Genomic DNA, 55,612 nt, shown 5'->3' with positions numbered 1-55,612 from the left:
TCAGCGTGGAGCACGGCGTCATCCCGCCGACCCGCAACCTCACGGCGGCCGGCGTCGGCGACGACATCGACCTCGACGTCGTCGCGGAGCGACGAGACGCCCCCCAGGAAGCCGTGCTCAGCAACTCCTTCGGCTTCGGCGGCCAGAACGTCTCACTCGTCGTCACCGGCGCACGGCACGAGAGCGGCACCGGGCTAGGGAGTGCGCGCGTCGAGTCCGTGCAGTAGTTGCTCGATGTGAGCGGATGCCTGGCCGGGGTCGAGGGGCTGATGGCCGACCAGGAGGCGGTACCAGAAGAGGCCGAAGAGGTGGTCGGTGGCCGCTTCCAGGTCGGCTGCGGCCGGGATTTCGCCGCGCTGGACTCCGCGGTCGAGCAGGGTGAGCACGACGGCGCGCCGGCTCTCCACCCATTCCCGGAAGGGTTCGGCGAAGGCGGGGTCGAGTTGGGCTTCGGCCATGAGGCCGCGCAGGGTCCGCAGCCGTAGCGGGTGTCCGGACACGCCGTAGAGGGCGGTGGCGAAGGCGGTGAGGTCGCCCGCGAGCGAACCGGTGTCCGGTTCGGGCATCCGCTGCTCGACGGCCGTGCGGTAGGCGTCCATCACGAGGACCGCCTTCGACTTCCACCAGCGGTAGATGGTGCTTTTGGCGACGTCCGCGCGGGCCGCGACCCGTTCGATGGTGACGGCCTGGTAGCCGAGTTCCTCGACGAGCTCGATCGCGGCGGCGAGGACCGCGTCGTGGGCGTCCTGGCTGCGGATCCGACCGCCGGTGCGGCGGGTGTGGGCTTCTCCGGTGGGCACCTCCACACGCTAGCAGTGTGCTAGCTTTAATCGAAACGAGACGGATCGTTTCGATTAAGGGGATGGATCGATCATGAGCGAGATCGTGGTGTCGCACGGGTACGGCTCCAGCGACGACAGCGTCTGGTTCCCGTATCTGGCCGACCGGCTGGCCGCGGCCGGCCACCGGGTCACCGTGCCCCGACTGCCGGACACCGGCGCCCCGCGGCTTGAGCCGTGGCGCAAGACCTACGGCGAGGCGGTGCTGGCCGCGGGCCCCGCCGAGTCCACCGTGCTGGTGGGCCACAGCATCGGCGCCGTCAACGTGCTGCGGTTCCTGGAACAGCACGACCCCGAGGCCGACGGGGTGTTCGCGGGCGTCCTGCTCGTCGCCGCCTCCGCCCACGAGGTCGGCTACGACGAGCTCGCCGAGTTCTTCGACGGCGGCTTCGACTGGGAGCGCATCCGCCGCTCGGCCCGGCACTTCCGGGTCCTCCAGGCCATGGACGACCCGGTCAACCAGCCCGACCCGACCGAGCACGTCCGCCTGTTCGTCGAGGGCCTCGGCGCGACCGCCGTCGTGACGCCGACCGGTGGCCACTTCGGAGCCACTCCCGACGACCACGTCGAGGTGCCGGAGGCCGTGCGACTGGTCGAGGAACTGATCAGCGCCTGAGCACCACGCACCGAGGGGCCCGGCTCGTCCGCGAGTCGGGCCCCTCGAAGTGTGCGGCCGTCGCTACTCGCCGGAGGCGTACGCGACGAACCCGGCCCAGGCGCCGGGGCCGAAGGCGAGGCGGGCGCCGTCGGCGTCCTTGGAGTCACGGACGTGGACGGTGCCGGGAGTCGCGGCGACCTCGACGCAGTCGTTGCCGTTTGCGCCGTCGCTGTAGCTGCTCTTGAACCAGTCGAGTTCGGGATTGCCGATCATGTCTCTCCCAGCAGTTGTTCGATGAAGTCCCGTGACTCCGCCGGAGTGAGGGCCTTGGAGCGGATGATGCCATAGCGCAGCTCCAAGATCCGGAGTCGTTTGAGGTCGGAGACCGGGCGACCGCCGAAGTCCCTGTCCATCCGCCCCACCGCCGTACCGTCCTCGAACTTCAGGAGTGCGATGCGACCGCCCGCCCCGGGGTGGTCTGCGCGCTCGGTCGGCATCACCTGGATATCGACGTTGGGCAACTCGCCCACCTCCAGCAGATGCTCAAGCTGACGACGGAGCACCATTCTTCCCCCGACGGGTCGCCGCAGCGACACCTCCTCCTGGATGAAGCTGAACTCGGGCGCCGGGCTCTTCTCCAGGACCGAGCGGCGCGCGACTCGCGCCGCCAAGTACCGCTCCAGCTCCTCCTGCTCGTACGCCGGACGCCAGGTCTGCAGGACCGCCCGCGAGAACTCGTCGGTTTCCAGCAGACCGTGGATGTCGAAGTTGGTGTACATGCAGAACTCGACCGCCCGGGCCTCCATCTTCGCCAGACTCCGCAGCCTCTTCGGGTAGCGGACCTCTTCCAGATCCTTCTTCATTGCCGAGACGAGCCCACCCGCGCTCACTGCCCGGTCCATGTTGTCCAGGTACTCAGGGCGCGGGATGCGGTCCCCGCGTTCGACCTTGCGGACCATGTCCTCGCCGTAGCCGAGCAACAGCCCCAACTCGACCGCGCTCAGCCCCTTCGACTCCCGCCACAGCTTGAGCTGACGGCCCACCGCCGCCACGACCGCCGCACCCGACTCGTCGCCGGGCTCCACCTCCCAGCCCGCGTCCTCTGCCCCGACGCCGTTCACCTCGTCCACGCTCATTGCGCGCCCACCTCCTTCGGCCGAGCCCTACCCGACGCGCCGCGCGAGACAGTCAGGACAGCACCGGACAGTCGCGGGACAGTAACCGTACGTAAGGGCCTGTTCGATGGGCAGCGTAAGCAGACACCGCCACGCTGAGTGACATGAATCAGGAACCCACTCAACTCTTGGCGTCTGTACGCCAATTCGGAATCCAGCTCTCCGCCACGCGACGCGGCGCGCGGCTCGCTCGGCTACTCGCCGTGGAGCAGCTGCGTTCCTGGGATCTGGCGTACGTGGCGGAGCCGGCGGCCCAGATCGTCGGCGAGCTCGCGGCGAACGCCGTGACGCACGGCCATGTCGCGGGCCGGGACTTCCACCTCGCGCTGCTCGCCGCGGAGACCACGGTCCGGATCGAGGTCACGGACACGCGGGGTGACCGGCTTCCGCAGCACGGGGGCGGTCGGGGGCTGCTCATCGTCGAGGGGCTCGCGCGGAGTTGGGGCGTGCGGAGCGGGCCCGTACCTCGGAAGACGGTGTGGGCCGAGCTCGCCCTCTCATAAGCGTCCGCGTCGCGGGCGTCCGCGACGCGGAGGCCCACGACGTAACTGCTTTAAAGCCCCGGGCAAGCCCCCTCCCAACCCCTCCAGCCTCCCCGAGACCCGCCCGTCAGAACCCGTCACCCGGACGGGTGACTTGCGCCAACTGGGCTGGATTTGGCGCGGGTTGCCTGGCATATGCTCACGCCAGCACCACCCCACAACCCCAGACATGCGACGGCCCCCGGCCGGGACGCCAATCCCGATCGAGGGCCTGACCACCGAGGAAGTTAGGGCTTCCCGATGGCTCCCAAGCACCCTAGCGCGCCCTCGCGCACCTCCGGGCTCATTCACGTGAACGTCCGCCACACGACCCACTACACGGTCGTGGGCAACCACCTCGCCCAGCACCGCGAGCTCTCGCTGCTCGCCAAGGGCCTCGCCGTCTACATCCAGTCGCTGCCCGCCGGGGCCTCCGTCGGCATCAAGGCCATCGCGGCCCTGCACCCGGAGAGCGAGCTGCGCATCGCCGCCGCCATGCGGGAGCTGGAGAAGCACGGCTACCTGAAGCGGACGAGGCAACGCCAGCCCAACGGCACGTTCACGCCGCGCACGATCTCGTACAACAGGCCGGGGGCTGAGCCCGAGCCCGTACCCAGGACGCCTCCGCCGCCGGAGCCCGTACGGAAAACCCCGAAGCCGCCACCACCACCGCCACCGGGGCCCAAGCCCGTAACGGAGCCGAAGCCCCCCGCCCCCACTCCCCTCCCCCTGGCCGAGCGCGACCGCCCGGCCGCCGCCCTCCTCACCAACCTCCGCGTCCACGAACCCCGCCTCCTCCTCGGCGAGCGCGACATCGAACGCCTGGCGCCGGGCGTGACGGCCTGGCTGGACCGGGGCGCGACCCCCGAGGCGGTCACCCGCACCCTCTGCGCGACCCTCCCGGAACCCCTCGCCCACCCGGCCGGCCTCCTCTCCCACCGCCTCACAGCCCTGCTCCCGCCACCGGTCGCCGCCGCACCCGTCCCCGCCCTTGCCGCACCCACCGCCCTCACCGCCCGCGTGACCCTCACCTCGCCCCGTTCCCCCTTCGAGGAATGCAACGACTGCGGCCGCCCCTTCCCCGGCGCTCCCCCAGCCGACGGCCTCTGCCGCGACTGCCGCGTCACTGAGGGGAGGGCCGCCTAGCATGAAGCTGATGACTCGGGCCCCAGGGCACAGACGAGGAGCCAGCGCCATGACCACCGTCTCCCCCATCTACCGGACCATGCGGGAAGCCTTGGAGCGCCTGGACGACACCGTCCCCGGCAAGTTCGAGATCACCAAAGAGGGAATCGTTCACGACATGATGGCTCCAGGGCGACCGCATGAGCTGACCGTATTGCGGCTGCGTAAGCGCCTGGAAAAGGTGATGCCGGAAGATCTGGCCGCCCACACGGGCGAGCCGGACGTCGAGCACGAGCCAGAAGGGGTCATGCGCCACCCCGACGTCATGGTGATCGCTGAGACCGACATGGAGGGCACCGGCTCCTTCGACCCGCGCACCCTCCTCGCCGCCATCGAGGTCGTCTCCCGCTCCAACCCCGACAACGACTGGGTCGGCAAGCTGCGCGACTACCCGCTCCTCGGCATCCCCGTCTACGCGATCTTCGACCCCCGCACCGGCTCCGGCGCCGTCTTCTCCGACATCCACCCCACCCCCGAGGGCCCTCGCTACGCCACCCGCAAGGACTTCTTCTACGGCGAGGACGTCACTATCGCCGACTGGACCATCGCCACCGACGACCTGCCCCGCTACCCCTAGGACTGGACGACTCAGACCAGCTCCCGCATGCGGCGGACCGGGCTCGCCAGGAGGACGGCGGGGAAGGCGAGCGAGGACAGGGCCAGCAGGAGCAGGGCCGTCCGGGGGCCGAAGGCTGAGCGGCGGCGCCTGCGGCGAGGCCGCCGACCGGGTTGGTGCTGAGGGCCGCCGGACCGGCCGGACCTGTTTGGCGGTCCGCGCGGAGGCGCGTACGAGGCCGATCTCGTCGTAGTGGTGCGGCGTACGGACACTCACGTCGGCCAACTCGGCCACGCGCCCCACGGTCAGGTGTTCTTCCACGCCCCCGACGATGCGGCATCACGCCACGTGAGGGTCAAGCGCGTCGCCCGGCCCCCGCGCGACAGTCAGCGCAGGATCTCGGCCCGCGCCCTCTCGTTCGCCGTCCCGATGTCCCAGAAGCGCACCGTGCCCCGCGCGGTGCCGTAGGCGCCCGTGCCGCCGGTGATGGCCATGTCGAGCGGGGCCGTGTCGCCCTTCGTCCAGAGCGACTGCATCGTCAGGGAGCCGCCCTCGACCTCCATCGTGATCACGCACTGCGTCGTGGTCTTTCCGCCGCGGATCGAGACGACCTGGCACGAGCCGCCGCCGCGCCCGACGCTGCGGCCGTCCACTGTCGCGGTGCCGGAGTAGACGTCCATGTCGCCGAGACCCGGGCCTGCCGGGCCGAGGTCCAGGGCCTCGTACTGGTCGTTCTGGACCTTGAGTTCGAGGACTTCGACGTGACCCCTGCGCGGGGCCGGCGTGTCGGCCTCTGCGCTGCCCACTGCGGCGAAACCGATCGCCGCAGTGGCCAGCCCGGCGGCAAGGAACCTCTTGGAGACCATGGTGGATCCTCCTCGCTGTGAAACTCCGTGTGCGAACTCCTTCGACGCTATGACCTGCGAGTGGCCCTTCTCCAAGACCAATTCCGCTATCGCGCCATGCCCTTGAGGACATGATCGGGTGACGCGGTCGGGATGCGATGTGCCATGCGCGCCCTAGAGCGCGGCGACCTCACGCACCGCCCTCGCGATCGCGCGGTAGTCCTTGTGCAGGATCCTGTCGTGGTTGCTGGCGACCTTCGCGCTGACGCGGATGTTCGGGTTGCGGGCGACCACCGCGTCCAGGCTCGCGCGGATGCGTTCCTGTTCGTCGCCTTTGCTGCCGAGGGACGCTCCCGAGGCGAGCACGTAGCGCGTCGGGACGGTGATGGCGTCGAGGACGGGGCCGAGTTCGCGCTCGCGGGAGATCCTGCCGAGCTCGATGTTGATCTCCGCCATCTGGCGGGCGCTCAGCCGCGGGACCAGGCCCGTCGGGCGCAGCAGCGGCGCGATCCAGCTCACCCGGCGGAACAGCTTCCGGATCCGCTGCTCCAGGGCGTCGTCGAGCCAGTCGTACGGCTCCGCCCCGTCGACCAGGACCGCGCCGATCGTGCGGTCGGGGTTGCGGCTCGCCCAGTGGGCGCCGACGAAGGCGCCGTACGACCAGCCGACCAGTACGGCCCGCCGCACGCCCCGGGCGGCGAGGACGGCGTCGACGTCCCGTACCGCGGCCTCGAAGGAGTAGTCGGAGGAGAGGCCCGACTTCCTGCCCCGGGCGCGCTCGTCGTAGGTGATGTGGCGGAAGTCGGGGCCGAGTTCGGCGATGAGGTACTTCCAGTAGCCCTGGGTCGCGAACTGGCCGTTGAGGTAGAGGATCGGGGTGCCGGGGCCACCGGTGTCGGTGACGGCGAGGGCGGTGTCGTCGACGGGCACCATGCCGGACCAGTTCGCGTTCACGTCGTCCCCCTTGGGATGTCGATCCGGGTCAGAGGCTGCGGGCGGTGATGTCGCCGCGGGTGGTGGTGGCGCGGATGTCGAGCTCGGTGGCGCCGTCGTTGCGCAGCGCGTTGCTGACGCGGCCGTAGGAGGTGCCGGCGTCGAGCGCGGCCGAGACGCCGGCCGCCGCGGCGACGGTGATGTCGCCGTCCTGGGTGCGGAGGACGAGGGTGCCCCGGCCGGCGGCCTCGGCGACGCGGATGCTGCCCCGGTCGGTGCTGATGGCGCCGGGGCCGGTGAGGCGGCCGACCTCGACGTCGCCGTCGGTCGCGGTGAGGCGGAGGCTCGCGGCCTCGTCGATCTTGATCTGGCGGTACGCGCCCTCGAAGGCGACGTCGCCGAGGCGGCCGACGACGCGGAGCTCGGCGGCGGCGGTCCGGGCCTCGACGGAGGAACCGGCGGGGAGCTGGACGGTGACCTCGACGGAGCCGGAGCCGGTGAGCTTGTTGGCGGGCTCCGGGGCCTGGATCCGCAGGACGCCGTCGGCGTAGCTGACGGTGGTCTGCTCGGCGGCCTTGACGTCGCGGTTCTTGCCGGCGTTGGCGGGACGGACGTCGACGGTGGTGTCGGCGCGGTCGGCGGCGATGAACTGGACGCGACCGGCGGGGATGTCGAGGACGGCGGTGACCGGGGCGGTGGTGGCGAACTTCTGCATCGTTCTCTCCTGCTGCTCGATGTGCGCTGTCGGCGTTTCCGACATCGAAAACGCTACGTTGCTTTCCAGATTCAGGCAACACACTCGTTGCGCAACTATGCAGTAATCGCAGGTCAGATGAGGAAAAGTGTTGCAACTGGCTCGCGCCTAACGCAACGACAATCGCGTCACCCATTGCAATGGAATGAGAGTGAACGCTAAGCTGGCGCCGTAGCAGACCAGGTACGGCCAACGAACGAACCGAGGAGAACGCGATGCCGGGAGGCAGGCTCACCCAGCAGGAACGTCAGCAGATCGCGCTGGGACTGGCCGACGGCCTCGCCTACGCCGAGATCGCGCGCCGCCTCGAACGCCCCACCTCGACGATCACCCGCGAGGTCATGCGCAACGGCGGCCCCACCGCCTACCGCGCCGACCTGGCCCACCGCGCCACCGAACGCCGCGCCCAGCGCCGTAGCCCCGCCGCCGCCAAGGGCTCGCAGGCGGTGCCCCAGCCGCACGGACGCGACGCGGACGTCGTACGCGAGTACGAGGAGTTGCTGGCCACCGTCCTCATGCACTCGGGCCTGCCCAAGATGATGGCCCGGGTGATGGCCTGCCTCTACACCACCGACGCCGGCAGCCTCACCGCCTCCGAACTCGCCCAGCGCCTGCAGGTCAGCCCGGCCTCCGTCTCCAAGGCGATCACGTTCCTGGCCGACCTGGAGCTCGTCCGCCGCGAGCGCGACGAGCGCCGTCGCGAGCGCTACATCGTCGACGACGACCTCTGGTACCAGTCGATGCTCCGCAGCGCCCGCGACAACACCCGGTTCAGCGAGACCGCCCGCGAGGGCGTCGCCGTCCTCGGCCCCGGCACCCCGGCCGCCAACCGCCTCGAAAACGTCGCCCGTTTCCTCGACTTCATCTCGGAGAGCATGCTGCGCGCGGCGGAACAGGCCCGCGAGGTCCTCTACACGAAGGCCGAAACGGCGAGGGACGACTCCTAGGCACGACTCCTGGGCACGACAGAGGCGGAGGTGCGGTCCGACCGCACCTCCGCCTCCGACCCCCGAGAGTCCTGGTCCTACCGGCCTAGCAGAAGCCGAGGCGTCCCCAGCGCGAGCTCCACTGGGTCTGGCTGTTCTGCCGCTCGTTCACGAGGTAGGCCCGGTTGCCGACAGGGCAGTTCGTGGCGGGGCTCGGGTCGATCGCGACCGCCGAGTAGTCGCCCCAGCGCCCGACGGGGTCCGCATCCGGGTTGTAGAAGGTGCTCGCCGTGGGCCCGAAGGTCGAGCCACCGGCGAAGCTGACCGGGTCGGTCGCCAGACGGCCGCTGCCCTTCACCCTGACCTGGTGCGGTGTCGTGTTCATACCGCCGATGTCGGTGGCCGACCAGGTGACGAAGAACTGCCCGATGGGATTGGCATTGGTGCCGTTCACGGTGGAACCGACGATCGACGGGTTGAAGTCGTCCGAGGTGGCCGTCTCGTAGAAGATTCCGCCGGCGGTCAGGGCACTCGTGCCGGTGTTGATCTGGTACCACGTCGGCGTCGACTGCACGGAACCGGTGGAGTGGACGTTGAGGAGCTGGTTGCCGATCTGCGTGCTGTTGTTCTGGAAGCGCGCGTCCAGCGCGTCGAGCGTCTGGTCCGTGCCCGGCTGCGAGGCGGGTGCCGGGGCGCTGAACGCGCTCACCGTCACATCGGGCGCGGTCACGATGGTCGCGGCGCTGCGGCCGAGATTGCTGCCCTTGAACAGCTTCAGGTGCGTGTTGTCAGCGGGGCTCGCCGCCACGAAGAAGGAGTTCGTGTTGTTGTCCTCCACGATCGGAGGCGCGACGGTGCCGGGCGTGCCGAGGTCGAACGCCGGGGCGTCGAAGTCCAGCCCGTTGTAGAGCTGTGCCTTGCCGATGCCGAACGCGACCGAACCGAGGTACGCGTCCTCGTCGCTGAAGATGTTGGCGGTGGTGAGGACGGCGTCCTGGTCGAGACCGAGCTGCGGATAGTCGAAGAAGCCGCCGAGACCCGACACGTTGATCTGGGTGATGACGTACGAGCCCTTGGGGTCGGACGTCTTCGACACGGCGACGAAGTAGTACTGGGCGCCGCCGGCCTCCGGGAAGGCCTCCGCGGTGACGACCCAGCGGTTCCACGTCTTGTCGTAGGCGACGCGCGGGTCGAAGATCGTCTGGTCGGTGTAGTTGAAGAAGCTGGCGAAGGACGTCTGCTTCTGCAGGGTGCCGGTGGTCTTGGTGAAGACGCTGACGCCTTCGCCGTTGGTGACCTCCACGAAGTTGACCTTGCCGACGGCTCCGTGGGTGTCCGGCGGGTAGAGGCCGGTGTTCTGGGTCGCGCCCTCGTAGCTGAACGACTTTCCGGGCGGAGCCAGCAGGGGTGCCTGCCCCTTCCGGTTCCCGATGCGCGGACGCTTCGCCCCCGGCGCCTGCCGGGCCGCCGCGTCCAGCTCTCGCTTGGTCGCGGTGAGGCGGGGCGGCGGCACTGGTCGCGGGTGCTTCGCCTGTGCCTTGCCGGAAGGAGTGACCTCCTTGGGATGTCCGGTCAGCCGCGCCTTCACCGGCGCCGCTGCGGCGACCTCGGCGGCTGCATCGCGGCCGTCTCCCGGCTGCGAACTCGTCGCGGTCTGGGCCATGCCGACGCCCATCGCGAGCGCGGCCACGGCGGCCAGCATGGTGCGGCGCACCCTGCGTGTGGTTGCCAATGTGTTTCCTTCTCTCCCGGAGCCCGGACGACGTGGCCGCGGGTCGGCGGCCACGTCGCATCGTGAGTGGCAGGGAGAGGGGCAAGAACGCAGGTCACGGCTGTTTCGTCGCGTTTCATCCATTCGCTGGCCGTCATGTCACTGCAACGGACGGACAGACGGGCGGAAGGACGGAAGGCGGAAGGACGGAGACCTGCCGGCTGTCGGTCCTCAGGCCGCCATGACGCAGAACAGGTGGCCCTCCGGGTCGGCCAGCACCGTCCAGCCGTCCCCGCCGGGCTGGAAGTCGGGCTTGGTCGCGCCCTCGGCGAGCAGCTCCTTCACCGCGATCTCCCGGTCGGCGACCTTGAAGTCGAGGTGGGCGTGCTTGGCGGCGTCGGGCCAGGCCGGGCCCTGGTAGCCGTCGACCCGCTGGAAGGCGAGCTGGACCGGGCCCTGGCCGACGGAGGCCCAGGAGTCGTCGGCCGAGTTGATCTCCCAGCCGGTGACCTTGGCGTAGAACTCGGCGAGCGCCCGGGGGTCGGCACAGTCGATGACGATCGAACTGAGCTGTGCGTTGACGGCCATGGATGGTTCCCTTCGTGTCTTCACGTGGCCTCAAGGATCCGGCGTGGCGGCGGTGAACGTCTTGAAGATCCTTGCGGGTTACGAGGTTTCCCGGTCGATCTTTCGTCCCCCGCCTGTCACACCCGGCGCGTAGGGTCCGGAGCATGCTGTCCGCCTCGCCCCTCGCCCGCCGGCCCGAGTTCACCGTGTCCGTGGTGGGGTGCCGCTCCGACCACACCCGGTGGTCGGAGCCGGAGACCCATGACAGCCACCGGCTCGTGCTGGTACGGAGCGGCCGCTTCCGGCGCTGGGCGAACGGCACCGACGCCGATCTCGACCCGACCATGGCCTACCTGGGCGCGCCCGGCGAGGAGGAGCGCTTCGCACATCCGGCGGGCGGCGACGTCTGTACGTCGGTCAGCTTCAAGCCCTCCCTCCTCGAACGCACGCCCGCCGCGACGACGGTGTACGTGGACGCGCGCGTCGACCTCGCGCACCGCCGCCTGGTCGCGGCGGCGGGCGCGGGTGACGTCGAGTACGCGGTGACGGAGGAGTTGCTGCGCCTGGTCGCGGCGGCGGCCGGCGAGCCGGCCGGCGCGCAGGGCGTACGGACGCGGGCGGCGGCCGACCGGGCGCTGGCCGCCGCGGCGCGCGAGGCGATCATCGAGGAGGCGCCGGGCGCCGAGGAACTCGTCGGCCTCGCCCGGCTGTTGAAGGTGTCGCCGTACCGCCTGAGCCGGGTGTTCTCCCGGCAGATGGGCGTCTCGCTGACGCGCTACCGCAACCGCGTCCGCGTCACCCGGGCCATGGACGCGATCGCCGAGGGCGCGCCCAGCCTGGCCGAACTGGCGACCCGGCTCGGCTTCTCCGACCAGGCGCACCTGACCCGTACGGTCCGCGAACACGTGGGCCACACCCCGACGGCCCTGCGCCGCCTGATGGACCCCGCCCGCGCGAGCTGAAGGCCGCCCATCCCGGCCGCCCGGGCGCCGAGACCTCGTACCCGCTCCCCCGCTCGCACCCGCGCCCGCACCCGCACTCGCACTCGCACTCGCACTCGCGACCGTCCGCTGAGCGGACACGCCTGACCGGTTTCCATCTTGACGGAATATCAGACTCCCGCTGAACATTCGTCTCGCACGGCTTCACACGCACGGCATCACCACCCGCACAGCTCCAACGCCTCGCGCCACCCACGACGCGAGGCGCTCGTACGTTCCGTCCCATCCCCAGTTCGGAATCCGGAGCCCCCACATGAAACTCTCCGCGAGACTCTCCGCCCTGGCCGGCGTCTCGGCCCTCGTCGTCGGCGCCCTGGCCGGCGCCGCGCCCGCCACCGCCGTCCCGTCCACCGCGTCCGGCGCCGCCGCCGTCACGCCGCCCGACATCTCCGTGGCCAACGTCAAGCAGCACCTGGCCGACCTCCAGACCATCGCCAACAACAACGGCGGCAACCGGGCCCACGGCCGTACCGGCTACAAGGCGTCCGTCGACTTCGTGAAGGCCAAGCTCGACGCGGCCGGATACACCACCACGCTCCAGCAGTTCACGTACAACGGCGCCACCGGCTACAACGTGATCGCCGACTGGCCGGGCGGCGACCCCAACCAGGTCGTCATGTCCGGCTCGCACCTCGACTCGGTGACCGCCGGGCCCGGCATCAACGACAACGGATCCGGCTCCGCGGCCATCCTGGAGACCGCGCTCGCCGTCTCCCGCGCCCAGCTCCAGCCGACGAAGCACATACGCTTCGCCTGGTGGGGCGCGGAGGAGCTGGGCATGGTCGGCTCCAAGTACTACGTGAACAACCTGGCGTCCACCGAGCGCGCGAAGATCAGCGACTATCTGAACTTCGACATGATCGGCTCGCCCAACCCGGGCTACTTCGTCTACGACGACGACCCGACCATCGAGCAGACCTTCAAGAACTACTTCACGGGCCTCGGCATCGTCACCGAGCCCGAGACCGAGGGCGACGGCCGCTCCGACCACGCGCCCTTCAAGAACGCGGGCGTCCCGGTCGGCGGGCTGTTCTCCGGCGCCGACTACATCAAGACCGCCACCCAGGCGCAGAACTGGGGCGGCACCTCGGGCCAGGCGTTCGACCGCTGCTACCACGCCTCGTGCGACACCTCGGCGAACATCAACGACACCGCCCTGGACCGCAACTCGGACGCCATCGCGTACGCCGTCTGGAACCTGGCCGCCGGCACGACGACCCCGCCCACCGGCACGGTCTTCCAGAACACGACCCCGGTCGCCATCCCGGACAACGGCCCGGCCGTGACGTCGTCGGTGACCGTCTCCGGCATCACGGGCAACGCGCCCAGCACCCTCCAGGTCGGCGTGGACATCACCCACACCTGGCGCGGTGACCTGGTCGTCGACCTCATCGGCCCGAGCGGCACGGTCTACAACCTGAAGCCGTACTCGTCCTCCGACTCGGCCGACAACGTCAAGACGACCTACACGGTCAACGCGTCCGCCGAGGTCGCCAACGGCGTCTGGAAGCTGCGCGTCCAGGACAAGGCGACGTACGACACGGGCACGCTCAACAGCTTCAAGCTGACGTTCCCGTAAGGCGGTTCGGCACAAAAAACTCCTGGGTGGGCCGGTGACCACTGCCCCCGACCCACCCAGGCACCAACTCCGCTGCTACTTGGCGGAGTTCGCGACCTCCACGAGCTTCTGCGGCGTCACCGCGCCGACGTAGACCTTGCCGTCCTCCGTCATCAGCACGTTGACGATCTTCGTCTTGAAGACCGTGCCCGAGCCGAACTTGCCGCTCACCTTGTCGCCGAACGAGTCCAGGAAGCCCTGGACCTCCTTGGGCGCGTCCCCGGTCTTCGGCGCCGGGGCGCCGGTGTCCAGCCTGGCCACCGTCGTCCAGCCCTCACCGATGACGTTCAGGCCGCCTTCCTTGCCGGCCTTGCCGGCCCCACCCAGGCCGCCGTCCTTCATCAGGTCACCGAGCGGGCCCCCGAAGCCCTTCGGGGCCTTGTCCTCGAAGCCCTTGCCGCCGTCGAAGTCCTTGCCGCCGCCGAAGGCCTTGTCGCCCTCCGTCACCTTCGCGCCCTTCGGCGCCTTGAAGTCGAACGTCGAGGCCGCCGGCTTGCCGAAGTCGACCTTGGTGAAGCCCGCGTCGACGACCGGCTTGCCGCCGCTCACCGAGGCGAGGGTGAACTTCAGCGGGGTGCCGGTGGCCGCGTCGACCGCGATCTTGACCGACTCGACCGTCGAGCCCGACTGCTTCGGCTTGATGACGAGCTGGTACGCGTCCCGGCCGGCCACCTTCGCGGTGCCGCCGACGGTGATGGAGGTCGTGTCGCCCGCCGCCTTCAGGACCTCGTCCGCGAGGGCCTTCGGGGTGGCCGGCAGCTTCTCGTGCGGAGCCTCGTCCCGGGAGCCGCTGGGGCCCTTGGGACCCGTGGCGTCCTTCTGGTGGACGACCTCGTTCGCCTTGCTGTCGTACGCCCAGACGTCGGCCCCGTTGTGGATCAGGCTGTACTCGTCCGAGCCGTCGAGCACGGTCAGCTTCTGCCGGTCCGGCCCGTCCGCCGCGACCCGCAGCGTGTGCGAGCCCGAGGCCAGCTCGGCCAGCTTCGCCGACGGGTCGGAGGCGCCGGAAGAGGACGGCGCGGCCGACGGCAGCAGGCCCGCGAAGGACGGCAGACCGAGGTCCGTGTCGATCTTGAAGGTGCCGGACAGCGTCTGCGTGTCCGACGAGGCGATCTTCTCGATGAGCTGCTGAGCCGTGATCTTCGGCAGGTCCGGGTCGCCCGACGCCGCGAGCGCCGGTACGAGGCCGATGGTCGCCGCGGCCACTCCGGCCACCGCGACCGGGACGATGTAACGGCCGGCCTTCTTCGTTGCCATGATCTGCGCTACCTCCCTGGTCGATGTCTCCATCTCACCAGGACGGGCGAACGAAGTCGTCAGCCCCCGGGATCAACCTCGCGTACCTCTCCGGGATGACCCACCCCTAGGGTTCGTACCCCGAACGGCGGCTCCCTCAACGACGAAAGGCGCTGGGCCGACCCGCTGGGCCGACCCGCTGGACCGAGCCGCTGGACCGAGCCGCTAGCCGGCCCGGTGCACCACCGCGTCGCACAGCTCCTCAAGCGCCGCCTTCGCGTACCCGTCGGGCAGCGGCGCCAGCATCGCGCGCGCCTCCTCCGCGTAGCGCACGGTCTCCCGGCGGGCCTGCTCCAGGGCCGGGTGGACGCGCAGCCGGCGCAGCGCCTCGGCGTGCCGCTCGTCGTCGGTGAGGTCGCCGTCGATGAGCGCGAGCAGCTCCAGGTCCTCCGGGCGGCCGTGCGCGGCCGCGGCGGCGCGCAGGTAGAGCACCGGCAGGGTGGGGACGCCCTCACGGAGGTCGGTGCCGGGGGTCTTGCCGGACTCGTGGGAGTCGGAGGCGATGTCGAGGACGTCGTCGGCGAGCTGGAAGGCGACGCCGAGCCGCTCCCCGTACTGGGTGAGGATCCGGACGACGCTCTCGTCGGCGCCGGACATCATCGCGCCGAAGCGGCAGGACACGGCGACGAGGGAGCCGGTCTTGCCGCCGAGGACGTCGAGGTAGTGGTCGACGGCGTCACGGCCCTCCTGCGGGCCGGCCGTCTCCAGGATCTGGCCGGTGACGAGCCGCTCGAACGCCTCGGACTGGATGCGCACGGCCTCGGGGCCGAGGTCCGCGAGGGTGTGCGAGGCGCGGGCGAAGAGGAAGTCACCCGTGAGGACGGCGAGCGAGTTGCCCCAGCGGCTGTTCGCGCTGTCCACCCCGCGCCGCACGGCCGCCTCGTCCATGACGTCGTCGTGGTAGAGCGTGGCGAGGTGGGTGAGCTCGACGACCACGGCCGCGGGCACGACGCCCGGCGCGTAGGGATCGCCGAACTGGGCCGTGAGCATCACGAGCAGCGGCCGGAACCGCTTGCCGCCGGCGTGCACCAGGTGCTGCGCGGCCTCGGTGATGAACGGCACGTCACTCTTGGTGGCGTCGAGGAGGCCGGCCTCCACGGCCGCCAACCCCGTCTGGACATCGGCTTCCAGAGCCTGGTCCCGCACGCTGAGACCGAACGGCCCGACGACGGTCACGAGGGGATCTCCTGTCTGCTGAAGCCTGCCATTCACTCACGCCAGCGTATCCGGTCACGTTTCGATCACCGTGGGCGCCTTCCCGTCACCCCCGGTATGTTCTTGATCAGACGATATGACCAGGTGTAGCTCTTTTGTTCCATTGAGGTGACTCGATGACGAAGATCCGTACGAGGATCCGCACCGACTTCCCGTACGAGACCCGCCAGGTGGACGTCCTCATCCCCATGCCGGACGGGAAGGAGCTCTACGCCCGGGTCTGGCGGCCGCTCACCGACGAACCCGTACCGGCCCTGCTCGAATACCTGCCGTACCGCCTCACCGACGGGACCGCACCCCGCGACCGGCAGCGCCATCCGTGGTACGCGGGCCACGGCTATGCCTCCGTACGGGTCGACATCCGCGGCCACGGCAACAGCGACGGTCTGCCGGGCGACGCGCACGACGCCACCGAGCTGGCCGACGGGGTCGCCGTCGTGAACTGGCTGGCCGAGCAGGAGTGGTGCAGCGGCCGCGTCGGGATGTTCGGCCTCGGGTGGGGCGGCTACGACGCGCTGCGCATCGCGACGCTGGCACCCGCGGCCCTGAAGGCGGTCGTCACGGTCTGCGCGACCGACGACCGCTACGACGACGGCCCGCACTACCTGGGCGGCTCCGTCCTCGGCGCGGGCATGAACGCGTGGGCCGGAACCCTGCTCGCCTTCGCCGCCCGGCCGCCCGACCCGCAGTACGTGGGCGAGAAGTGGCGCGAGCAGTGGCTGGAGCGCCTGGAGGCGGTCCGGCCCTTCACGCACACCTGGCTGGCCCACCAGACCCGCGACGACTACTGGCGCCACGGCAGCGTCCGCGCGGGAGCGGACGGCGAGGGCGGGGCCGCGGACTACGCGTCGATCCGGGCCGCCGTGCTCGCCGTGGGCGGCCGGCACGACCCGTACCGCGACACCGTGCTCCGACTGGTCGAGCACCTGCCCCAGGACCGGGTGCGCGGCATCATCGGCCCCTGGCCGCACCAGTACCCGGACCGCGGGCTGCCGCCCGGCCCGGCGATCGGCTTCCTCCAGGAGACCCTGCGCTGGTGGGACCACCACCTCAAGAACACGGACAACGAGGTGATGGCCGAGCCGCTGCTGCGTTCCTGGATCAGCGACTCGCACCCGCCGGCCACGGTGTACGAGGAGCTGCCGGGCCGCTGGGTCGCCGACCCGGCCTGGCCCTCGCCGCACGTCACGCCCGTCACGTACGCCCTCCAGGGCGCGCCCGTCGTCGTGGCCTCGCCGCAGCAGACCGGCCTGGACGCGGGCCGTTTCGTCCCCTTCGGCGGCGACGCCGACCTGCCGCCGGACCAGCGCGCCGAGGACGCCCGCTCGGCCTGCTTCGACTTCCCCGTCCCGGAGTCCGGCGGTCCCGTCGAGATCCTGGGCCGCCCCTCCGTACGGCTCGCGCTGCGCACCACCGCGCCCACCGGCCAGGTCGTCGCCCGGCTCTGCGACGTCGCCCCGGACGGCTCGTCGACCCTCGTGACGCGCGGGGCGCTCAACCTCTCCGCCCGCTACGCCCGCGACCGGGCGGTGGAGGCGCCGATCGGCGAGTGGGAGCCGTACGTCTTCGAGCTGGCCGGCACCGGCCACGCCTTCGCGCCCGGCCACCGGGTCCGGCTCGCGGTCTCCTCCACGTACTGGCCCTGGATCTGGCCGCAGCCCGACGCGGCCGGCTTCACCCTCGACCCGGCGGGCTCCGCGCTCGCCCTGCCGGTCCGTACCCGCACCGAGGACGCCGTCGAGTTCGAGGAGCCGGAGCAGTCCGAGCCGCTCGGCGCCGGCTTCTCCCGCACCCTGGAGGAGCCGCGCCCCCCACGCCTGATCGTGCGTGACGTCGCCACCGGCGAATGGCGCCTGGAGGTGGACCCGCGGTACGGAGACGGCGGCGGCACCCTGGTCCACCCGGACGGTCTGGAGTACGGCGAGGAGGCCCTGGAGACGTACACGATCGACGAGTCGGGCCCGCTGTCCGCCCGCACCCGCTCGGACTGGTCGATCCGGCTGCACCGGCCCGAACTCGCCTGGGACGTACGGATCGAGACGCACTCGGAGATGACGTGCGACGCGGACGCGTTCGTCACGTCGGACGAGGTGATCTGCAAGGAGGGCGAGGAGATCGTCTTCCACCGGACGTGGGAGAAACGCATTCCGCGGACGGCGGGGTGAATTCCAATCGGAGAAAGGGAAAGGGCCCGCATACGCGGGCCCTTTCCTATTCTGCTGACGTGCTATCAGGCGTCGGCGCCGGCCTTGCGGCGCCGCACGACCACCATCGCACCCGCGCCGAGCACCACGGCCGCGGCGCCCGAGAGGGCGATCGGCAGGGTGGACGAGCCGGCACCGGTCTTGGCGAGCGTGCCGCCGGTGGTGCCGGAGGTGCCGTTCGCCACCGGGGTGTTGGACGAGCCGCCCTGCTGGGAGGTGTTGCCGTTGCCGCCGGTGGAGCCGTTGCCCTTGCCGGTGCTGGGCTTGTGCGGCTTGACGACGCTGAAGGGGACGTAGTTGGCCTCCTTGGCCTCGCCGCAGGAGTCGTTCTTGACGCGCAGGCCCAGGCCGAAGACCGCGCCGTCACCGGCGGGCGTCTTGGCGTCGTACGCAACCTTCAGCTTGAAGTCAAAGGACTTGTGGGCGGCAAGCGGAACGCCACTGTAGATACCGTCGAAGTCGACCTTCCGCCACTTCGGGCTGGCGGCGGAGGACCAGGTGAGCGTGAGGTGCGGGTCCCTCGGCATGCCATTGCCGTCCAGCACGACCGAGTCGTCGTCGTCGCGGAACGCCGAGACGGAGGCGGCGACCTCGTCGTACGCCTGGCTGCTCTTGTTGGTGACCCTGAAGGTGAACACGCCGCTGGAACCTGCGGTGATCGTCTTCGGGCCGGTGAGGGTGGTGACGAGGTTCTTGTCCTCGTCGCACTTGGCGGGCAGGTTGTCCTCGGCCTCGTCGAGCGCCTTCTGCGCGTCCTCGACGGCCTTCTTGGCCGCGTCCTTGGCCTTGTCGGTCTTGTAGATGTCCTTGGCGAGGGCGACGGCGGCGTCGTCGTACGCCTTCTTCGCGGCCGCGGCCGCGGTGGCCTTGGCGTCGGCGTCGGCCTTGGCGGCGTCGGCGGCGGTCTGGGCGTCGGCGACGTCCTGGGCGGCCTTGGTCTTCTGCTCGTCGGTGGCGTCGGCCGGCAGGTCGGTCTGGGCCTTCTTGGCGTCGGCGAGCTTCTGGTCGGCGGCGGCCTTGGCGGCGTCGGCGTCCTTGGACGCCTGCTTCGCGGCTGCCTCGGCAACCGCCAGCGGGTTGTCGGCCTTGTCGAAGTCGTCCATGGCCTTCTGGGCCTTGTTGTACTCGGCGACGGCCTTGTCGTAGGCGGCCTGGGCCGCGGCGAGCGCGATCTCCAGGTCCTTGATGGACTTCCCGGCCTGCTGCTCCGCGCCGGCGGCCGGCTTCGTGTCGGCGAACGCGGGCGCGGCGGAAAGGAACACGGCCGGGGTGGTCACAGCCGCGGCCACGGCGGTCGCGACAATACGGCGGATCTTCAAGGTGGACCTTTTCTGGTCGGACGAAGACGAAAAACAGAGACAGTTGTGGGGGCTCGCGCCTGCGGAATGCGCACGCGGCGCGATACAGCATCGATCGTATGACCGGAACAATCGGCCGGAATAGCGGTATTGACGTTCCCGTGATGGGCACGTGTCGACACAGCGACTTCACAGGCGCCACAAAGCCCGCGAATTCGGACAGTTGCCCACGGAGGCCGCACTTTCTGTGTGACACATGTCATCCGCGCCTCGGCCGGGGCCCCGTAACGTGTCCCCACACACACCGTGAAAGCGAGGCAAGCACCGATGCCCGAGCAGAGCCCGCAGAGCCCGCTCGACCTTGCCGAGGGCGACCCCTTCGGCCCGCACAACCTTCCGTACGGCGTCATCTCCACCGCCGACGAGCCCGACCGGCGGAGGCTCGGCGTCCGGATCGGCGGGCACGTGCTCGACGCCGGGGCCGCGGCGCACGCCCTCGGATCTCCGTACGCGACGCTGCTCGCGCAGCCGAGCCTCAACCCGCTGCTCGCGGCCGGCCGCACCGCCTGGCGCGACGTACGCCGGGCGCTCACCGGCTGGCTGACCGTGCCCGCGCACCGGCCGGTCGTCGAGCCGCTGCTCCACCCGCTGGACGCGGTCACGCTCCACCTGCCGTACGAGGTCGCCGACTACGTCGACTTCTACGCGAGCGAGCACCACGCCACCAACGTCGGCAAGATCTTCCGCCCCGACGGCGACGCGCTCACCCCCAACTGGAAGCACCTGCCGATCGGCTACCACGGCCGCGCCGGCACCGTCGTGGTCTCCGGCACCGACGTCGTGCGCCCGGCCGGCCAGCGCAAGACCCCGGCCGACCCGGCGCCGGTCTTCGGGCCGTCCGTCAAGCTGGACATCGAGGCCGAGGTCGGCTTCCTCGTGGGCACCCCGTCGGAGCTCGGCCGCCCGGTCGCCCTCGGCGACTTCCGCGAGCACGTCTTCGGTCTGACGCTGCTCAACGACTGGTCGGCGCGGGACATCCAGGCGTGGGAGTACGTGCCGCTCGGCCCGTTCCTCGGCAAGTCCTTCCAGACCTCCGTCTCCGCCTGGGTCACCCCGCTGGAGGCCCTGGACGCGGCCCGGATCGCCCCGCCGACCCGCGACTTCGACCTCCTGCCGTACCTGGACGACTCCGCCGAGGAGGAGCCCGGCGGCTTCGACCTGCGGATCACCGTCACCATCAACGGCGAGGTGGTGGCCGAGCCGCCGTTCTCCACCATGTACTGGACGGCCGCCCAGCAGCTCGCCCACATGACCGTCAACGGCGCCTCCCTGCGCACCGGCGACCTGTACGGCTCCGGCACGGTCTCCGGCCCCGAGGCGGCCCAGCGCGGCTCGCTCCTCGAACTGACCTGGAACGGCCGCGACCCGATCGAGCTCGCCACCGGCAAGCGCACGTTCCTCGAGGACGGCGACGAGGTCACCCTGACGGCCTGGGCCCCGGGCCCGGACGGCACCCGTGTCGCCCTGGGCGAGGTCACGGGCCGCATCGCGCCGAACGCGTCGGCCTAGCCGCTCAGCTCTGCCGCGTCCGCCATGTGTGCCTCACCCGTGAGGCACACATGGCACAGGCAGTGATCCGGGTGCGGGCTGCGCGGCGCGACCTCGGCCCGGTACCGGCGCGCATACCGCTCCAGCGTCTCGGCGACCTCGCCCGCCGCGTCCGCCGAGTCGAGCCGCTGGTAGTGGCTCTCGGCAAGCCGCTCCAGAACGCGCGGGCTGTGCACCCGCTTGGCCCGGAAGTTGTGGAGATGCCGCGTCGCCAGGTTGACGGCGATCCACCGGCTGGTGTGCCGCTCGCGCCCGAGCACGATGAGCCGGTCGCCGAAGGGCCCCCAGTGCACCTTGAGGACGTACACCTTCGCCCCGCCCCTGAACGCCTTCGTCCCGTTGCGCAGCTCCTGACCGCCCGGCCCGCACCGCCGCCAGGTCACCACGTTGGCGGCCACCAGCCAAACCGCCTCGGCCTCGGCCTCGCGCGCGGAGTCGTACGCGGACTCGGCCTCGCACTCGGTCGTCATCGGCACCCTCCCCTTCGGTCGCGCCAGCGTAGAGCCGGCGCGCGCGCCGGGCGAAGGGTTAAACGGCCCGGGTCATCGCCATCTCTTGCCGGAGACTTGGCCGGCGCTTTGACGCCCGCACCCGCGTGTCGAACTACCGTTCCGGCCATGTCCCTACGCCCCCCACGGCCCCCGCAGTCTCCCGGACTCCCCGTCCTCCCCTATCGCAAGCCCACCAAGGGCCGCGACTACTGGGTCATCGACGACGTCCTGCCCAACATCGACGACGTACGGGCCCGGTGCCTCGCGAAGGAGGACTGGGTCCAGGGCGCCCCGGTCAACCCCGAGCCCTGGCCCGGCCAGCGTGCCATGCCGGCCCTGGAGCCGGACGAACTCGCGCACGTGGAGCGGCTGGTACGGAAGGCCACCGGAGCCCCGCGGCTCTGGGCCCAGAACCCGGACGGCGCCGGCACCTTCAACCACAACTGCGTCCAGGCCGTCGGCAAGGACGAGTGCGAGAGCCGCCCGCACACCGACTCCCGCAGCCTGTGCCGCTACGCCGCCGTGCTCTACCTCAGCCCCGACACCCCCAAGGACTGCGGCACCAGCTTCTACCGCCAGGCCCTGCCGGGCGGCCGGCTCGGCGGCAACCAGGTGCTGGCCCCGCACAACAACCTGGTCGACGCCCTCGGCACCCGCTTCGTCCCCCCGGACTCCTTCACCGAGGACATCAGCGTCCCGCACCGTTACAACCGCCTGCTGCTCTACTCGGCGAACATCATCCACAGCGCGACGAACTACTGGGGCACCACCCTGGAGGACAAGCGGATGACGGCGGTCTTCTTCTGGATGGCCTGATCACGACAGGTACGGCGAAGGGCCCGGGCTCCCACGGGGGGAGGCCGGGCCCTTCGCCGTGTCAGGCGACCGCTACGGCTACCGCACGAACACTCCCGCCTGGCTCGCCAGGTCCAGGAAGTACTGCGGCGCCACACCGAGCACCAGCGTGACCACCACGCCCGCCGTGATCGCCACCGACGTGAACGCCGACGGCACCGCGACCGTCGGGCCGTCCGCCTTCGGCTCGCTGAAGAACATCAGCACGATCACCCGGATGTAGAAGAACGCGGCGACCGCCGAGGACAGCACACCGACCACGACCAGCACGCCCGCGCCGCCGTCCGCCGCCGCCTTGAAGACCGCGAACTTCCCGGAGAAGCCCGAGGTCAGCGGGATGCCGGCAAAGGCGAGCAGGAACACCGCGAAGACCGCCGCGACGAGCGGCGAACGGCGGCCGAGTCCGGCCCACTTGGAGAGGTGGGTGGCCTCGCCGCCCGCGTCCCGGACCAGCGTGACGACGGCGAAGGCGCCGATCGTCACGAAGGAGTAGGCCGCCAGGTAGAACAGCACGGACGAGACACCGCTCGGCGTCGCCGCGATGACACCGGCCAGGATGAAGCCGGCGTGGGCGATCGACGAGTAGGCGAGCAGCCGCTTGATGTCGGTCTGGGTGATGGCGACGATCGCACCGCCCAGCATGGTGACGATGGCGACGCCCCACATGACCGGCCGCCAGTCCCAGGTGAGCCCCGGCAGCACCACGTACAGCAGGCGCAGCATCGCGCCGAACGCGGCGACCTTCGTGGCCGCGGCCATGAAGCCGGTGACCGGGGTCGGGGCGCCCTGGTAGACGTCCGGGGTCCACATGTGGAACGGCACGGCGCCGACCTTGAACAGCAGGCCCATCATCACCATGGCGAAACCGATGAGCAGCAGCACGTCGTTGCCCATGGTGCCGGCGAGCGCCGGGTCAATCGCGGTGACGTCGCCGCTGACGACCTCGGCGATCGTGGCGTACGAGACGGAGCCCGCGTAGCCGTAGAGCAGCGCGATGCCGAAGAGCAGGAACGCCGAGGAGAAGGCGCCGAGCAGGAAGTACTTGACCGCGGCCTCCTGCGACATCAGCCGCTTGCGGCGGGCGACGGCGCACAGCAGGTAGAGCGGCAGCGAGAAGACCTCCAGGGCGATGAAGAGCGTCAGCAGGTCGTTGGCGGCCGGGAAGACCAGCATGCCGGAGACCGCGAACAGGACCAGCGGGAAGACCTCGGTGGTGGTGAAGCCGGCCTTGACGGCCGCCTGCTCCTGCTCGCTGCCGGGGACGGCGGCGGCCTCGGCGGCGAAGGAGTCGACCTTGTGGCCGTGCCGGGCCGGGTCGAGCCGGCGCTCGGCGAAGGTGAACACCGAGACGATCGCACCGAGCAGGATCACGCCCTGGAGGAACAGGGCGGGCCCGTCGACGGCGACGGCGCCCATGGCCGCGATGTGGGCCTTGGTGGAGCCGTAGCCGCCGGCGGCGAGGCCGACGACCGCCGCGAAGGCGGCGGCGAGGGCGAGGACGCTCAGGAACACCTGGGCGTAGTGGCGGCCCCTGCGCGGCACGAACGCCTCGACGAGGACACTGATGACGGCCGCGCCCAGCACGATGAGCACGGGCGAGAGCTGGGTGTACTCGATGTGGGGTGCCGGGATCTTGTCGATCGGCCCGGCCGCCGCCGTCGTCCACAGGCTGTGGACAGCCATGGAACTCACTTGGCCGCCTCCAGGTTTTGAATCGGCACAGTCGGCTGGGGGTCCTTCTGCTGGACATCGGACATGGTGTGCTGGACCGCCGGGTTGACGACGTCCGTCAGCGGCTTCGGGAAGACCCCGAGGAAGATCAGTACGGCGATCAGCGGCGCCACCACCGCCAGCTCGCGCGGCCGCAGGTCGGGCAGCTTCCGGACCTCCTCCTTCACCGGGCCCGTCATCGTCCGCTGGTAGAGGACGAGGACGTACAGCGCGGCGAGGACGATGCCGGTGGTCGCGACGATGCCGGCCACCGGGTAGCGCTCGAACGTGCCGACGAGGACCAGGAACTCGCTGACGAACGGGGCGAGTCCGGGCAGCGACAGGGTCGCGAGGCCGCCGATCAGGAAGGTGCCGGCGAGCACGGGGGCGACCTTCTGCACACCGCCGTAGTCGCCGATGAGCCGCGAGCCGCGCCGGGAGATCAGGAAGCCGGCGACCAGCATCAGCGCGGCCGTGGAGACGCCGTGGTTGACCATGTAGAGCGTGGCGCCGGACTGGCCCTGGCTGGTCATCGCGAAGATGCCCATGATGATGAAGCCGAAGTGCGAGATCGACGCGTAGGCCACCAGGCGCTTCATGTCCCGCTGGCCGACGGCGAGCAGCGCCCCGTACACGATGCTGACGAGGGCGAGGGCGACGATCGCGGGCGTGGCCCACTTCGACGCCTCCGGGAAGAGCCCGAGGCAGAAGCGGAGCATCGCGAAGGTGCCGACCTTGTCGACGACGGCGGTGATGAGGACGGCGACCGGGGCGGTGGCCTCCCCCATCGCGTTCGGCAGCCAGGTGTGCAGCGGCCACAGCGGCGCCTTCACCGCGAAGGCGAAGAAGAATCCGAGGAAGAGCAGCCGCTCGGTGCTGGTCGCCATGTCGAGCGAGCCACTGGCCCGCGCCGCCGTGATCTCCGTGAGGGAGAAGTTGCCGGCGACGACGTAGAGGCCGATGACCGCGGCCAGCATGATCAGGCCGCCGACCAGGTTGTAGAGCAGGAACTTGACCGCCGCGTACGAGCGCTGGGCCGCCGCGTTCTCCTCGGTGCCGCTGTGGGCACGGTCGCCGAAGCCGCCGATGAGGAAGTACATCGGGATCAGCATGGCTTCGAACAGGACGTAGAAGAGGAAGACGTCGGTGGCCTCGAAGGAGAGCACCACCATCGCCTCGACCATGAGGATCAGGCCGAAGAAGCCCTGGGTGGGCCGCCACCGCTTCGTCCCGGTCTCCAGCGGGTCGGCGTCGTGCCAGCCGGCCAGGATGACGAACGGGATGAGCAGCGCGGTGAGCGCGATCAGCGCCACCCCGATGCCGTCCACGCCCAGCTCGTAGCGGACCCCGAAGTCCTTGATCCAGGCGTGCGACTCGACGAGCTGGTAACGGTCGCCGCCGGGCTCGAACCGTACGAAGACCACGGCGGCGAGCACGAGCGTGACGAGCGAGACGAGCAGCGCGAGCCACTTGGCGGCGGTGCGGCGGGCGGCCGGCACGGCGGCGGTGAGCACGGCGCCCACCGCGGGCACCGCCGCCGTCACCGTAAGGAGCGGAAAGGACATGACAGTTACACCGCCCTCATCAGCAGGGTCGCGGCGATGATCACGGCCGCGCCTCCGAACATGGAGACCGCGTACGACCGTGCGTAGCCGTTCTGGATCTTGCGCAGCCGGCCGGAGAGGCCGCCGACCGAGGCCGCGGTGCCGTTGACCACGCCGTCCACGAGGCTGTGGTCGACGTAGACCAGGGAGCGGGTCAGGTGGGTGCCGCCGCGGACGAAGACGACGTGGTTGAAGTCGTCCTGGAGCAGGTCGCGGCGGGCGGCCCGGGTGAGCAGCGAGCCGCGCGGGGCGACCACCGGCACGGGGCGGCGCCCGTACTGGAGGTAGGCGAGGCCGACGCCGAGGACCATGACCGCGACGGTGGCCGTGGTGATGGCGGCCGCGCCGATCGGCGGGTGGCCGTGCTCGAAGCCGGTGACCGGCTCCAGCCACTTCACGAAGCGGTCGCCGATGCCGAAGAAGGCGCCCGCGAAGACCGACCCGAAGGCGAGCAGGATCATCGGGATCGTCATGGACTTCGGCGACTCGTGCGGGTGCGGCAGCTGTCCCGCGGCGTGCTCGGCGGCCGGCTCGGCGCTGGGCACCTGGTCGGCGTCCGGCGCGGGCTGCCAGCGCTTCTCCCCGAAGAAGGTCATGATCATCACGCGGGTCATGTAGTACGCGGTGATGGCCGCGCCGAGCAGGGTGGCCGAGCCGAGGATCCAGCCCTCCGTGCCGCCCTGGGCGAAGGCCGCCTCGATGATCTTGTCCTTGGAGAAGAAGCCGGACAGGCCCGGGAAGCCGATGATGGCGAGGTAGCCGAGGCCGAAGGTGACGAAGGTGACCGGCATGTACTTCCGCAGGCCGCCGTACTTGCGCATGTCGACCTCGTCGTTCATGCCGTGCATGACCGAGCCGGCGCCGAGGAACAGCCCGGCCTTGAAGAAGCCGTGGGTGACCAGGTGCATGATCGCGAAGGCGTAGCCGACCGGGCCGAGGCCGGCCGCGAGGATCATGTAGCCGATCTGCGACATCGTCGAGCCGGCCAGCGCCTTCTTGATGTCGTCCTTCGCGCAACCGACGATCGCACCGAAGAGGAGCGTGACGGCGCCGACGATCGTGACGGCGAGCCGGGCGTCCGGGGCCGCGTTGAAGATGTCGGCGGAGCGGACGATCAGATAGACGCCGGCGGTCACCATGGTCGCGGCGTGGATGAGGGCCGAGACCGGGGTCGGGCCCTCCATCGCGTCCCCGAGCCAGGACTGCAGCGGCACCTGGGCCGACTTGCCGCAGGCCGCGAGGAGCAGCATCAGCCCGATCGCGGTCAGCTTGCCCTCGCTCGCGTCACCGGCCGCGTCCAGGACCGGCCCGAAGGCGAAGGTCCCGAAGGTGGTGAACATCAGCATGACCGCGATCGACAGGCCCATGTCGCCGACCCGGTTGACGATGAACGCCTTCTTGGCGGCGGTGGCCGCGGTGGGTTTGTGCTGCCAGAAGCCGATCAGGAGGTACGAGGCGAGGCCGACGCCCTCCCAGCCGAAGTACAGCAGCAGGTAGTTGTCGGCGAGGACGAGCAGCAGCATCGCCGCGACGAACAGGTTGAGGTAGCCGAAGAAGCGGCGCCGCCGCTCGTCGTGCTCCATGTACCCGATCGAGTAGACGTGGATCAGCGTGCCGACGCCTGTGATGAGCAGGACGAAGGTCATCGACAGCTGGTCGAGCTGGAAGGCCATCTCCGCCTGGAAGCCCTCGACCGGGATCCAGGTGAACAGGTGCTGGTGCAGGGCCCGGTCGTCGGCGCTCCTGGAGAGCATGTCGGCGAACAGGACCAGGCCGATCACGAACGACGTGCCGGCGAGCAGGGTGCCGAGCCAGTGCCCGGCCTTGTCGAGCCGCCGCCCGCCGCACAGCAGGACGGCCGCTCCGAGCAGGGGCGCCGCGATCAGCAGCGCGATGAGGTTGTCCACGGTCAGCCCCTCACAGCTTCATCAGGCTGGCGTCGTCGACCGAGGCCGAGTGACGGGCACGGAAGACGGACACGATGATCGCGAGTCCGACGACGACCTCCGCGGCGGCGACGACCATCGTGAAGAAGGCGATGATCTGGCCGTCGAGGTTGCCGTGCATGCGGGAGAAGGTGACGAACGCGAGGTTGCAGGCGTTCAGCATCAGCTCGACGCACATGAAGAGCACGATCGCGTTCCGTCGGATGAGCACCCCGATCGCGCCGATGGTGAACAGCAGGGCGGCGAGATACAGGTAGTTGACGGGGTTCACCGCGTGGCCTCCTCTCCGTCACGGATGTCCCGGACCGCGTCCCGGTCGCGGCCCAGGCGCTCCTCGGAGCGCTGCTCCAGGGCCTTGAGGTCCGCCAGCGCTTCCCGCGACACGTCCCGGATCTGGCCGCGCTTGCGGAGCGTCGAGATCACGGTGAGGTCGGCCGGGGTGCCGTCGGGCAGCAGGCCGGCGATGTCCACCGCGTTGTGCCGGGCGTAGACGCCGGGCGCGGGCAGCGGCGGCAGGTGCCTGCCCTCGCGCACGCGCTGCTCGGACAGCTCGCGCTGGGTGCGGGCGCGTTCGGTGCGCTCGCGGTGGGTGAGCACCATGGCGCCGACGGCGGCGGTGATGAGCAGGGCGCCGGTGATCTCGAAGGCGAAGACGTACTTGGTGAAGAGGAGGGCGGCGAGGCCCTCCACGTTTCCGCCGTGGGCCGTGTTGGCCGCGCCGAGCCCGTCGAACTCCTTCAGGGAGGCGTTGCCGAGGCCGGCGATCAGCAGGATGCCGAAGCCGAGCCCGCAGGCGGCGGCCCACCAGCGCTGTCCCTTGATGGTCTCCTTCAGCGAGTCGGCGGCGGTGACGCCGACGAGCATGACGACGAAGAGGAACAGCATCATGATCGCGCCGGTGTAGACGACGATCTGGACGATGCCCAGGAAGTAGGCGCCGTTGGCGAGGTAGAACACCGCCAGGACGATCATGGTGCCGGCGAGACAGAGGGCCGCGTGGACGGCCTTCTTCATCAGGATCGTGCACAGCGCGCCGATGACGGCGAAGGTGCCGAGCACCCAGAACTGGAACGCCTCACCGGTGGACGTGCTGTACGCAGCGAGCGCGCTCATGCGTCCACCTCCTCCGGCTCGCCCTTCTCGCCCTTGGAGACGGCGACCTGACGGACCGTTCCGGGCGCGGCCTCGGTGACGGAGCCGCGGTAGTAGTCCTGCTCGTCCGTGCCCGGGTAGATGGCGTGCGGGGTGTCGACCATGCCCTCGGTGAGCCCCGCGAGGAGCTGCTCCTTGGTGTAGATCAGGTTCTCGCGGGAGGAGTCGGCCAGCTCGAACTCGTTGGTCATCGTCAGCGCGCGCGTGGGGCACGCCTCGATGCACAGGCCGCACAGGATGCAGCGGGCGTAGTTGATCTGGTACACCCGCCCGTACCGCTCGCCCGGCGAGTAGCGCTCCTCGTCGGTGTTGTCCGCGCCCTCCACGTAGATGGCGTCGGCCGGGCAGGCCCAGGCACACAGTTCGCAGCCGACGCACTTCTCCAGACCGTCGGGGTGACGGTTGAGCTGGTGCCGGCCGTGGAAGCGGGGCGCCGTCGTCTTCTGCTGCTCCGGGTACTGCTCGGTCAGCCGCTTCTTGAACATGGCCTTGAAGGTCACGCCGAAGCCGGCCACCGGATTCTGGAAGTCAGACACCGTCCGTCTCCTTTCCCTCACTCGCAGTAGCAGTATCGGGGCCACCACTGACAATCAGCTCCCGCTCGCCGCGGGGCCGGCGCCGCGGTACGGGCGGCAGGGACTGTCCGGGCAGGGGCGGTACGGGGAAGCCGCCGGCCATCGGGTCGAACGGGGCCGGGGCGGGCGCCTTCGCGGCCTCGCCCTTCGCCTTCTTGTCGCGTAGGACGTCCACGACGAAGGAGAGCAGCAGCACCGCGAGGACGGCCCCCGCCACGTACAGCACGATCGTCTGGAAGTCGTAGTTCTCGTTGCGCAGCGCCCGGACGGTGGCGACGAGCATCAGCCACACCACGGAGACCGGGATGAGCACCTTCCAGCCCAGCTTCATCAGCTGGTCGTAGCGGACGCGGGGCAGCGTGCCGCGCAGCCAGATGAAGAAGAACAGCAGCAGCTGGACCTTGATGACGAACCACAGCATCGGCCACCAGCCGTGGTTGGCGCCCTCCCAGAAGCCGGAGATCGGCCACGGGGCGCGCCAGCCGCCCAGGAAGAGGGTGGTGGAGACGGCCGAGACGGTCACCATGTTCACGTACTCGGCGAGCATGAAGAGCGCGAACTTGATGGACGAGTACTCGGTGTTGAAGCCGCCGACCAGGTCGCCCTCGGACTCCGGCATGTCGAAGGGGGCGCGGTTGGTCTCACCGACCATCGTCACGACGTAGATGAGGAAGGAGACCGGGAGCAGCACGATGTACCAGCGGTCGGCCTGCGCCTCCACGATCGCCGAGGTCGACATCGACCCGGAGTAGAGGAAGACGGAGGCGAAGGCGGCGCCCATGGCGATCTCGTACGAGATCATCTGCGCGGCCGAGCGCAGTCCGCCGAGCAGCGGGTAGGTGGAGCCGGACGACCAGCCGGCGAGGACGATGCCGTAGATGCCGACGGAGGCGACCGCGAGGATGTAGAGCATCGCGATCGGAAGGTCGGTGAGCTGCATCGTGGTGCGCTGGCCGAAGATCGACACCTCGTTACCGGCCGGGCCGAACGGGATCACGGCGATGGCCATGAACGCCGGGATGGCGGCGACGACCGGGGCGAGGACGTAGACCGCCTTGTCGGCCCGCTTGACGATCACGTCCTCCTTGAGCATCAGCTTGACGCCGTCCGCGAGGGACTGGAGGAGGCCCCAGGGGCCGTGCCGGTTGGGGCCGACGCGCAGCTGCATCCACGCGACGACCTTGCGCTCCCACACGATGGCGAGGAGCACGGTCACCATGAGGAACGCGAAGCAGAAGACGGCCTTGACCGCGACGAGCCACCAGGGGTCCGTGCCGAACATGGACAGGTCTTCCGCGGCGAGCAGCGTGTTCACGCCTCCACCACCTCCTTCGAGGTCGCCGGGCCGATGCGGACCAGGTCGCCGGGGCGGGCGCCGGTGTCGGTGAGGACGCCGTGGCCCGCGGAGTTCAGCGGGAGCCAGACCACGCGGTCGGGCATCGCGGTGACGGCCAGCGGGAAGGTCACCGAGCCGGACGGGCCGGTGACTTCGAGGAGGTCGCCGTCCTTGACGCCGGTGGCCTCCGCGGTGTCGGCGGAGAGCCGGGCGACGGCGGCGTGGCGGGTGCCGGCCAGGGCCGTGTCGCCCTCCTGGAGGCGGCCCAGGTCGAGCAGGAGGCGGTGGCCGGCGAGGACGGCCTCGCCGTCGCCGGGGCGGGCGGCGGCCTGGCCGGGCTCGGCCGGCTCGGTGGCCCGCTCGCCGGTCCAGCCGGCCAGCCGGTCCAGCTCGCGCCGGATCGACCGCAGGTCGGGCAGCCCCAGATGGGCGTCCATCGCGTCGGCCAGCATGTGCAGCACGCGCGCGTCGGTCGGCGGCAGCGGCCGGGTCATGTGCTCCGGCTTCAGCGCCGCCTCGAAGAGCCGGGCCCGTCCCTCCCAGTTGAGGAAGGTGCCGGGCTTCTCGGCGACCGCCGCGACCGGAAGCACCACGTCGGCCCGCTCGGTGACCGCGCCGGGGCGCAGCTCCAGGGAGACGACGAAGGCCGCGTCGAGCGCCTCGCGGGCGCGGGCCGGGTCCGGCAGGTCGTCGACGTCGACGCCCGCGACGACGAGGGCGGCGAGTTCGCCGGTGGCGGCGGCCTCGACGATCTGGCCGGTGTCGCGGCCGTAGCCGTGCGGCAGTTCGCGCACGCCCCAGACGGCGGCGACCTCCTCGCGGGCGCGGGGATCGGTCGCGGGCCGCCCGCCGGGCAGCAGCGCCGGGATGGCGCCCGCCTCGACGGCGCCGCGCTCACCGGCCCGGCGCGGGATCCACACCAGCTTCGCGCCGGTGGCGGTCGCGGCCCGGACGGCGGCGGTCAGCGCGCCGGGCACCCCGGCGAGCCGCTCGCCGACGGCGATGACGGCGCCGTCCTGGCGCAGCGCCTCGGCGGCGGCGAGGCCGTCCGCGGAGAGCCCGACGCGGGAGGTGAGGGCGTCCAGCCACTCCGTCTCGGTGCCGGGCGCGGCGGCGAGCAGCGTGCCGCCGGCCTTCTCCAGGCCGCGGGTGGCGTGCGACGCGACCGCGTAGGTCTTCTGCCCCTTCTTCCGCCACGCCTTGCGCAGCCGCAGGAAGACGCCGGGCGCCTCCTCCTCGGCCTCCAGGCCCACGAGCAGCACCACCGGAGCGGCTTCGAGCGAGGTGTACGTGACTCCCGTGCCGTCCAGGTCACGGCCGCGGCCCGCGACGGCCGAGGCCAGGAAGTCGGCCTCCTCGCCCGAGTGGATCCGGGCCCGGAAGTCGACGTCGTTGGTGTCGAGGGCGACCCGGGCGAACTTGGCGTACGCGTAGGAGTCCTCGACCGTCAGCCGGCCGCCGGTCAGCACGCCGGTGCGCCCGCGCACGAGCCCGCGCGCCGCCGCCTCCAGGGCCTCCGGCCAGGACGCCGCCTCCAGGACACCGGTCTCGGGATCGCGCACGAGCGGCGTGGTCAGCCGGTCGCGCTGCTGCGCGTACCGGAAGCCGAACCGGCCCTTGTCGCAGATCCACTCCTCGTTGACCTCGGGGTCCTCCGCGGCGAGCCGGCGCATGACCTTGCCGCGCCGGTGGTCGGTGCGGGTCGCGCAGCCGCCGGCGCAGTGCTCGCACACGCTCGGCGACGACACCAGGTCGAAGGGCCGGGAGCGGAAGCGGTACGCGGCCGAGGTCAGCGCGCCGACCGGGCAGATCTGGATGGTGTTGCCGGAGAAGTACGACTCGAAGGGGTCGCTGTTGCCGAGGCCGACCTGCTGGAGCGCGCCGCGCTCGATCAGCTCGATCATCGGGTCGCCGGCGATCTGCTGCGAGAAGCGGGTGCAGCGCGCGCACAGCACGCACCGCTCGCGGTCGAGCAGCACCTGTGTGGAGAGCGGGATCGGCTTCTCGTAGGTCCGCTTCTTCCCCTCGAAGCGGGACTCGGCCTGGCCGTGCGACATGGCCTGGTTCTGCAGCGGGCACTCGCCGCCCTTGTCGCAGACCGGGCAGTCCAGCGGGTGGTTGATGAGCAGCAGCTCCATCACGCCGTGCTGGGCCTTCTCGGCGACCGGCGAGGTCAGCTGCGACCTGACGACCATGCCGTCGGTGCAGGTGATGGTGCACGACGCCATCGGCTTGCGCTGGCCCTCGACCTCGACGATGCACTGGCGGCAGGCGCCGGCCGGGTCGAGGAGCGGGTGGTCGCAGAAGCGGGGGATCTCGATGCCGAGCTGCTCGGCGGCGCGGATCACCAGGGTCCCCTTGGGGACGGAGATCTCGATGCCGTCGATGGTCAGCGTGACTGTGTCGTCGCCGGTGGCCTTCTGCGGCCCCGCGCCTCCCCCTCCGGAAGCGGACGTGGTGACGGTCATGCGTTCACCTCCCGGTGCTTGTCCGCCCAGGCGGTCGACTTGGCGGGGTCGAAGGGGCAGCCCTTGCCCGTGATGTGCTGCTCGTACTCCTCGCGGAAGTACTTCAGCGAGGAGAAGATCGGCGAGGCGGCGCCGTCGCCGAGGGCGCAGAACGACTTGCCGTTGATGTTGTCGGCGATGTCGTTCAGCTTGTCGAGGTCGGACATGACGCCCCGGCCGGCCTCGATGTCGCGGAGCAACTGGACGAGCCAGTACGTGCCTTCGCGGCACGGCGTGCACTTGCCGCAGGACTCGTGGGCGTAGAACTCGGTCCACCGGGTCACCGCCCGCACCACGCACGTCGTCTCGTCGAAGCACTGCAGCGCCTTGGTGCCGAGCATGGAGCCGGCGGCGCCGACGCCCTCGTAGTCGAGCGGGACGTCGAGGTGCTCGTCGGTGAACATCGGGGTGGAGGAGCCGCCCGGGGTCCAGAACTTCAGCCGGTGGCCGGGCCGCATCCCGCCGCTCATGTCGAGGAGCTGGCGCAGGGTGATGCCGAGCGGGGCCTCGTACTGGCCGGGCGAGGCGACGTGGCCGCTGAGCGAGTAGAGCGTGAAGCCCGGGGACTTCTCGGTGCCCATCGACGTGAACCAGTCCTTGCCGCGGTTCAGGATCGCGGGAACCGAGGCGATGGACTCGACGTTGTTCACGACGGTGGGGCACGCGTACAGGCCGGCGACCGCGGGGAAGGGGGGACGCAGCCGGGGCTGGCCGCGGCGTCCTTCCAGCGAGTCGAGCAGCGCGGTCTCCTCGCCGCAGATGTACGCCCCGGCGCCGGCGTGCACGGTGACTTCGACGTCGAGCCCGCTGCCCAGGATGTTCCGGCCGAGGTAACCCGCCTCGTACGCCTCCCGCACGGCCTCGTGCAGGCGGCGCAGGACGGGCACGACCTCGCCGCGCAGATAGATGAAGGCGTGGCTGGACCGGATCGCGTAGCAGGCGATCACGATGCCCTCGATGAGGGAGTGCGGGTTGGCGAAGAGGAGGGGGATGTCCTTGCAGGTGCCGGGCTCGGACTCGTCGGCGTTGACGACGAGGTAGTGCGGCTTGCCGTCGCCCTGCGGGATGAACTGCCACTTCATGCCGGTGGGGAAGCCGGCGCCGCCGCGGCCGCGCAGGCCCGAGTCCTTCACGTACGCGATGAGGTCGTCGGGCGACATCGCGAGGGCCTTGCGCAGGCCCTCGTAGCCGTCGTGCCGGCGGTAGGTCTCCAGGGTCCAGGAGTCGGGCTGGTCCCAGAAGGCCGACAGGACGGGTGAGAGCAGCTTCTCCGGGCTGCTGTTGTTGATCTCGGCGGCCAAGGTCATCACGCTCCCTCCCCACTGGCTGTCTCGCCGCGCGGGTGGACGATTCGGGTGGGCTGGGTTTCGCCCTTGGCCAGGCGCAGGCCGACGAGCGAGGCCGGTCCTGCGCCGCCGGAGGCCTCGACGGCGCCCTCGCGCTCGTCGGGGAAGCCGGCCAGGATCCGGGCGGTCTCCTTGAAGGTGCACAGGGGCGCGCCGCGGGTGGGCGAGACGGGGCGGCCGGCCCGCAGGTCGTCGACGAGCCGCTTGGCCGACTCGGGCGTCTGGTTGTCGAAGAACTCCCAGTTGACCATCACGACGGGCGCGTAGTCGCAGGCCGCGTTGCACTCGATGTGTTCGAGGGTGACCTTGCCGTCGGGGGTCGTCTCGTTGTTGCCGACGGCGAGGTGCTCCTTGAGCTCCTCGAAGATGGCGTCGCCGCCCATGACCGCGCACAGGGTGTTGGTGCAGACGCCGACCTGGTAGTCGCCGGACGGCCTGCGGCGGTACATGGAGTAGAAGGTGGCGACGGCGGTGACCTCGGCGGTGGTGAGGTCCAGCATGTCGGCGCAGAACCGCATGCCGGTGCGGGTCACGTGGCCCTCCTCCGCCTGCACGAGGTGCAGCATCGGCAGGAGCGCGGAGCGGGACCCCGGGTAGCGGGCGATGATCGCCCGCGCGTCCTCCTCCAGACGGGCGCGGACCTCGGCCGGGTAGTCGGGCGCGGGCAGCTGGGGCATCCCGAGACTCACGTTCTCCGTCATCGGTCGACGCCTCCCATCACGGGGTCGATGGACGCGACGGCGACGATGACGTCGGCGACCTGGCCGCCTTCGCACATCGCCGCCATGGCCTGGAGGTTGGTGAACGACGGGTCGCGGAAGTGGACCCGGTAGGGGCGGGTGCCGCCGTCGGAGACGACGTGGACGCCGAGCTCGCCCTTGGGCGATTCGACGGCCGCGTACGCCTGTCCGGCCGGGACCCGGAAGCCCTCGGTGACCAGCTTGAAGTGGTGGATCAGGGCCTCCATGGAGGTGCCCATGATCTTCTTGATGTGGTCGAGGGAGTTGCCGAGGCCGTCGGGGCCGAGGGCCAGCTGGGCGGGCCAGGCGATCTTCTTGTCGCCGACCATCACCGGTCCGGGCTCCAGCCGGTCGAGGCACTGCTCGACGATCCGCAGCGACTGGCGCATCTCCTCCAGACGGACCAGGAAGCGCCCGTACGCGTCGCAGCTGTCGGCGGTGGGCACCTCGAACTCGTAGGTCTCGTAGCCGCAGTACGGGTCGGTCTTGCGCAGGTCGTGCGGGAGGCCCGCGGAGCGCAGGATCGGCCCGGTGGCGCCGAGCGCCATGCAGCCGGTGAGGTCGAGGTAGCCGACGTCCTGCATGCGGCCCTTGAAGATGGGGTTGCCGGTGGCGAGCTTGTCGTACTCCGGCAGGTTCTTCCGCATCGTCTTCACGAACTCGCGCACGGCGTCGACGGCGCCGGGCGGGAGGTCCTGGGCGAGGCCGCCGGGCCGGATGTAGGCGTGGTTCATGCGCAGGCCGGTGATCAGCTCGTACAGGTCCAGGATCATCTCGCGGTCCCGGAAGCCGTAGATCATGATCGTGGTGGCGCCGAGCTCCATGCCGCCGGTGGCGATGCAGACCAGGTGCGAGGAGAGCCGGTTGAGCTCCATGAGGAGCACCCGGATGACGGTGGCCCGGTCGGGGATGTCGTCGGTGATGCCGAGCAGCTTCTCCACCGCGAGGCAGTACGCCGTCTCGTTGTAGAACGAGGTGAGGTAGTCCATGCGGGTGACGAAGGTGGTGCCCTGCGTCCAGGTCCGGTACTCGAGGTTCTTCTCGATGCCGGTGTGGAGGTAGCCGATGCCGCAGCGGGCCTCGGTGACGGTCTCGCCGTCGATCTCCAGGATGAGCCGGAGCACGCCGTGGGTGGACGGGTGCTGGGGGCCCATGTTGACGACGATGCGCTCGTCGTCGGCCTTGGCGGCGGACTGGACGACCTCGTCCCAGTCGCCGCCGGTGACCGTGTAGACCGTGCCCTCGGTGGTCTCGCGCGCGTCCGACGCGTCGGGGCTCTGCGCGGTGTTCTCTGCCGTGTTCACGAGTACGACCTCCGCTGGTCCGGAGCCGGGATCTGGGCGCCCTTGTACTCGACGGCGATGCCGCCGAGCGGGTAGTCCTTGCGCTGCGGGTGGCCCTGCCAGTCGTCCGGCATCATGATCCGGGTGAGGGCGGGGTGGCCGTCGAAGACGATGCCGAAGAAGTCGTACGTCTCGCGCTCGTGCCAGTCGTTGGTCGGATAGACCGGGACGAGCGACGGGATGCGCGGCTCGGCGTCGGGCGCCGAGACCTCCAGGCGGATCAGCCGGCCGTGGGTGAGTGAGCGCAGGTGGTAGACGGCGTGCAGCTCGCGGCCCTTGTCGCCCGGGTAGTGGACGCCGGAGACGCCCGTACACAGCTCGAAGCGCAGGGCGGGGTCGTCGCGCAGGGTGCGGGCGACGCGGACGAGGTGCTCGCGCGCGATGTGGAAGGTGAGTTCGCCGCGGTCGACGACCGTCTTCTCGATGGCGTTCCCGGGCACCAGGCCCTGTTCCTCCAGGGCGCCCTCCAGCTCGTCGGCGACCTCGTCGAACCATCCGCCGTAAGGGCGGGTGGCCTCGCCGGGAAGTCTGATCGAGCGGACCAGGCCGCCGTAGCCGGAGGTGTCGCCGCCGTCGCCGGCGCCGAACATGCCGCGCTGGACGCGGACCTCCTCGCCGTGCTCCCCGCGCTGGCCCGGCAGGTTCTGGGCGCTCAGCTCCTTCTCGGGGTTGGGTGTCTCGTCGCTCACCGGAGCAGACCCTTCATCTCAATGGTGGGCAGCGCCTTGAGCGCCGCCTCCTCCGCCTCGCGGGCCGCCTCCTTGGCGTTCACGCCGAGCTTGGAGGTCTGGATCTTCTGGTGGAGTTTGAGGATCGCGTCCATCAGCATCTCCGGGCGCGGCGGGCAGCCCGGCAGGTAGATGTCGACCGGGACGATGTGGTCGACGCCCTGGACAATCGCGTAATTGTTGAACATTCCGCCCGAGGACGCGCAAACCCCCATGGAGATGACCCACTTGGGGTTCGGCATCTGGTCGTAGACCTGCCGCAGGACGGGGGCCATCTTCTGGCTGACGCGGCCGGCGACGATCATCAGGTCGGCCTGGCGCGGCGAGCCGCGGAAGACCTCCATGCCGAAGCGGGCCAGGTCGTAGCGGCCGGCGCCGGTCGTCATCATCTCGATGGCGCAGCAGGCGAGGCCGAAGGTCGCGGGGAAGACGGACGCCTTCCGGACCCAGCCCGCGGCCTGCTCGACGGTCGTCAGCAGGAAACCGCTCGGCAGCTTCTCTTCGAGTCCCATGGGTGCTCCTCAGCCCCTCAGTCCCATTCCAGGCCGCCGCGCCGCCACACGTAGGCGTAGGCGACGAAGACGGTGAGCACGAAGAGCAGCATCTCCACGAGCCCGAAAAGCCCCAGGGCGTCGAAGGTGACGGCCCAGGGGTAGAGGAAGACGATCTCGATGTCGAAGACGATGAAGAGCATCGCCGTCAGGTAGTACTTGATCGGGAAGCGACCGCCCCCGGCCGGCGTCGGCGTGGGCTCGATGCCGCACTCGTACGCCTCAAGTTTCGCCCTGTTGTACCGCTCTGGCCCGATTAGCGTGGCCATGACCACGGAGAAGATCGCAAACCCGGCTCCCAGGGCACCGAGCACGAGGATGGGCGCGTACGCATTCACGCTCCTCGCTCCTTCCAGTCGTCCTTGACCGTTGGACCGCACCGCCGGGGCCCTGAAAGATCGCCCCCATGTGAGGCAGTTCACAAGCCCGGCTGCCGCGTATCTTAAGCCCGCCCCTCTGTGATCTGCGACACGGGGTACGCCAACGACTTTGTGATCTCCACCACCTGACGAAGGATCATGAAGTCGGATGAGCGGTGATCTTGCCACTCGAAGCGCCCAGGTGATCACCAGATGTGACATCCGTACCGGAAATCGCTGGTCGAGAGGGGTGTTGCACTATCAAGGGTTGGGCTCTACAGGCAAATTGGCACTGGGACGCGGACGGGTGATAAGGGAACCGGCCGTCGCCCGGTCGAGGGGTCCGGCGTACCGCGGTGGACGTGTGCGCGCGTTCACGAGCCAGGGTGTGACCTGCGTCACTCGCTCCCGGCCACCGGAAGAACGGGGCTTGGCCATCGACGTGAAGAGGTGGTAAGTGGCGGGCAATTCGGACGTTTCATTGAAAACACGTGATCAAGAGGGTGTTGAGCCCTGTCCGATTTGCCCGTTACGGCGTCAATAAGGGTGTCAGAGAAGCGGATTAAGTGGTTCCGGACGTAACTGTGGCGCAACCCACGTTTCTTGAAGGGAACCGTGAAGCCCTGATAGCGGTTGTTCTCATGTCCCAGACCGCTCACATACGTAGCCACCGGAAGCCCCGCCAGAGCGCCTCGAAGCTCGCGCTCCGGGCCGGAGTTGCCGGTGGCGTTCTCAGCACCATCGCGGTGGCCGGTGCGGCCGCCCCGGCGAACGCCGAGTCGGTGACCGAGAAGACCCTCGAGATGCCCACCCTGGGCTCCCTCGACGCCGATCTCGCCAGCGCCGTCTCCGCCTCCGCCGAGGCGTCCCAGCAGGAGGCCCTGGACCAGGCGCTCGCCTCCCAGGAGGACGCGGCGCTGCAGAAGGCCGCGAAGGACGCCAAGAAGGCCAAGGCGGAGGCCGAGCGCAAGGCCGAGGCCGAGCGCGCCGAGAAGGCCCGCGCCGAGGCCCGCGAGCGCGCCTCCCGTACCGCGACGCGCACCTCGCTCTCCGCGGGCTCCTCGTCGTCGTACAGCTCCATGTCGAGCAGCAGCAGCAGCAGCTCGCAGGCCGCCACCGGCTCCGCCGCCTCGATCGTGGCCTTCGCCAAGGCCCAGATCGGCGACGCCTACGTCTCCGGCGGCACCGGCCCCAACTCCTGGGACTGCTCCGGCCTCGTGCAGGCCGCCTACCGCCAGGCCGGCATCGACCTGCCGCGCATCTCCTACGAGCAGTCGAGCATGGGCACCTCCGTCTCCCTGAGCGACCTGCAGCCGGGCGACGTCCTCTACTGGGGCTCCCGCAGCGGCTCGTACCACGTCGCCATCTACGTCGGCGGCGGCAAGTACGTCGGCGCGCAGAACCCGTCCACCGGCGTCGTCGAGCGCGACCTGGACTGGGACCCGCCGTCGGGCGCCGTGCGGATCCTCTGATCCCGCGCATCGACTCGTACGAGACGAAGGGCCGTCACTCCTCGGGGGAGCGACGGCCCTTCGCCGTTTCATCCTGAAGAGGACGCTACTTCCGGAATGCCTCGATGATCCGGGCGTAGCTGTCCCCGCCGTGCCCGGCCGCGACCGCCGCCTTCATCATCTCCAGGTGCAGCTCCGGCAGCCTGTTGTCCACGCCCCGCTCCTCGCCCGCGTGCAGCAGATGGGCGATCGAGGCCACGTGCACGTCGAGCGTCGCGTCGTCGCCCGGGTACTCCCCCGCGTCGATCTGCTCCGCGTACGTGGTCACGAACCAGGCCAGCGTGCGCAGCCAGCGCACCGCGACGCCCGCGAACTCCTTCGCCGGCACGCCGTCGGCGCCGGTCAGCGCGGTGGCGTGCAGCCAGCCGCCGAACACCGACCACATCATGCCGAGCAGGCCGGCGTCGTATAGCGAGGCGAGGCCCGCGTCCGCGCCCAGGTCCACCGGGTCGCCGAGCACGGCGAGCGCCGGGCGGTGCGCGGCGAGCAGCTCGGGCCCGCCCGCGTAGAGGATCATGCTGTCGCTGTTCCCGATGCCGGGCGGGGTGGTCATGATGCCGCCGTCGAGGTAGCCGATGCCGTGCCCGGCGGCCCACTCGGCCTCCGCGCGGGCCTGCTCGGGCGAGCCGGAGGTGAGGTTGACCAGGACCCGCCCGCGCAGCGCGTCGGCGACCGGGTCGAGCAGGGCGCGGACGGCCGGGTAGTCGAGGACGCAGACCACGACGAGCTCGCTCGCCGCGACCGCCTCGGCGACGGTGGCGGCACGGCGGGCGCCCCGGGCGACGAGGGCGTCGGCGCGGGCCGGGGTGCGGTTGAAGACGGTGGTGGGGTGGCCGGCGTCGAGGAAGGCGGCGGCGAGGGCCGTGCCCATCTGTCCGAGGCCGATGACGGTGACGGGCTGCTGGGTGCTTGCGTGCGAAGTGGTCATGGCTCCACGCTCGCAGCGGCCGGATCCGGCCGACAGGAGACGGACTGCCGCCTGCCGCACCATTCCTGCCATAGGCTCGCGATCATGAGCGACACGGACTGGGGCGCGGGAACGGTGGCCGTCGTGCTCGTGCCCGACGAGCGGGGCGCGATCTCCCCGTGGGACCTGTACGAACTCTCCGTCGCGTCCATGGTCTTCGGCATCCCGCACGCCGACCTGGCCGACCCCTGGTACGAGCTGCGGGTCTGCGGCCCCGCGCCGCACGCCACCCACGGCCTGGAGGGACTCGCCGGCGCGGACACCGTCATCGTGCCGTCCGTCCCGGACGCGGTGGTGGAGGGCCGGCAGGAGCTGCCCGCGGAGCTGGTGGCGGCGCTGCGGGCGGCCGCCGGGGGCGGGGCCCGGATGGTGTCGATGTGCAGCGGCGCCTTCGCGCTCGCCGCGGCCGGGCTGCTCGACGGGCGCCGGGCCACGCTCCACCACGCGTACGCGACCGAACTGGCGGCCCGCCACCCGGCGGTGACCGTGGACCCGGCCGTCCTCTACACCGACGACGAGACGGTGCTGACCAGCGCGGGGGCCGCCGCCGGCCTGGACCTGTGCCTGCACCTCGTACGCAAGGACCTCGGCGCGGCGGTCGCGGGCGCGCTGGCGAGCCGGCTCGTCGTCCCGGCCCAGCGGTCCGGCGACCGCCCGCAGTTCGTCGAGGCGCCGCTGCCGGAGGGCGGGGCGGACCCGCTCGGGCCGGTGCTGCACTGGGCGCTGGAGCGGCTGCACGAGCCGCTGTCCGTGGACGAGCTGGCGCGCCGGGCCCGGATGAGCCCGCGCACCTTCCACCGCAGGGTGCGGGAGGCGCACGGCACCACCCCGCTGCAGTGGCTGCTGCAGCAGCGGGTGGCGCGGGCGCAGTCGCTCCTGGAGTCGACGGACCTGCCGGTCGAGCGGATCGGGGAGGAGAGCGGTCTGGGCTCGGCGGCGAACCTGCGCCGCCACTTCACCCGTACCGTCGGCGTCTCCCCGACCGCCTACCGGGCCCGGTTCACCCGCTGAGGCTCACGCCTTCGGGGCCACCTTCGACAGGCCGTTGATGATGCGGTCCATCGCGTCGCCGCCCGTCGGGTCGGTGAGGTTGGCCAGCATCTTCAGCGTGAACTTCATCAGCAGCGGGTGCGTCAGACCGTGCTGCGTCGCGACCTTCATGATCTTCGGGTTGCCGATGAGCTTCACGAAGGCGCGGCCCAGCGTGTAGTAGCCGCCGTAGGTGTCCTTGAGGACCTTCGGGTAGCCCTGGAGGGCCAGTTCGCGCTGGGCGGGCGTGGCGCGGGCGTGCGCCTGGACGATGACGTCGGCGGCGATCTGGCCGGACTCCATCGCGTAGGCGATGCCCTCGCCGTTGAACGGGTTGACGAGGCCGCCGGCGTCGCCGACGAGCAGCAGGCCGCGGGTGTAGTGCGGCTGGCGGTTGAAGGCCATCGGCAGGGCGGCGCCGCGGATCGGCGTCGTCATGTTCTCCGGGGTGAAGCCCCAGTCCTCCGGCATGGACGCGCACCACGCCTTGAGGACCTCGCGCCAGTCCAGCTCGCGGAAGGCGGCGGAGGAGTTGAGGATGCCGAGGCCGACGTTGGAGGTGCCGTCGCCCATGCCGAAGATCCAGCCGTAGCCGGGCAGGAGACGGTCCTGCGGACCGCGCCGGTCCCACAGCTCCAGCCAGGACTCCAGGTAGTCGTCCTCGTGGCGCGGGGTCGTGAAGTACGTGCGGACCGCCACGCCCATCGGGCGGTCCTCGCGCCGGTGCAGGCCCATCGCGAGCGAGAGCCGGGTGGAGTTGCCGTCGGCGGCGACGACGAGCGGCGCGTGGAAGGTGACCTCGCGCTTCTCCTCGCCGAGCTTCGCCGTGACGCCCGTGATCCGGCCGGTACGGGCGTCGATGACCGGGCCGCTCACGTTGCAGCGCTCGTAGAGCCGGGCCCCGGCCTTCTGCGCCTGCCGGGCCAGCATCTCGTCGAAGTCGTCGCGCTTGCGGACGAGTCCGTAGTCCGGGTAGGAGGCGAGATCCGGCCAGTCCAGCTGGAGCCGCACGCCGCCGCCGATGATCCGCAGGCCCTTGTTGCGGAGCCAGCCGGCCTCCTCGGAGATGTCGATGCCCATCGCCACCAGCTGCTTGGTGGCACGCGGGGTGAGGCCGTCGCCGCACACCTTCTCGCGCGGGAACGCGGTCTTCTCCAGGAGCAGGACGTCGAGTCCCGCCTTGGCCAGGTAGTACGCGGTGGTCGAACCCGCCGGGCCGGCCCCGACGACGATCACATCTGCGCTGTGCTCGGACAGGGGCTGCTGCTCGGTCACGGCGGGGTCTCCCGGGGGTTTTGGCGGTAGGACGGTGCGGTCCTGAGTCTATGGGGCGCTTCCTCGGATGTTTGGGGGCCCACCCTTCAACGCATGATCATCAATCGTGATCATCAATCGCACACACATACGACGAGGGTGGCTGCTCGCCGCCGTCCTCGCCCTGTTCTCCGCGGCGTTCGTCGTCCTGCCCGCCAACGCCGAGACCGTTCCGTTCGCGGACTGCCCCGCCGGACAGTTCTGCCTCTACGACGGCAGCGGCGGCACCGGCACCCGCGTGGACGTCGCCGAGGGCGCCAAGGCCGAGCGCGACGCCGGCACCATCCTGTCCGTACAGAACAACACCCGCATGTGGGCCTGCGTGTACAGCAGGACCGAGTACGGCGGCGGGCTGCAGACCGTCAAGCCGGGCAACCCCGACGAGTACGTCACCAACGGCGTCCGCTGGACCGTCGCCTCCTACAAGCTCGTGCCCACCCGGGCCCTCTGCTTCACCGGATACGAGCGCTGCTCCGACAGCCAGGTCTGCACCTTCGCCGAGCGCAACGGGCGCGGCGCGATGACCGCCTTCGACGACCCGCCCACCGGCCCCACCCCCCACCACAGCTACGGCCCCGAGGTCCCCTCCGCGTCCGTGTTCAACCGGACCGGCAAGCACCTCTGCTTCTACCCCAACGCCACGTACGACGGCAGCTGGACGGACGAGAACACGAAGACGACCTACGGCGCCTACGTCGTGCTGCGCGGCCAGAGCGTCACCGTCCCCAACCCGTTCGCGGGCACGTTCCGCTCCCACGAACTCGTCAACGGAACCTCGGAGTGCCAGTGACCACGCCCCTGCGCCCGGCCCTCGCCATCGCCGCCGCCCTCACCGCGACCCTCGCCCTGACCACCTCGGCCGCCCCGGCCGCCACGGCCGCGGACAGCCCGCTCGCCGCGAACTGGACCCAGACGCCGGTGTCAGGCGCCGACCACCTGCCCGCCGGAGTCACGGTCACCAACTGGACCGAGAAGAACCCCACCAACGACAACCGCACCAGACCCCGCCTCCTCCAGCTCGTCGAGATCGACCCCACCGCCGCCCCGCTCGACCTGCAGAGCACCATCGGCGCCGGCGACGGCCTGGCCGAGACGGTCGCCGACCAGCTCGCCGGCGTCAGCACCACGCCCACCCGGCACCCGGTGGCGGGCGTGAACGGCGGCCTGTTCAAGTCGGAGCCGGCGCACCTCAAGCTGAAGACCACGCAGCGGCCCCTCACCCTCCAGCACCTGGGCGTCTCCGTCACCGACGGCGTCCTGCACAGCGCCAGTTGCTACGGCGCCAAGGGCGCGGGCACGAACGGTGCCGTGATCCAGTACGGCGTCCCGTACATCACCAGGCTGCGCACGGAGCTGATCGTGCAGGCGTCGGACGGAACCGGCCCCGTGCCCTTCGACGACATAAACCGCGACCCCGGCCGCGCCCGCGGCTGCGCCCGCGACGCCAAGGACCAACTCGTCGCCGAGGACCAGGTCAACGGGCAGAAGGGCGTCTACGTCGACGCCAACGAGATCATCCTCTTCACCTCGGACTACAAGTACCCGGTGCCCAAGCCCGACCTCGACCCGTACGTCACCACCGACGACGACCCCGGCTACGAGGTCGTCCTCGACTCCACGGGCAAGGTGACCGCCGCCCGCGCGAACCGCGGCGGCGGCAAGGACACCACCACCGAGGTCTACGTGCCGTCCGGCGGGCGCATCCTGCAGGGCGTCGGCACCGGCGGCACGTGGCTGCGCGACCACGCGCTCCTCGGCAGCACGCTCGCGGTCTCCCAGAAGCTGACCGACAAGCGGCTCGGCCGGGAGATCCCGCTCGACCCGTCCGTCGACGTCGTGAGCTCCTTCCACCAGCTCCTGCGCGACGGCGACATCGCTCCCGAACTCGTCAACACCTGCGGAGCCACGGGCGCCGGCCGCGACGGCACCCCCATCTGCACCGACTCACGGGTGGCCCTCGGCACCAACGTGCGCGGCCACACGGTCCTGGTGACCTTGACGGGACAACTCCAGGCGGACAACACCACGACCCACGAGGACGGCGCCTATCTGCACGCGTGGGGCGAGCTCCTCGACTCCGAGGAACTCGGCATCATCGACGCGCTCAACCTCGACGGCGGCGGATCGGCGACCCTGATCACCGCCGTCGCCGACTCGAACAACCTGATGACCGGCACCACCGTGCGCACCCCGGCGACGGACGGCCCGGACGGCGCGTACGTGTACCGGCCGGTCGCCGACGCCGTGTACGCCGGCATCAGCGGCTACGGCATGTACAAGAAGTAACCCGAGCGGCAGCCGTACGGGCTACGCCGCCTTGAAGCCCCGGTGCAGGGCCACGATCCCGCCCGTCAGGTTCCGCCAGGCCACCTTCGACCAGCCGGCCTTCTGCATCATCCCCGCGAGGGTCGGCTGGTCGGGCCAGTCCTGGATGGACTCGGCGAGATAGACGTACGCGTCGGGGTTGGACGACACGGCCCGCGCGACCGGCGGCAGCGCGCGCATCAGGTACTCCTCGTACACCGTGCGGAACGGCGCCCAGGTGGCGTGCGAGAACTCGCAGATGACGACCCGGCCGCCGGGCTTCGTCACCCGGTACAGCTCGCGCAGCGCCTGGTCGGTGTCCTGGATGTTGCGCAGGCCGAAGGAGATGGTGACGGCGTCGAAGACGTCGTCCTTGAAGGGCAGCTTGGTGCCGTCGCCCGCGGTGAACGGCATCCACGGGTGCTTCTGCTTGCCGACCCGCAGCATCCCGAGCGAGAAGTCGCACGGCACGACGTACGCGCCTGCCTGGACGAACGGCTGCGAGGACGTCGCCGTGCCGGCCGCCAGGTCGAGGACCTTCTGCGCCGGGCGCGCGTCGACCGCCTTCGCGACCTCCTTGCGCCAGCGCCGGTCCTGGCCGAGCGAGAGGACGTCGTTGGTGAGGTCGTAGTTCGCCGCCACGTCGTCGAACATCGAGGCGACTTCGTGCGGCTGCTTGTCCAGGGTTGCGCGGATCACTGGCGTTCGCCTCACTTGTGTCGTACTGCAGTGTCGTACTGCCGGATCACGTCCGGATGACGTTACGCCCGCATTGTCGCAGGGATGGCGGACAGGCCCGGTCAGCGGGCCCGGTAGACCAGCCGACCGCCGAGGACCGTCGCCACGCACGTGCCCGCGCCCTCGCGCACGAGGGTCGCGCGGTCCGGGACGTCGAAGACCGCGAACCGGGCCGGGCCGCCGGCCGCCAGGGCGGGCAGCAGGACGAGCGGCGTCGGCGACAGGGACGGCGGGCCCGGCAGGTTCGGCGGGCGCTGCCCGACGGCGAGCCCGGCCCGGCGCACCGCGTCCAGGACGGACCGGTCGCGCAGCTCGCCGGCGACGGCGACCGTGCCGTGCGCGAACAGGCGCTGCACCCCACGCCGGGCGCTCGCGCCGCGCCGCGCCGGGTCGGCGCGGAAGATCTCCCGCGCCCGCTCGCCGGTGATCGGCTCGGTGCCGTACTCGTCGGCCTCGCGCGGGTCCGGGTGGTAGGTCGCTTCGAGCAGCTCGGGGCCGTACGGGTTGAGCAGACCGGGCGTGAGGATGCCGGGCCAGCGGCGCAGCCGGGCGTCCTGGTTCGCGGCGGCCAGTTCCTCGTACGGGCCGACGGCCGCGAGGCGTGCGCCGTCGACCAGGACCGCGGTCCCGGGCGACGCCTCGGCGAAGTGGAGCGTGACCATCAGTTCGCGTCGAGGAGCTTCAGCTCGGGGTGCGCGGTGCCGCCCTCGATCGCGGTGGACGAGATGTGCGAGGCCACGCGCTCGTCGACCGGGTCGTTCGCCGGGTCGTCGTGGACGACCAGGTGCTCGTACGTCGTCGAGCGCTGGGCCGGGACGCGGTCCGCGGCGCGGATCATGTCGATCATCTCGCGCAGGTTGGAGCGGTGCTTGGCGCCCGCCGAGGAGACCACGTTCTCCTCCAGCATGATCGAGCCGAGGTCGTCCGCGCCGTAGTGCAGCGTGAGCTGGCCGATCTCCTTGCCCGTGGTGAGCCAGGAGCCCTGGATGTGCGCGATGTTGTCCATGAAGAGGCGGCTGACCGCGATCATCCGCAGGTACTCGAAGAGCGTGGCCTGGGTGCGGCCCTTCAGGTGGTTGTTCATGGGCTGGTACAGGTACGGGATGAAGGCCCGGAAGCCGCCCGTCCGGTCCTGCGTGTCGCGGATCATCCGCAGGTGCTCGATGCGCTCGGCGTTGGTCTCGCCGGTGCCCATCAGCATCGTCGAGGTGGACTCGACGCCCAGCTTGTGGGCGATCTCCATGATCTCCAGCCAGCGCTCGCCGCTCTCCTTCAGCGGGGCGATCGCCTTGCGCGGGCGCTCCGGGAGCAGCTCGGCGCCGGCGCCGGCGAAGGAGTCGAGGCCGGCCTCGTGGATGCGGGTGATGGCCTCCTCGACGGAGACGCCGGAGATGCGGGCCATGTGCTCGACCTCGGACGCGCCGAGGGAGTGGATGACCAGCTGCGGGAAGTCCTTCTTGATGGCCGCGAAGTGCTTCTCGTAGTACTCCACGCCGTAGTCGGGGTGGTGGCCGCCCTGGAACATGATCTGGGTGCCGCCGAGCTCCACGGTCTCCGCGCAGCGGCGCAGGATGTCGTCGAGGTCGCGGGTCCAGCCCTTCTTGGTGTCCTTCGGCGGCGCGTAGAAGGCGCAGAACTTGCACGCCGTCACACAGACGTTCGTGTAGTTGATGTTGCGCTCGATGATGTACGTGGCGATGTGCTCGGTCCCCGCGTACCGGCGGCGGCGCACCGCGTCGGCGGCGGCGCCGAGCGCGTGCAGCGGCGCCGAGCGGTAGAGGTCGAGCGCCTCCTCGGGGGTGATCCGGCCACCCGCGGCGGCGCGGTCGAGAACAGACTGGAGTTCGGCCTTCTCGGTCACCGGGTGAGTCCCTTTCGGAGGGGTGCGTACGCGTACTTCTCGGACGCGGCCAGCCTACGCCAGCACCTCCGCGCGGATTCGGGGCGGCCCCGAGCCAACCGATCCGGCGCCCAGACCCTCTCCTACAGCGGAATCCGTCGTTTGCCCCGAATCCGCTCAGGGCCTGACGTAAGTACCGGAGTCAGCCATGAACCGTCGTCCGTCCCGGACCTCCGCCCGGACCTCCCGGGCCCTCGCCGCCGCGCTCGCGGTCGGCACCACGCTGGCCGTGGTGGCCGGCTGCTCGGACCAGGGGCCCGGCTCGGTCTCGTTCGACACGCCGGCCAGTGGCAAGCCCGTACAGCAGCAGGCGGTGCAGAAGCACCACGGGAAGACGGCCCCGGGCGCCCGGGTGCCCGAGACGGTGTTCCCGACCGGGCCCAAGGCGACCTTCGAGGACGCCAACACGGTCGAGGACGGCACCAAGATCGGCGTGACCGAACTCCACGGCGAGAAGTCCGGGTTCACCGGCAAGGTGTGGGTGTGGGCCCCGAAGCAGTATTTCGACCCCAAGTACGCGAACAGCGGGTTCCCCGTGCTCATCTCGCTGCCCGGCGGCGTCGGTTATCCGACGAATTACTGGATGGGCACCGACCTCAAACTGCAGTCGAGCATCGCCCGGTGGTCGCAGGAGGGAAAGAGCCTGCCGTTCATTGTCGTGATGCCTGTACTCAACCCGGAGGCCCACCACTACTACGACGGCAGTGATATTCCGGGCCAGCCGAAAATGGGCACCTGGCTGACCGAGGACGTGCCGGATTTCGTCCGGGCGAATTTCCGCACGTTCAAGTCCCGGGACGGCTGGGCCTTCATGGGTTCGTCCTCGGGCGGCTTCGTCGGACTGAAGTCCGTGCTGCAGAAGCCGGACAAGTTCAAGGCCGTGATCGCCTCCGGCCCGGACATCGTCCCGGACTCGCCGCTCTGGAAGGGCTACGAGCCCGCGCGCCTCGCCAACGACCCGCAGCGGCTCGCCGCCGCGCTCGCGCGGAAGCCCGACACGCCGGCGAACCGGGTCTACCTGGCGTTCCAGCTGGGCACCCGGGAGACCAAGCTGGCGCCGCACGTGAAGGCGTTCATCCGCGACTACACCAACAAGGGCCCGATCAAGTCCCGGCTCCAGGTCATCCCGAACGGCGCGCACAACGCGCGCAGCTACATCCGGGGCATGGACATGGGGTCGATCGCCTGGATCAGCCAGTACCTCCAGGCGCCGATCCCCTCCTCCTGACGGCGGCCCGGGCCCAGCGGGGCCCAGTTCAGGGGCCCGCGGTAGGGGCCCGCGGTACAGGGGCCCCGGTTCAGGGGCCGGCGGTTCACGGCCCGCCGCACAGGGCCCCGGTCCAGGGGCCCCGGTTCAGCGGGCCCCGGTTCAGCCGGTCGGGAGCAGTTCGACCCGTACGTCCGCCGGGAAGCCGGTCGTGGGGCCGGTCCGGCGGGCGAACTCCCGCACGCCCGCGAGCTGCTCGGCGCCGAAGCGGAAGTCGAGCGTCCGGAAGTACCGCTCCAGCAGCTCCGCGTCGAAGGCCTCCCAGCGCGCCGCCTGCTCCGCGACCTTCGCGACCTCCTCCAGGGACAGATCGCGCGAGGCCAGGAAGGCCCGGTGCACGTCACGGACGGTCTCCGGCTCGCGCGCCAGGAAGTCCTTCCGCACCGCCCACACCGCGAAGACGAACGGCAGGCCCGTCCAGTCCTTCCACATCAGCCCCAGGTCGTGGACCTGCAGGCCGAGCCGCGGCGCGTCGTGCAGCGAGGCCCGCAGCGCGGCGTCGCCGATCAGCACCGCCGCGTCGGCCTCCTGCATCATCAGGCCGAGGTCCGGCGGGCACGTGTAGTAGTCCGGCGACACGCCGTACTGCTCGGCGAGCAGCAGCTGCGCCAGGCGCACGGAGGTGCGCGAGGTCGAGCCGAGTGCGACCCGCGCGCCGTCCAGCCGGTCCAGCGGGCGCTGCGAGACGATCACGCAGGACATGACGGGACCGTCGCAGCCGACGGCGATGTCCGGCAGCGCGACCAGCTGGTCGGCGTGCTTGAGGTATTCGACGAGGGTGACGGGGCCGATGTCGAGGTCGCCGCGCACCAGCCGCTCGCTGAGCTTCTCCGGGGTGTCCTTCGTCAGCTCCAGGTCGAGGAGCGTCCCGGTGCGGGCCAGGCCCCAGTAGAGGGGCAGACAGTTCAGGAACTGGATGTGTCCGACCCGCGGCCGGCTGCGCCGGTGATCGTCGTGATCGTGGTGATCGCCGGGTGCGCCGCTTGCCTCAGTTGCATTGTCCACATCGCGAGGCTAGACCCGTCTCGAACCGTGGACATCGGCGGGTGGGCCGTCAGCGCGTACGGCGCGTGTCAAACATCCGGGTGACGTGATCTTTCCCTCTACCCCTTCGAGCACGCTGCGTGCTACGCTCGACGCAAGTTGCAGTTTGGTTTCCCTTGCAGTACAGAGCCTGCGGAGCATGTAACCCGCAGGCTTTTGTAGTTTTCAGACTTGGTTGCAGGTTCTGGAGCAGGGCGACCCTTTGGCCCATAGGAGGGCTCATGGCTACCGGAACCGTGAAGTGGTTCAACGCTGAAAAGGGCTTTGGCTTCATCGCCCAGGAAGGCGGCGGCCCGGATGTCTTCGTCCACTACTCCGCGATCAACGCCTCTGGCTTCCGCTCCCTCGAGGAGAACCAGCAGGTGAACTTCGACGTCACGCAGGGCCCGAAGGGCCCGCAGGCGGAGAACGTCACCCCGGTCTAAGTGACCTCGGGGTCGACGATCGCGATTCTCTAGAGCTGTACCCAAGGAGCCTTGCTCCGTGCATGTCATGTGTACGGAGCGGGGCTCCTGCCGTTTTCCCGGCTGCCGCTCCCCGGGCGGGACAGGTGGTGCTCGGCCCCGTACGCGCCGTGACCGTACCCGCCCGGAGTACGTACGCTGGACGCATGACCGAACGCAAACCGCCCGGAGTCAGCTTCGAGTCATTCGTCGACAAGCAGATCCGCGAGGCGACCGAGCGCGGCGAGTTCGCCGGGCTGAGCGGCTTCGGCAAGCCGCTCGCCGACGACACCGCGCCGTACGACGAGCTGTGGTGGGTCAAGCAGAAGATGCACCGCGAGGGCTTCGCGGCCCTGCCGCCGGCCCTGGCTCTCCGCAAGGAGGCCGAGGACGCGGCCGAGGCGGCTCGCACCGCCGTCTCCGAGTCGCAGCTGCGCCGCATCCTCGGCGACATCAACACCAAGATCGCCGCGGCCCTGGCCCGCCCACCGGCCGGCCCGCCGCTCAACCTGACGTTGTTCGACGTGGAGGCGGCGGCGGAGGAATGGCGCCGGACGCACCCCCGAAACCCCCGGGACCGTCCCTGAAACCCCCGGGACCACTCGCGTAACCCCCGGGATCCCCGCAACTAGCCCGGAGTCCGCCCGCAGTCCGCCCGCAGTCCGGACCCGGAGTCCGCCCGGAACCGTCATCCCCTCGCCCGGTGTCCTCATCTACCCTGAACCGCGTTCGGATTTGACCATGCATCAGGTGCGACCAGGGGGACCAGACCGGCATGAGCGGCGAGAACGGGAAAAGCGGAAAAGGCAGCGGCATGGAGCCGCTCGCCGCCGGGGATCCGCGGACGGTCGGGCCGTACCGGCTGCTCGGGCGGCTCGGGTCCGGCGGCATGGGACGGGTGTTCCTGGGGCGGTCCGAGGGCGGGCGTACGGTCGCCGTCAAGGTCGTCCACGAGGAGCACGCGCAGGATCCGCAGTTCCGGGCCCGGTTCCGGCGGGAGATCGAGGCCGTGCGGCGGGTCGGCGAGCACTACACCGCGCCCGTCCTGGACGCCGACCCGGACGCCGAGCGCCCGTGGGTGGTGACCGGCTTCGTACCCGGGCCGTCCCTCGAACAGGTCGTACGGGAGCACGGACCGCTGCCCGCCGACTCGGTCCTCGCCCTCGCGCTCGGCCTGCTGCGGGCGCTGCAGGGCATCCACGGAGCCGGGATCCTGCACCGCGACCTCAAGCCCTCGAACGTGATGCTGACCGTCGAGGGCCCCCGGGTGATCGACTTCGGCATCGCGCGCGCCCTCGAGCCCTCCGTCGAGTCGCTGCTCACCAGCACCGGCATGGTGGTCGGCTCGCCCGGCTTCATGGCGCCCGAGCAGGTGCGCGGCGAGTCCCTGGGCCCGGCGGCCGACGTCTTCGCGCTCGGCTGCGTGCTGATGTACGCGGCGACGGGGCGGCTGCCGTTCGGGCACGGGGCCAGCAACCAGCACGCGATCATGTTCCAGATCGTGGAGGCGGAACCGGAGCTGCACCGGGTCGAGGGCGAGGAGCTGCGCGCGTTCATCGGCCGCTGCCTGATCAAGGACCCCGCCGAGCGCCCCGGCATCGAGGCCCTGCTCGCCGACCCGGCCCTGCCGGGCGAGGAGTCCGGCCGCGGGGCCGTGGGCGGCGCCTGGCTGCCGCCCGACCTGGTGGCCCGGCTCGCCCGGCAGGCGGCGCGGCTGCTCGACGCGGAGGCGCTGTCGGTGGAGCTGGAGCGGGAGGCGGCCGAGGCGGAGACCGGGGAGAAGGCCGGGGCGGGGACCGGGACCGGGGCGCGGACCGGGAGCGGGGCCGGGAGCGGGGCCGGGGCCGGAGCCGGGGTCGGGGCCGGGGCTTCGGACACGGGGACGCTCGGGCTGCGCCCGAAGGCGGCGGGCACGGCTACCGGCCGGACGCGCGAGCCGCGCCGGGCCTCCCGCATCTGGGCGGTCGTGGCGGCCGTCTTCGTCGTCCTCGGCATCAGCGGCACGGTCGTGAAGCTGATCGACAACGACGCCGACCGGCGCGATCTCCAGGGCGCCCCCGGCACGACCGCGACCTCGCCCTCCGCCACGGCCCCGGCGGGCACCCCGAGCACGGGCACGACGCCGACCAACCAGGCCCCGACCACCGGCGCCTCGTCCGCTCCCCCGTCGCAGGGCAACCCGCCGGCGGACCCGGGCGGCGCGGCGGGCGGAGCGGCGGGCGGCGCGGTGGGCGGAGGCTCGGCCTCCGGCGGCTCCGGGTCCGGGTCCGGGTCCGGCGGTACGGTCTCCGGCGGCTCCTCGTCCTCCGGCGGTACGGTCTCGGGCGGCGGCTCCGGCAGTGGCGGTACGGCCCCGAGGCCGCCCGCCAGGACCACCGCTCCCCCGCCCGCCAAGACCACGGCGCCCACCACGACGAACAAGATCTCGTCGGCGTTCGCCGGCACCTGGTCATACACGAGCGCGTACAACATCTCGCAGCCGAAGACGGTCTACATCTACCGGGTCGCCCCCGGCCAGATCGCCGCAAGGATGATCACGGAGATCAACGGCGCCCACTGCGAGCACGTGGCCAAGCTGATCTCGATCACCGACGGCGGCAAGCGCATCAACCTGGGCGGCACGATCGTGGACCAGGCCCGTTCGGACGGGTACCCCTCCTGCACGAACGGCGACCCGTCCTACTTCGAGCTCGCCGTCCCGTCCGGCATCCGCCACGACGTCGGCCCGGCCTGGGGCGACGGCTTCCACTACGAACGCGCCTGACAGCCTCCCGCGAGCAAGATCCGAAATACCCGATTGGGTGACTGCGGCGCACGGGCGAGCCGGGCCAAGATCATCGGCATGCGAGCTTCCCTGACGCGCCGTGCGTGCGCCGCAGCCCTGCTTCTGACCTCGACCCTCACCCCCGCGGTGGCCATGGCCGCCGCCCAACCGGCGGACCCCGCCCGGCCGGTGGCGCGGGCGGCACAAGCCCGTCTGCTCGGCGAGAAGATCGTCCCGCACAAGCTCGCCTTCGAGGGCACCACGGTCGGCGGCCTCTCCGGCGTCGACCGCAACCGGTGCACCGGCGAGTACGTGTTCATCAGCGACGACCGCTCGTACCTCCAGCCCGCCCGCTTCTACACGGCCAGGCTGGACGTGGACGCCGGCGGCGTGCACGCGGTCGACTTCACCGGCACCCATGCGTTCCGCCAGCCCGACGGCTCGGTCTACCCGGCGCCGACCGCCGGGGACGGCAAGGCCGTCGACCCGGAGGAGATCCGGGTCGACCCGCGCACCTGCGACTACTGGTGGGGCCAGGAGGGCGACCGGCCCAAGACGGTCGGCCCGCCGGTGATCCAGCCGTCCATCCAGTTCGCCTCCCCCACCGGCGACTACCTCGGTCAGCTGCCGCTGCCCGCGAACTACGAGGTCACCATGGCGGAGCGCGGGCCGCGCCGGAACCAGGCGATCGAGGCGCTCACCTTCGGCGCCGGTGGCCACCAGCTGACCAGCGCGATCGAGGGCCCGCTGCTCCAGGACGGGCCGGAGCCCACGGTGGAGCACGGCGCGCTCGTCCGGGTGACGCGGCAGACGCGCGGCGGGCGGGTGCTCGGGCAGTTCGCCTACCCCCTGGAGAAGATCTTCGCCGTGAACGACCCCGACAGCCCCTGGGGCCCCGACACCGGCGTCCCGTCGATCCTCGCCTTCCCCGACGACCCCGACCGCTACCTCGTCCTCGAACGCACCTGGGTCGCCGGCGCCGGCTACAAGATCCGCCTCTTCGACGCGACCACGCGCGGCGCGACGGACGTCCAGGCGGTGGACTCGCTGGCGGGCCAGACCGTCCGGCCGATGCGCAAGACGCTCGTGGCGGACTTCGACACGCTGCGCCTGTCGACGGTCGACAACACGGAGGGCATGACGTGGGGCCCGACGCTGCCGTCGGGGGAGCGCGCACTGATCCTCGTGAGCGACGACAACTTCGCGGAGGACGCGGTCACCCAAATCGTCGCACTGGCGGTGCGCTAGCCGCCACACGGGGGGTGGCGTGGGACCCGGCGGCGAGGGCGGGTTCGGCGTACCGTGGTGCGTGAAGAGGTCCGTCACCACGAGGAGGGCCATGAAGAGCGCCGAGCTTCTCCTTGATGCCTTCAGCCGGATCCAGGACGCCGTCCACGAGGCCGTCGAGGGCCTCTCGGACGACGAACTGACCGAGCGGATCGATCCCGACGCCAACACCGTCGCGTGGCTGGTCTGGCACCTGAGCCGCATTCAGGACGACCACATCGCCGACGCGTTCGGTACGGAGCAGGTCTGGACGTCCGAGGGCTTCTCCGGCCGCTTCGGCCTTCCCTTCCCCGAGGACGCCACCGGCTACGGCCACACCTCCGCCCAGGTCGCCGCCGTCCGCGCGCCCGCCGACCTCCTCCTCGACTACTACGACACCGTCCACGCCCGCACCGTCGAGCACATCACGTCCCTCACCGACGCCGACCTCGACCGCGTCGTCGACACCCGCTGGACCCCGCACGTCACGCTGGGCGTCCGCATCGTCAGCGTCATCACCGACGACAACCAGCACGTGGGGCAGGCGGCGTACGTGCGCGGCGTGGTGGAACGGGCGGGCGGAGCCGGCTAGGCCCAGGGGACTGACGTCGGGCGCGGGCGGGCGCGTGTCGGGGGCGGCAGCCCGGGGCGCCGGGCCATGCTCGTGGGCCGGGGGGTCGTGACACCCACACCCGAGGACGGTCCATGCGATTCCCACGCCCCAGCACCCGCGCGCTCAGACGCGCCGCCGCCGTCTGCGCCGCCGCGCTCCTCGCGAGCGGCGCCTTCACCGCCGAGGCCGCACCCACCGCCGCCATCCTCCCGGCCGCCGCAGTCCCCGGCGCCGCCTTCGTCCCCGATCCCGTCGTCCCCGATCCCGCCGTTCCCGTTCCCGACCTCCCCACCGCCGCCGTCGCCCCGGCCGCGATCCTCCCCGGTCCCGTCGTCGCCTGGGGCGCGAACAGCACCGGG

Annotated in this window: 54 protein-coding genes and 1 pseudogene (2 of these 55 cut by a window edge); 22 read left to right on the top strand and 33 right to left on the bottom strand. The window is 70.9% G+C overall.

Going from position 1 to position 55,612, the window contains the following annotated elements; all coding sequences use genetic code 11:
• Positions 1-227, top strand: the final stretch of a protein-coding gene (locus ACIRSU_RS23115) for a beta-ketoacyl-[acyl-carrier-protein] synthase family protein (RefSeq protein WP_403795254.1). Its footprint begins 1,039 nt before the window's first position; the window shows 227 of its 1,266 coding nt (coding positions 1,040-1,266); the start codon falls outside the window, past its left edge; it ends in the stop codon at positions 225-227.
• Here the strand turns inward: ACIRSU_RS23115 and ACIRSU_RS23110 are convergent.
• Positions 195-800, bottom strand: a complete 606-nt coding sequence (locus ACIRSU_RS23110; RefSeq protein WP_403795251.1) for a TetR/AcrR family transcriptional regulator — start codon at positions 798-800, stop codon at positions 195-197. The genes ACIRSU_RS23115 and ACIRSU_RS23110 overlap by 33 nt on opposite strands.
• Positions 801-873: 73 nt before the next feature.
• Here ACIRSU_RS23110 and ACIRSU_RS23105 point away from each other — a divergent pair, with 73 nt between their 5' ends.
• The gene (locus ACIRSU_RS23105) at positions 874-1,455 is read left to right on the top strand and encodes an RBBP9/YdeN family alpha/beta hydrolase (protein WP_403795248.1); all 582 of its coding nucleotides are present in this window, start codon (positions 874-876) and stop codon (positions 1,453-1,455) included.
• Between the two features lie 63 nt (positions 1,456-1,518).
• Here ACIRSU_RS23105 and ACIRSU_RS23100 read toward each other — a convergent pair whose 3' ends face one another.
• Entirely contained in the window at positions 1,519-1,710 is a 192-nt protein-coding gene (locus tag ACIRSU_RS23100) for a DUF397 domain-containing protein (protein ID WP_403795245.1), read from the bottom strand.
• The gene (locus ACIRSU_RS23095) at positions 1,707-2,573 is read right to left on the bottom strand and encodes a Scr1 family TA system antitoxin-like transcriptional regulator (RefSeq protein WP_403795242.1); all 867 of its coding nucleotides are present in this window, start codon (positions 2,571-2,573) and stop codon (positions 1,707-1,709) included. Before ACIRSU_RS23095 ends, ACIRSU_RS23100 begins: the two co-directional genes overlap by 4 nt.
• Positions 2,574-2,815: 242 nt before the next feature.
• On the opposite strand from ACIRSU_RS23095, the gene ACIRSU_RS23090 reads away from it, so the two are divergent.
• From ACIRSU_RS23090 to ACIRSU_RS23080, 3 genes are all read left to right on the top strand, one after another.
• Complete coding sequence (locus ACIRSU_RS23090) at positions 2,816-3,115, top strand: ATP-binding protein (protein WP_403795239.1); 300 nt, start codon at positions 2,816-2,818, stop codon at positions 3,113-3,115.
• Between the two features lie 330 nt (positions 3,116-3,445).
• Positions 3,446-4,279, top strand: coding sequence for a helix-turn-helix domain-containing protein (locus ACIRSU_RS23085; protein WP_403795236.1), 834 nt, complete (start codon positions 3,446-3,448; stop codon positions 4,277-4,279).
• Between the two features lie 49 nt (positions 4,280-4,328).
• Entirely contained in the window at positions 4,329-4,895 is a 567-nt protein-coding gene (locus ACIRSU_RS23080) for a Uma2 family endonuclease (protein WP_403795233.1), read from the top strand.
• A gap of 177 nt (positions 4,896-5,072) precedes the next feature.
• On the opposite strand, the pseudogene ACIRSU_RS23075 reads toward ACIRSU_RS23080, so the two are convergent.
• From ACIRSU_RS23075 to ACIRSU_RS23060, 4 genes and pseudogenes are all read right to left on the bottom strand, one after another.
• A pseudogene (locus tag ACIRSU_RS23075) lies at positions 5,073-5,177 on the bottom strand (MerR family DNA-binding transcriptional regulator); the annotation flags it as partial.
• Positions 5,178-5,260: 83 nt separating this feature from the next.
• Positions 5,261-5,740, bottom strand: a complete 480-nt coding sequence (locus tag ACIRSU_RS23070; RefSeq protein WP_403795230.1) for a hypothetical protein — start codon at positions 5,738-5,740, stop codon at positions 5,261-5,263.
• A gap of 153 nt (positions 5,741-5,893) precedes the next feature.
• The gene (locus ACIRSU_RS23065) at positions 5,894-6,673 is read right to left on the bottom strand and encodes an alpha/beta fold hydrolase (RefSeq protein ID WP_403795227.1); all 780 of its coding nucleotides are present in this window, start codon (positions 6,671-6,673) and stop codon (positions 5,894-5,896) included.
• A 28-nt stretch (positions 6,674-6,701) separates the two neighbouring features.
• Positions 6,702-7,367, bottom strand: coding sequence for a DUF4097 family beta strand repeat-containing protein (locus ACIRSU_RS23060; protein WP_403795225.1), 666 nt, complete (start codon positions 7,365-7,367; stop codon positions 6,702-6,704).
• A gap of 254 nt (positions 7,368-7,621) precedes the next feature.
• Here ACIRSU_RS23060 and ACIRSU_RS23055 point away from each other — a divergent pair, with 254 nt between their 5' ends.
• Positions 7,622-8,353 (top strand): helix-turn-helix domain-containing protein, encoded by a 732-nt coding sequence (locus tag ACIRSU_RS23055; RefSeq protein ID WP_403795222.1) that lies wholly within the window; start codon positions 7,622-7,624, stop codon positions 8,351-8,353.
• Positions 8,354-8,438: 85 nt separating this feature from the next.
• Here ACIRSU_RS23055 and ACIRSU_RS23050 read toward each other — a convergent pair whose 3' ends face one another.
• Both ACIRSU_RS23050 and ACIRSU_RS23045 read right to left on the bottom strand, forming a co-directional pair.
• Positions 8,439-10,064 carry a hypothetical protein gene (locus tag ACIRSU_RS23050; protein ID WP_403795220.1) on the bottom strand — a complete coding sequence of 542 codons (1,626 nt, stop codon included), beginning with the start codon at positions 10,062-10,064 and terminating at the stop codon, positions 8,439-8,441.
• A gap of 210 nt (positions 10,065-10,274) precedes the next feature.
• Positions 10,275-10,631, bottom strand: coding sequence for a VOC family protein (locus ACIRSU_RS23045; RefSeq protein WP_403795217.1), 357 nt, complete (start codon positions 10,629-10,631; stop codon positions 10,275-10,277).
• A 143-nt stretch (positions 10,632-10,774) separates the two neighbouring features.
• Between ACIRSU_RS23045 and ACIRSU_RS23040 the strand changes: the two genes are divergently transcribed.
• Both ACIRSU_RS23040 and ACIRSU_RS23035 read left to right on the top strand, forming a co-directional pair.
• Positions 10,775-11,572, top strand: coding sequence for a helix-turn-helix transcriptional regulator (locus ACIRSU_RS23040; protein ID WP_403795214.1), 798 nt, complete (start codon positions 10,775-10,777; stop codon positions 11,570-11,572).
• Positions 11,573-11,864: 292 nt separating this feature from the next.
• A complete protein-coding gene (locus tag ACIRSU_RS23035) occupies positions 11,865-13,190 on the top strand; it encodes a M28 family metallopeptidase (RefSeq protein WP_403795212.1) in 1,326 nt (441 codons plus the stop codon).
• A gap of 75 nt (positions 13,191-13,265) precedes the next feature.
• Here the strand turns inward: ACIRSU_RS23035 and ACIRSU_RS23030 are convergent, their stop codons facing one another.
• Complete coding sequence (locus tag ACIRSU_RS23030; RefSeq protein WP_403795209.1) at positions 13,266-14,486, bottom strand: outer membrane lipoprotein carrier protein LolA; 1,221 nt, start codon at positions 14,484-14,486, stop codon at positions 13,266-13,268.
• Positions 14,487-14,690: 204 nt separating this feature from the next.
• Positions 14,691-15,701, bottom strand: a complete 1,011-nt coding sequence (locus tag ACIRSU_RS23025; protein WP_403795206.1) for a polyprenyl synthetase family protein — start codon at positions 15,699-15,701, stop codon at positions 14,691-14,693.
• Between the two features lie 155 nt (positions 15,702-15,856).
• Here ACIRSU_RS23025 and ACIRSU_RS23020 point away from each other — a divergent pair, with 155 nt between their 5' ends.
• Positions 15,857-17,905: a CocE/NonD family hydrolase gene (locus ACIRSU_RS23020; RefSeq protein WP_403795203.1), complete on the top strand. Its 2,049-nt coding sequence runs from the start codon at positions 15,857-15,859 to the stop codon at positions 17,903-17,905.
• Between the two features lie 65 nt (positions 17,906-17,970).
• On the opposite strand, the gene ACIRSU_RS23015 is transcribed toward ACIRSU_RS23020, so the two are convergent.
• Complete coding sequence (locus ACIRSU_RS23015; protein WP_403795200.1) at positions 17,971-19,233, bottom strand: LPXTG cell wall anchor domain-containing protein; 1,263 nt, start codon at positions 19,231-19,233, stop codon at positions 17,971-17,973.
• 336 nt (positions 19,234-19,569) lie between these two features.
• Between ACIRSU_RS23015 and fahA the strand changes: the two genes are divergently transcribed.
• Positions 19,570-20,811 carry a fumarylacetoacetase gene (gene fahA / locus ACIRSU_RS23010; protein ID WP_403795197.1) on the top strand — a complete coding sequence of 414 codons (1,242 nt, stop codon included), beginning with the start codon at positions 19,570-19,572 and terminating at the stop codon, positions 20,809-20,811.
• Here fahA and ACIRSU_RS23005 read toward each other — a convergent pair.
• Positions 20,808-21,320: a hypothetical protein gene (locus ACIRSU_RS23005; protein WP_403795195.1), complete on the bottom strand. Its 513-nt coding sequence runs from the start codon at positions 21,318-21,320 to the stop codon at positions 20,808-20,810. The genes fahA and ACIRSU_RS23005 overlap by 4 nt on opposite strands.
• Positions 21,321-21,467: 147 nt before the next feature.
• Between ACIRSU_RS23005 and ACIRSU_RS23000 the strand changes: the two genes are divergently transcribed.
• Positions 21,468-22,157: a DUF6445 family protein gene (locus ACIRSU_RS23000; RefSeq protein WP_403795193.1), complete on the top strand. Its 690-nt coding sequence runs from the start codon at positions 21,468-21,470 to the stop codon at positions 22,155-22,157.
• 78 nt (positions 22,158-22,235) lie between these two features.
• On the opposite strand, the gene nuoN is transcribed toward ACIRSU_RS23000, so the two are convergent.
• Genes nuoN through ACIRSU_RS22930 form a run of 14 tightly spaced genes read right to left on the bottom strand, consistent with a single transcriptional unit; the run spans position 22,236 to position 38,072 of the window.
• Positions 22,236-23,888 (bottom strand): NADH-quinone oxidoreductase subunit NuoN, encoded by a 1,653-nt coding sequence (gene nuoN / locus ACIRSU_RS22995; protein WP_403795190.1) that lies wholly within the window; start codon positions 23,886-23,888, stop codon positions 22,236-22,238.
• Positions 23,885-25,471: an NADH-quinone oxidoreductase subunit M gene (locus tag ACIRSU_RS22990; protein WP_403795187.1), complete on the bottom strand. Its 1,587-nt coding sequence runs from the start codon at positions 25,469-25,471 to the stop codon at positions 23,885-23,887. Before ACIRSU_RS22990 ends, nuoN begins: the two co-directional genes overlap by 4 nt.
• A gap of 5 nt (positions 25,472-25,476) precedes the next feature.
• A complete protein-coding gene (gene nuoL / locus ACIRSU_RS22985) occupies positions 25,477-27,417 on the bottom strand; it encodes an NADH-quinone oxidoreductase subunit L (protein WP_403795184.1) in 1,941 nt (646 codons plus the stop codon).
• A gap of 10 nt (positions 27,418-27,427) precedes the next feature.
• Entirely contained in the window at positions 27,428-27,727 is a 300-nt protein-coding gene (gene nuoK / locus ACIRSU_RS22980; protein ID WP_389204911.1) for an NADH-quinone oxidoreductase subunit NuoK, read from the bottom strand.
• On the bottom strand, positions 27,724-28,569 hold the full coding sequence (locus ACIRSU_RS22975; protein ID WP_403795182.1) for an NADH-quinone oxidoreductase subunit J: 846 nt from the start codon (positions 28,567-28,569) through the stop codon (positions 27,724-27,726). Before ACIRSU_RS22975 ends, nuoK begins: the two co-directional genes overlap by 4 nt.
• Positions 28,566-29,144: an NADH-quinone oxidoreductase subunit NuoI gene (nuoI, locus tag ACIRSU_RS22970; protein ID WP_403795179.1), complete on the bottom strand. Its 579-nt coding sequence runs from the start codon at positions 29,142-29,144 to the stop codon at positions 28,566-28,568. The genes ACIRSU_RS22975 and nuoI overlap by 4 nt, the downstream gene beginning before the upstream one ends.
• Positions 29,137-30,465 carry an NADH-quinone oxidoreductase subunit NuoH gene (nuoH, locus tag ACIRSU_RS22965; protein ID WP_403796418.1) on the bottom strand — a complete coding sequence of 443 codons (1,329 nt, stop codon included), beginning with the start codon at positions 30,463-30,465 and terminating at the stop codon, positions 29,137-29,139. Before nuoH ends, nuoI begins: the two co-directional genes overlap by 8 nt.
• A 29-nt stretch (positions 30,466-30,494) precedes the next feature.
• Positions 30,495-32,987: an NADH-quinone oxidoreductase subunit G gene (locus ACIRSU_RS22960; RefSeq protein WP_403795177.1), complete on the bottom strand. Its 2,493-nt coding sequence runs from the start codon at positions 32,985-32,987 to the stop codon at positions 30,495-30,497.
• A complete protein-coding gene (nuoF, locus tag ACIRSU_RS22955; protein ID WP_403795174.1) occupies positions 32,984-34,333 on the bottom strand; it encodes an NADH-quinone oxidoreductase subunit NuoF in 1,350 nt (449 codons plus the stop codon). Before nuoF ends, ACIRSU_RS22960 begins: the two co-directional genes overlap by 4 nt.
• Positions 34,333-35,073, bottom strand: coding sequence for an NADH-quinone oxidoreductase subunit NuoE (gene nuoE, locus ACIRSU_RS22950; protein ID WP_403795171.1), 741 nt, complete (start codon positions 35,071-35,073; stop codon positions 34,333-34,335). Before nuoE ends, nuoF begins: the two co-directional genes overlap by 1 nt.
• Positions 35,070-36,416 (bottom strand): NADH-quinone oxidoreductase subunit D, encoded by a 1,347-nt coding sequence (locus ACIRSU_RS22945; protein ID WP_403795168.1) that lies wholly within the window; start codon positions 36,414-36,416, stop codon positions 35,070-35,072. The genes nuoE and ACIRSU_RS22945 overlap by 4 nt, the downstream gene beginning before the upstream one ends.
• Entirely contained in the window at positions 36,413-37,144 is a 732-nt protein-coding gene (locus ACIRSU_RS22940) for an NADH-quinone oxidoreductase subunit C (protein WP_403795165.1), read from the bottom strand. Before ACIRSU_RS22940 ends, ACIRSU_RS22945 begins: the two co-directional genes overlap by 4 nt.
• Positions 37,141-37,695, bottom strand: coding sequence for an NADH-quinone oxidoreductase subunit B family protein (locus tag ACIRSU_RS22935; protein ID WP_053654534.1), 555 nt, complete (start codon positions 37,693-37,695; stop codon positions 37,141-37,143). The genes ACIRSU_RS22940 and ACIRSU_RS22935 overlap by 4 nt, the downstream gene beginning before the upstream one ends.
• Positions 37,696-37,712: 17 nt before the next feature.
• Positions 37,713-38,072, bottom strand: coding sequence for an NADH-quinone oxidoreductase subunit A (locus ACIRSU_RS22930; protein WP_403795162.1), 360 nt, complete (start codon positions 38,070-38,072; stop codon positions 37,713-37,715).
• 662 nt (positions 38,073-38,734) lie between these two features.
• Here ACIRSU_RS22930 and ACIRSU_RS22925 point away from each other — a divergent pair.
• The gene (locus tag ACIRSU_RS22925; protein ID WP_403795159.1) at positions 38,735-39,565 is read left to right on the top strand and encodes a C40 family peptidase; all 831 of its coding nucleotides are present in this window, start codon (positions 38,735-38,737) and stop codon (positions 39,563-39,565) included.
• 85 nt (positions 39,566-39,650) lie between these two features.
• Here the strand turns inward: ACIRSU_RS22925 and ACIRSU_RS22920 are convergent, their stop codons facing one another.
• Positions 39,651-40,532: an NAD(P)-dependent oxidoreductase gene (locus ACIRSU_RS22920; RefSeq protein WP_403795156.1), complete on the bottom strand. Its 882-nt coding sequence runs from the start codon at positions 40,530-40,532 to the stop codon at positions 39,651-39,653.
• Positions 40,533-40,616: 84 nt separating this feature from the next.
• Between ACIRSU_RS22920 and ACIRSU_RS22915 the strand changes: the two genes are divergently transcribed.
• Complete coding sequence (locus ACIRSU_RS22915; protein ID WP_403795153.1) at positions 40,617-41,582, top strand: helix-turn-helix domain-containing protein; 966 nt, start codon at positions 40,617-40,619, stop codon at positions 41,580-41,582.
• 3 nt (positions 41,583-41,585) lie between these two features.
• On the opposite strand, the gene ACIRSU_RS22910 is transcribed toward ACIRSU_RS22915, so the two are convergent.
• Complete coding sequence (locus tag ACIRSU_RS22910; protein WP_403795150.1) at positions 41,586-42,875, bottom strand: geranylgeranyl reductase family protein; 1,290 nt, start codon at positions 42,873-42,875, stop codon at positions 41,586-41,588.
• A gap of 106 nt (positions 42,876-42,981) precedes the next feature.
• On the opposite strand from ACIRSU_RS22910, the gene ACIRSU_RS22905 reads away from it, so the two are divergent.
• Together ACIRSU_RS22905 and ACIRSU_RS22900 are read left to right on the top strand one after the other, a co-directional pair.
• A complete protein-coding gene (locus ACIRSU_RS22905) occupies positions 42,982-43,704 on the top strand; it encodes a peptidase inhibitor family I36 protein (RefSeq protein WP_403795148.1) in 723 nt (240 codons plus the stop codon).
• Positions 43,701-45,200, top strand: a complete 1,500-nt coding sequence (locus ACIRSU_RS22900; RefSeq protein WP_403795146.1) for a phosphodiester glycosidase family protein — start codon at positions 43,701-43,703, stop codon at positions 45,198-45,200. Before ACIRSU_RS22905 ends, ACIRSU_RS22900 begins: the two co-directional genes overlap by 4 nt.
• A 21-nt stretch (positions 45,201-45,221) precedes the next feature.
• On the opposite strand, the gene ACIRSU_RS22895 is transcribed toward ACIRSU_RS22900, so the two are convergent.
• The 3 genes from ACIRSU_RS22895 to mqnC form a co-directional block, all read right to left on the bottom strand.
• Complete coding sequence (locus tag ACIRSU_RS22895; RefSeq protein WP_403795143.1) at positions 45,222-45,917, bottom strand: demethylmenaquinone methyltransferase; 696 nt, start codon at positions 45,915-45,917, stop codon at positions 45,222-45,224.
• A 101-nt stretch (positions 45,918-46,018) separates the two neighbouring features.
• On the bottom strand, positions 46,019-46,618 hold the full coding sequence (locus ACIRSU_RS22890; protein ID WP_403795141.1) for an imidazolonepropionase-like domain-containing protein: 600 nt from the start codon (positions 46,616-46,618) through the stop codon (positions 46,019-46,021).
• Positions 46,618-47,817: a cyclic dehypoxanthinyl futalosine synthase gene (gene mqnC, locus ACIRSU_RS22885; RefSeq protein ID WP_403795138.1), complete on the bottom strand. Its 1,200-nt coding sequence runs from the start codon at positions 47,815-47,817 to the stop codon at positions 46,618-46,620. The genes ACIRSU_RS22890 and mqnC overlap by 1 nt, the downstream gene beginning before the upstream one ends.
• Positions 47,818-48,004: 187 nt before the next feature.
• Here mqnC and ACIRSU_RS22880 point away from each other — a divergent pair, with 187 nt between their 5' ends.
• Positions 48,005-49,084: an alpha/beta hydrolase gene (locus tag ACIRSU_RS22880; RefSeq protein WP_403795135.1), complete on the top strand. Its 1,080-nt coding sequence runs from the start codon at positions 48,005-48,007 to the stop codon at positions 49,082-49,084.
• 141 nt (positions 49,085-49,225) lie between these two features.
• On the opposite strand, the gene ACIRSU_RS22875 is transcribed toward ACIRSU_RS22880, so the two are convergent.
• The gene (locus ACIRSU_RS22875) at positions 49,226-50,128 is read right to left on the bottom strand and encodes a menaquinone biosynthetic enzyme MqnA/MqnD family protein (RefSeq protein ID WP_403795134.1); all 903 of its coding nucleotides are present in this window, start codon (positions 50,126-50,128) and stop codon (positions 49,226-49,228) included.
• A gap of 260 nt (positions 50,129-50,388) precedes the next feature.
• On the opposite strand from ACIRSU_RS22875, the gene ACIRSU_RS22870 reads away from it, so the two are divergent.
• The 6 genes from ACIRSU_RS22870 to ACIRSU_RS22845 form a co-directional block, all read left to right on the top strand.
• Entirely contained in the window at positions 50,389-50,592 is a 204-nt protein-coding gene (locus ACIRSU_RS22870; protein WP_046908818.1) for a cold-shock protein, read from the top strand.
• A gap of 185 nt (positions 50,593-50,777) precedes the next feature.
• Entirely contained in the window at positions 50,778-51,197 is a 420-nt protein-coding gene (locus tag ACIRSU_RS22865; RefSeq protein WP_403795131.1) for a DUF1992 domain-containing protein, read from the top strand.
• 188 nt (positions 51,198-51,385) lie between these two features.
• A complete protein-coding gene (locus ACIRSU_RS22860) occupies positions 51,386-53,374 on the top strand; it encodes a serine/threonine-protein kinase (RefSeq protein WP_403795128.1) in 1,989 nt (662 codons plus the stop codon).
• Between the two features lie 78 nt (positions 53,375-53,452).
• Positions 53,453-54,622, top strand: a complete 1,170-nt coding sequence (locus tag ACIRSU_RS22855) for an esterase-like activity of phytase family protein (RefSeq protein ID WP_403795126.1) — start codon at positions 53,453-53,455, stop codon at positions 54,620-54,622.
• A 91-nt stretch (positions 54,623-54,713) separates the two neighbouring features.
• Complete coding sequence (locus tag ACIRSU_RS22850; protein WP_403795123.1) at positions 54,714-55,232, top strand: DUF664 domain-containing protein; 519 nt, start codon at positions 54,714-54,716, stop codon at positions 55,230-55,232.
• 113 nt (positions 55,233-55,345) lie between these two features.
• Positions 55,346-55,612, top strand: partial view of an RCC1-like domain-containing protein gene (locus ACIRSU_RS22845; protein ID WP_403795120.1) — the 5' end (the start) only. The gene runs 1,185 nt beyond the window's last position; the window shows 267 of its 1,452 coding nt (coding positions 1-267); the start codon lies at positions 55,346-55,348; its stop codon lies beyond the right edge, outside the window.

This window comes from Streptomyces sp. NPDC101160, assembly GCF_044768205.1.
Taxonomy (GTDB): domain Bacteria; phylum Actinomycetota; class Actinomycetes; order Streptomycetales; family Streptomycetaceae; genus Streptomyces.
This window is presented reverse-complemented; position numbering and strand designations above follow the sequence as displayed.

Coding starts and splice junctions, on each gene's coding strand:
- ACIRSU_RS23080 (WP_403795233.1), top strand. CDS start 4,329: ATGACCACCGTCTCCCCCATCTACCGGACCATGCGGGAAGCCTTGGAG.
- ACIRSU_RS23040 (WP_403795214.1), top strand. CDS start 10,775: ATGCTGTCCGCCTCGCCCCTCGCCCGCCGGCCCGAGTTCACCGTGTCC.
- ACIRSU_RS22960 (WP_403795177.1), bottom strand. CDS start 32,987: ATGACCGTCACCACGTCCGCTTCCGGAGGGGGAGGCGCGGGGCCGCAG.
- ACIRSU_RS22860 (WP_403795128.1), top strand. CDS start 51,386: ATGAGCGGCGAGAACGGGAAAAGCGGAAAAGGCAGCGGCATGGAGCCG.
- ACIRSU_RS22870 (WP_046908818.1), top strand. CDS start 50,389: ATGGCTACCGGAACCGTGAAGTGGTTCAACGCTGAAAAGGGCTTTGGC.
- ACIRSU_RS22990 (WP_403795187.1), bottom strand. CDS start 25,471: ATGTCCTTTCCGCTCCTTACGGTGACGGCGGCGGTGCCCGCGGTGGGC.
- ACIRSU_RS22935 (WP_053654534.1), bottom strand. CDS start 37,695: ATGGGACTCGAAGAGAAGCTGCCGAGCGGTTTCCTGCTGACGACCGTC.
- ACIRSU_RS22880 (WP_403795135.1), top strand. CDS start 48,005: ATGAACCGTCGTCCGTCCCGGACCTCCGCCCGGACCTCCCGGGCCCTC.
- ACIRSU_RS22920 (WP_403795156.1), bottom strand. CDS start 40,532: ATGACCACTTCGCACGCAAGCACCCAGCAGCCCGTCACCGTCATCGGC.
- ACIRSU_RS23045 (WP_403795217.1), bottom strand. CDS start 10,631: ATGGCCGTCAACGCACAGCTCAGTTCGATCGTCATCGACTGTGCCGAC.
- ACIRSU_RS22925 (WP_403795159.1), top strand. CDS start 38,735: ATGTCCCAGACCGCTCACATACGTAGCCACCGGAAGCCCCGCCAGAGC.
- ACIRSU_RS23055 (WP_403795222.1), top strand. CDS start 7,622: ATGCCGGGAGGCAGGCTCACCCAGCAGGAACGTCAGCAGATCGCGCTG.
- ACIRSU_RS22855 (WP_403795126.1), top strand. CDS start 53,453: ATGCGAGCTTCCCTGACGCGCCGTGCGTGCGCCGCAGCCCTGCTTCTG.
- ACIRSU_RS23000 (WP_403795193.1), top strand. CDS start 21,468: ATGTCCCTACGCCCCCCACGGCCCCCGCAGTCTCCCGGACTCCCCGTC.
- ACIRSU_RS23070 (WP_403795230.1), bottom strand. CDS start 5,740: ATGGTCTCCAAGAGGTTCCTTGCCGCCGGGCTGGCCACTGCGGCGATC.
- fahA (WP_403795197.1), top strand. CDS start 19,570: ATGCCCGAGCAGAGCCCGCAGAGCCCGCTCGACCTTGCCGAGGGCGAC.
- ACIRSU_RS23005 (WP_403795195.1), bottom strand. CDS start 21,320: ATGACGACCGAGTGCGAGGCCGAGTCCGCGTACGACTCCGCGCGCGAG.
- ACIRSU_RS22915 (WP_403795153.1), top strand. CDS start 40,617: ATGAGCGACACGGACTGGGGCGCGGGAACGGTGGCCGTCGTGCTCGTG.
- nuoE (WP_403795171.1), bottom strand. CDS start 35,073: ATGACGGAGAACGTGAGTCTCGGGATGCCCCAGCTGCCCGCGCCCGAC.
- nuoF (WP_403795174.1), bottom strand. CDS start 34,333: ATGACCTTGGCCGCCGAGATCAACAACAGCAGCCCGGAGAAGCTGCTC.
- ACIRSU_RS23030 (WP_403795209.1), bottom strand. CDS start 14,486: ATGGCAACGAAGAAGGCCGGCCGTTACATCGTCCCGGTCGCGGTGGCC.
- nuoH (WP_403796418.1), bottom strand. CDS start 30,465: ATGTTCGGCACGGACCCCTGGTGGCTCGTCGCGGTCAAGGCCGTCTTC.
- ACIRSU_RS23105 (WP_403795248.1), top strand. CDS start 874: ATGAGCGAGATCGTGGTGTCGCACGGGTACGGCTCCAGCGACGACAGC.
- ACIRSU_RS22865 (WP_403795131.1), top strand. CDS start 50,778: ATGACCGAACGCAAACCGCCCGGAGTCAGCTTCGAGTCATTCGTCGAC.
- ACIRSU_RS22975 (WP_403795182.1), bottom strand. CDS start 28,569: ATGAGCGCGCTCGCTGCGTACAGCACGTCCACCGGTGAGGCGTTCCAG.
- ACIRSU_RS23035 (WP_403795212.1), top strand. CDS start 11,865: ATGAAACTCTCCGCGAGACTCTCCGCCCTGGCCGGCGTCTCGGCCCTC.
- ACIRSU_RS22890 (WP_403795141.1), bottom strand. CDS start 46,618: ATGGTCACGCTCCACTTCGCCGAGGCGTCGCCCGGGACCGCGGTCCTG.
- ACIRSU_RS23020 (WP_403795203.1), top strand. CDS start 15,857: ATGACGAAGATCCGTACGAGGATCCGCACCGACTTCCCGTACGAGACC.
- ACIRSU_RS22850 (WP_403795123.1), top strand. CDS start 54,714: ATGAAGAGCGCCGAGCTTCTCCTTGATGCCTTCAGCCGGATCCAGGAC.
- ACIRSU_RS23100 (WP_403795245.1), bottom strand. CDS start 1,710: ATGATCGGCAATCCCGAACTCGACTGGTTCAAGAGCAGCTACAGCGAC.
- ACIRSU_RS23095 (WP_403795242.1), bottom strand. CDS start 2,573: ATGAGCGTGGACGAGGTGAACGGCGTCGGGGCAGAGGACGCGGGCTGG.
- ACIRSU_RS23060 (WP_403795225.1), bottom strand. CDS start 7,367: ATGCAGAAGTTCGCCACCACCGCCCCGGTCACCGCCGTCCTCGACATC.